This is a genomic window from Fibrobacter sp. (genome assembly GCA_024399065.1).
Lineage (GTDB): Bacteria > Fibrobacterota > Fibrobacteria > Fibrobacterales > Fibrobacteraceae > Fibrobacter.
Genome location: JAKSIB010000005.1, coordinates 115,344 through 164,362 on the forward strand (window position 1 = coordinate 115,344; position 49,019 = coordinate 164,362).

The 49,019-nt window shown below is 42.8% G+C and carries 38 protein-coding genes (1 of these 38 only partly in view); 35 read left to right on the forward strand and 3 right to left on the reverse strand.

Annotation, left to right across the window (positions count from 1 at the left end; genetic code table 11):
- The 9 genes from MJZ25_04000 to MJZ25_04040 all read left to right on the forward strand — a co-directional run.
- Window positions 1-4,106 carry the 3' portion of a hypothetical protein gene (locus tag MJZ25_04000; GenBank protein ID MCQ2123327.1) on the forward strand. The gene continues 946 nt to the left of window position 1, outside the view, so the window shows 4,106 of its 5,052 coding nt (coding positions 947-5,052); its start codon lies off the left edge, out of view; the stop codon is at window positions 4,104-4,106.
- Between the two features lie 137 nt (window positions 4,107-4,243).
- Entirely contained in the window at window positions 4,244-5,767 is a 1,524-nt protein-coding gene (locus MJZ25_04005; protein MCQ2123328.1) for a hypothetical protein, read from the forward strand.
- Between the two features lie 83 nt (window positions 5,768-5,850).
- Complete coding sequence (locus tag MJZ25_04010; protein ID MCQ2123329.1) at window positions 5,851-7,413, forward strand: hypothetical protein; 1,563 nt, start codon at window positions 5,851-5,853, stop codon at window positions 7,411-7,413.
- 119 nt (window positions 7,414-7,532) lie between these two features.
- Window positions 7,533-9,743: a hypothetical protein gene (locus MJZ25_04015; protein ID MCQ2123330.1), complete on the forward strand. Its 2,211-nt coding sequence runs from the start codon at window positions 7,533-7,535 to the stop codon at window positions 9,741-9,743.
- Between the two features lie 7 nt (window positions 9,744-9,750).
- Entirely contained in the window at window positions 9,751-10,485 is a 735-nt protein-coding gene (locus tag MJZ25_04020) for a hypothetical protein (protein ID MCQ2123331.1), read from the forward strand.
- A 198-nt stretch (window positions 10,486-10,683) separates the two neighbouring features.
- Entirely contained in the window at window positions 10,684-12,372 is a 1,689-nt protein-coding gene (locus tag MJZ25_04025; protein ID MCQ2123332.1) for a portal protein, read from the forward strand.
- A 72-nt stretch (window positions 12,373-12,444) separates the two neighbouring features.
- Complete coding sequence (locus MJZ25_04030; GenBank protein ID MCQ2123333.1) at window positions 12,445-13,026, forward strand: hypothetical protein; 582 nt, start codon at window positions 12,445-12,447, stop codon at window positions 13,024-13,026.
- Between the two features lie 129 nt (window positions 13,027-13,155).
- Window positions 13,156-14,649 carry a hypothetical protein gene (locus tag MJZ25_04035; GenBank protein ID MCQ2123334.1) on the forward strand — a complete coding sequence of 498 codons (1,494 nt, stop codon included), beginning with the start codon at window positions 13,156-13,158 and terminating at the stop codon, window positions 14,647-14,649.
- Window positions 14,650-14,757: 108 nt separating this feature from the next.
- Entirely contained in the window at window positions 14,758-15,060 is a 303-nt protein-coding gene (locus tag MJZ25_04040) for a hypothetical protein (GenBank protein ID MCQ2123335.1), read from the forward strand.
- A gap of 21 nt (window positions 15,061-15,081) precedes the next feature.
- Here the strand turns inward: MJZ25_04040 and MJZ25_04045 are convergent, their stop codons facing one another.
- The gene (locus tag MJZ25_04045; GenBank protein MCQ2123336.1) at window positions 15,082-16,653 is read right to left on the reverse strand and encodes a transposase; all 1,572 of its coding nucleotides are present in this window, start codon (window positions 16,651-16,653) and stop codon (window positions 15,082-15,084) included.
- A 466-nt stretch (window positions 16,654-17,119) separates the two neighbouring features.
- Between MJZ25_04045 and MJZ25_04050 the strand changes: the two genes are divergently transcribed.
- From MJZ25_04050 to MJZ25_04095, 10 genes are all read left to right on the forward strand, one after another.
- The gene (locus MJZ25_04050) at window positions 17,120-17,287 is read left to right on the forward strand and encodes a hypothetical protein (GenBank protein MCQ2123337.1); all 168 of its coding nucleotides are present in this window, start codon (window positions 17,120-17,122) and stop codon (window positions 17,285-17,287) included.
- 60 nt (window positions 17,288-17,347) lie between these two features.
- Window positions 17,348-18,094, forward strand: coding sequence for a hypothetical protein (locus MJZ25_04055; GenBank protein ID MCQ2123338.1), 747 nt, complete (start codon window positions 17,348-17,350; stop codon window positions 18,092-18,094).
- A 3-nt stretch (window positions 18,095-18,097) separates the two neighbouring features.
- Window positions 18,098-18,979 (forward strand): hypothetical protein, encoded by an 882-nt coding sequence (locus MJZ25_04060; GenBank protein MCQ2123339.1) that lies wholly within the window; start codon window positions 18,098-18,100, stop codon window positions 18,977-18,979.
- Between the two features lie 109 nt (window positions 18,980-19,088).
- Complete coding sequence (locus tag MJZ25_04065) at window positions 19,089-19,637, forward strand: hypothetical protein (GenBank protein MCQ2123340.1); 549 nt, start codon at window positions 19,089-19,091, stop codon at window positions 19,635-19,637.
- Between the two features lies 1 nt (window position 19,638).
- Entirely contained in the window at window positions 19,639-22,047 is a 2,409-nt protein-coding gene (locus MJZ25_04070) for a hypothetical protein (GenBank protein ID MCQ2123341.1), read from the forward strand.
- Window positions 22,048-22,059: 12 nt separating this feature from the next.
- Window positions 22,060-25,179 carry a hypothetical protein gene (locus tag MJZ25_04075; GenBank protein MCQ2123342.1) on the forward strand — a complete coding sequence of 1,040 codons (3,120 nt, stop codon included), beginning with the start codon at window positions 22,060-22,062 and terminating at the stop codon, window positions 25,177-25,179.
- Window positions 25,180-25,301: 122 nt separating this feature from the next.
- Window positions 25,302-25,934: a hypothetical protein gene (locus MJZ25_04080; GenBank protein ID MCQ2123343.1), complete on the forward strand. Its 633-nt coding sequence runs from the start codon at window positions 25,302-25,304 to the stop codon at window positions 25,932-25,934.
- A gap of 124 nt (window positions 25,935-26,058) precedes the next feature.
- The gene (locus tag MJZ25_04085; protein MCQ2123344.1) at window positions 26,059-26,550 is read left to right on the forward strand and encodes a hypothetical protein; all 492 of its coding nucleotides are present in this window, start codon (window positions 26,059-26,061) and stop codon (window positions 26,548-26,550) included.
- Window positions 26,551-26,660: 110 nt separating this feature from the next.
- Window positions 26,661-27,083, forward strand: a complete 423-nt coding sequence (locus MJZ25_04090; protein ID MCQ2123345.1) for an Hsp20/alpha crystallin family protein — start codon at window positions 26,661-26,663, stop codon at window positions 27,081-27,083.
- Between the two features lie 225 nt (window positions 27,084-27,308).
- Entirely contained in the window at window positions 27,309-28,655 is a 1,347-nt protein-coding gene (locus tag MJZ25_04095; protein ID MCQ2123346.1) for a leucine-rich repeat domain-containing protein, read from the forward strand.
- Window positions 28,656-28,938: 283 nt separating this feature from the next.
- On the opposite strand, the gene MJZ25_04100 is transcribed toward MJZ25_04095, so the two are convergent.
- On the reverse strand, window positions 28,939-29,667 hold the full coding sequence (locus tag MJZ25_04100) for a hypothetical protein (protein MCQ2123347.1): 729 nt from the start codon (window positions 29,665-29,667) through the stop codon (window positions 28,939-28,941).
- Between the two features lie 76 nt (window positions 29,668-29,743).
- Here MJZ25_04100 and MJZ25_04105 point away from each other — a divergent pair, with 76 nt between their 5' ends.
- The 14 genes from MJZ25_04105 (at window position 29,744) to MJZ25_04170 (ending at window position 40,044) form a co-directional block, all read left to right on the forward strand.
- Window positions 29,744-31,348, forward strand: coding sequence for a hypothetical protein (locus tag MJZ25_04105; protein ID MCQ2123348.1), 1,605 nt, complete (start codon window positions 29,744-29,746; stop codon window positions 31,346-31,348).
- Window positions 31,348-31,659, forward strand: a complete 312-nt coding sequence (locus tag MJZ25_04110) for a hypothetical protein (GenBank protein ID MCQ2123349.1) — start codon at window positions 31,348-31,350, stop codon at window positions 31,657-31,659. Before MJZ25_04105 ends, MJZ25_04110 begins: the two co-directional genes overlap by 1 nt.
- Before the next feature lies 1 nt (window position 31,660).
- Window positions 31,661-32,155 carry a hypothetical protein gene (locus tag MJZ25_04115; protein MCQ2123350.1) on the forward strand — a complete coding sequence of 165 codons (495 nt, stop codon included), beginning with the start codon at window positions 31,661-31,663 and terminating at the stop codon, window positions 32,153-32,155.
- A gap of 68 nt (window positions 32,156-32,223) precedes the next feature.
- Window positions 32,224-32,940, forward strand: coding sequence for a hypothetical protein (locus tag MJZ25_04120; GenBank protein MCQ2123351.1), 717 nt, complete (start codon window positions 32,224-32,226; stop codon window positions 32,938-32,940).
- 33 nt (window positions 32,941-32,973) lie between these two features.
- The gene (locus MJZ25_04125; protein ID MCQ2123352.1) at window positions 32,974-33,177 is read left to right on the forward strand and encodes a hypothetical protein; all 204 of its coding nucleotides are present in this window, start codon (window positions 32,974-32,976) and stop codon (window positions 33,175-33,177) included.
- Between the two features lie 11 nt (window positions 33,178-33,188).
- Complete coding sequence (locus MJZ25_04130; protein ID MCQ2123353.1) at window positions 33,189-33,683, forward strand: hypothetical protein; 495 nt, start codon at window positions 33,189-33,191, stop codon at window positions 33,681-33,683.
- Between the two features lies 1 nt (window position 33,684).
- A complete protein-coding gene (locus MJZ25_04135; GenBank protein ID MCQ2123354.1) occupies window positions 33,685-34,272 on the forward strand; it encodes a hypothetical protein in 588 nt (195 codons plus the stop codon).
- An 8-nt stretch (window positions 34,273-34,280) separates the two neighbouring features.
- Window positions 34,281-34,994, forward strand: coding sequence for a hypothetical protein (locus MJZ25_04140; protein MCQ2123355.1), 714 nt, complete (start codon window positions 34,281-34,283; stop codon window positions 34,992-34,994).
- 156 nt (window positions 34,995-35,150) lie between these two features.
- A complete protein-coding gene (locus MJZ25_04145) occupies window positions 35,151-36,431 on the forward strand; it encodes a transposase (GenBank protein ID MCQ2123356.1) in 1,281 nt (426 codons plus the stop codon).
- Between the two features lie 59 nt (window positions 36,432-36,490).
- Window positions 36,491-36,661 carry a hypothetical protein gene (locus tag MJZ25_04150; GenBank protein MCQ2123357.1) on the forward strand — a complete coding sequence of 57 codons (171 nt, stop codon included), beginning with the start codon at window positions 36,491-36,493 and terminating at the stop codon, window positions 36,659-36,661.
- Window positions 36,662-36,686: 25 nt separating this feature from the next.
- A complete protein-coding gene (locus MJZ25_04155; protein MCQ2123358.1) occupies window positions 36,687-37,199 on the forward strand; it encodes a hypothetical protein in 513 nt (170 codons plus the stop codon).
- A 10-nt stretch (window positions 37,200-37,209) separates the two neighbouring features.
- Window positions 37,210-37,959, forward strand: coding sequence for a hypothetical protein (locus tag MJZ25_04160; protein MCQ2123359.1), 750 nt, complete (start codon window positions 37,210-37,212; stop codon window positions 37,957-37,959).
- Between the two features lie 61 nt (window positions 37,960-38,020).
- Window positions 38,021-38,197, forward strand: coding sequence for a hypothetical protein (locus tag MJZ25_04165; protein ID MCQ2123360.1), 177 nt, complete (start codon window positions 38,021-38,023; stop codon window positions 38,195-38,197).
- Between the two features lie 464 nt (window positions 38,198-38,661).
- Window positions 38,662-40,044 (forward strand): ATP-binding protein, encoded by a 1,383-nt coding sequence (locus tag MJZ25_04170; GenBank protein ID MCQ2123361.1) that lies wholly within the window; start codon window positions 38,662-38,664, stop codon window positions 40,042-40,044.
- Window positions 40,045-40,072: 28 nt separating this feature from the next.
- On the opposite strand, the gene MJZ25_04175 is transcribed toward MJZ25_04170, so the two are convergent.
- Window positions 40,073-41,020 (reverse strand): hypothetical protein, encoded by a 948-nt coding sequence (locus MJZ25_04175; GenBank protein MCQ2123362.1) that lies wholly within the window; start codon window positions 41,018-41,020, stop codon window positions 40,073-40,075.
- Window positions 41,021-41,192: 172 nt separating this feature from the next.
- Here MJZ25_04175 and MJZ25_04180 point away from each other — a divergent pair, with 172 nt between their 5' ends.
- Together MJZ25_04180 and MJZ25_04185 are read left to right on the forward strand one after the other, a co-directional pair.
- Window positions 41,193-43,793, forward strand: coding sequence for a hypothetical protein (locus tag MJZ25_04180; protein MCQ2123363.1), 2,601 nt, complete (start codon window positions 41,193-41,195; stop codon window positions 43,791-43,793).
- Between the two features lie 9 nt (window positions 43,794-43,802).
- The gene (locus tag MJZ25_04185) at window positions 43,803-48,860 is read left to right on the forward strand and encodes a hypothetical protein (GenBank protein MCQ2123364.1); all 5,058 of its coding nucleotides are present in this window, start codon (window positions 43,803-43,805) and stop codon (window positions 48,858-48,860) included.
- Window positions 48,861-49,019: the final 159 nt, after the last annotated feature.

Consider the following 49,019-nt stretch of genomic DNA (forward strand, 5'->3'; position numbering starts at 1 on the left):
ATAAAGATGAAAAGCCTGACACTTTAAAGGACGCCACAAAGGCTGAATGGAAACGAAACCCGTTTAGAGCCCAGTCAAAACATTATAAATATTTGATGGCATTGGATAAGCTGGATTGGACAAAGACATATATTCCGACTAATGCTACGTTCTCACAGGTCTATGGAAGCGGTGCCTTGAAAAAATTCTTTGACAAGGCATTAGAGAGAGGCGTTATAGCTGACATGAGTGGAAGTGGTGTGACTGCCGTTGTACCGAATATGGTGGATGTTTTCAAGTCATACTATTATCAGGCGAATGAATTGGCGGATGCTTTCAACAGCAAGTATTTTAGCTTGTATGGAAAGTTAATGGATTTTAAGGGAGTCCAGACATTCATGAGTTCATCGCTAAAGCGGAAGTTACGCAAAGAGCGATTGGCCTATAAGGTTAGTGCTGTTGATGAAGGACTCAGTCCATCTTTTGCTGTTGATTTGACGTCATTCTATAAAATGCTACTGAGTAGTGGAGTTAATGGCAATTATGCTACTGATTGGAAAACTGGTTCGACAACGCTTGATAAATCTAATCAGTCTGGGCACATATTGCCACGAGCGTTATCACAGTGCTATGAGATATCCCGTGTGGTTCATATAGACTTGTCTGATCAGACTAGTCCTAAAATGGTGTTTGAAACGTATCCGGCTGATTTGTTAGTGACATCAAATAAAAAAACATCTGATGTACGTGATTTGCTGTATTCGACTACCGCAGACCGAATTCGTAGCCATACGATGGGCGCCGATTCCGTATATTATGACTGGGTTATTGATACGGAAGAAATGACGTTGGATGAAGTAAAGGAACAACTGGCGGAATATTATACGTCAGTATATAATAAGCTTCGTGACCTTGATGACGATGATGAAGGCTATGCCATATTTTATCCAAACGAAGTTGTTGTAAATATTTATGATCCTGAAGATACATCATCTGATAATGACGATAAGGATATCATTCAAGTTAATATTCCATATTCAGAAACGGCTTCATTGCATGCCGAAGTAATGCCGACGTTTGATGAATTAAAAAGATATGCGGTAGAGGCGTATAATGTTCAGCATAATCAAAAACCGGCCAACGCCAGTGAAACGTATGGGTTAGTTGAATTTAATGGTTCGTGCTTACAGTATATAAAGAAGTGCATCGCATACATGAATGCGTTGACTGATCCAAGTACGGTTGCCGATATGGATGTCAAAACAATTGCGTGTGATCTTACTGAGGATGCTAATCGTACGTATCAGGTCATCAAATGGTCTGAATGTAGTACGCCGGGTAATCCGATTTCATATCTCGATTATGACCCATGCTATAAAATAGAAGAAAACGTAAGTAAACTAACGAATCTAGATATCGACCATTGTGTTAATTTTGCTGAAGATACTATGGCTGAAGTCATTGATGAAATTGAAAGTATTTTGACGCTTCAGTCGTTAGTGTTAGGGGCGGCATATCTTGTGTGGGCTAAGGTTCGTGTCAAACATTTGGAACGTGAATATAACAGACTCATGAATATCATTGATAAGATCAAATGGTATCAGTTATATACAAATGAATCTGTATTCGAAAACAAGACGTTTGTTGGCGATAGGGGTAAGTTTGGCAATAAACTGTATATTCACATGCCGGGCCGACTGTTTGTTCCGGTTGAAATGTACAAGAAAGTGCGTAAGAAGTATAAGGTCCTCGGATTTTTTACCAGACATAGAATGGTTAAGGAATCTATTGGTGTTCGATGGGCGGAAATTAAATTTGTTGATAATAATGTATTCTCCGCATACCCGATTAATAATAATGAAACACGCCAATTCTATCCGATTGGAAAGTATGCTACGATAACTAAGGCTACTTTATCGGAGGATACCAAGTCTGGTATTCTTGCTGGCAGTCATACATTGTTTACATTTGACGTACCGTTAGAAGATGATCCTGATTTGCATTTGACTGGCGGCGATATAACAAAGTTTACTCATGGTGATTTGGTGATGACTGACGCCGACGGTGTCGAATACGGCGTTGTCTATAAAAATAACTCACAGGTGTTTACGAGTTTTGATGTTGACTTGGATGAATTTGTGTCTGGTGAACAGGTATTTGTTCATGGAATTTATGTGCCGTTGGATCCAACTGAATCGAATGATGACCAGTCTTCCATTCGTGTTGAATATAAAATGCCGTACATCCCGACGGATAGTGAAATTAAACGTTGGGCATTTATGAATTATGGACCGTTCGACCAAAGCAAGTATGCTGAACAGAGTCGAGAGGTTCCGGCGGATGGTACCCGTCCTGATGGCTGGCGTATATTTAGACCGAGTTCAAAACGAATTGGCGATCTTCGAGCCAGTATGGGTATTTATGATGCGGTTGCTATTTTAATGGGTATTTTGCGAAACCACTATGGCGCCAATCGTGTCGAACTGATCGAAACTATGCGTTCATTAGATGATCAGGAACGTATTTGCAGCGGTTCGGAGGAAAGTAAGTTCCTATCTTGGCATAATTATGGGTTGGCTGTTAAAATTATGATCAATGACGCCGAAACCGGTATGCCGATTCAGGATAAGACTGAAGATTGGTGGGATTTGATTAACATTGCTGAAGCCTTTACCGAAGCTTGCCGTAATGGAGCATTTGGTAAGCCTTTGAATGTGGTGTGGTGCGGCCGTTTGGTTATGGGTGCAAATAACTTTGTGTGGGAATTTTTACCTATTGGTGTCGGCCATAAGGATGCGCCTAAATTCCGTGAGGCTCTGTTGAATCAGGAAGACCCTGTTGCTTCTTTTGGGTATATAGATGTTGATGCGGCTGGGTTTGTGTATGATCGCAAACCGACTGATAAGGTTCCGTACGTGCTTAGTGGCGGGACTGTGTATAAAAATGCCGAAATAATCAATGGCCATCATTATGTAAGTCCTAAGAATATTCGTAATTATACAACACCGCATAATTTGGTGTTGCTGAATATACTCGAATTTTTGAATTTGGTGGAAACTAAGATGGGGGCAAATGGGTCCAAGCTAGAAAACGGGGCGACAATGTCGAGCTGGATGGCTTTGAATCCTGAATCTTACCGTCAGCTTATCATGTATTTTGGTATGACCGGAAGTATTTCTGCTGCTAAGGCTTTGATTGGTGGCGAATATGTTGAACGATATCAAAATATTGTGGATACTAAGTTCTCTGAAAATTATGTTGTCATGGTAAAGCAGTTCCTCGGTAATTTGTATGATGACGCTAAGGTACTGATCAATGATATCGGTGATGGTGGTGCATGGATTTCGCTGCGTGATGGTAAGATTCATGTTAAGGTTACCGATATGATACCTGACTATAATATGAGTTTTAAACAGCATTTCCATGGAACACAACAGGTAACTCCGTCTAAGCGGCTTCAGGGTATGTGGGTGAAGGGTGTCTTCTATACGACAGAAGAACTTGAAGCGATGAATTATGAAGTCGAGACCGTAAGCGAATATGCCGTTATCAAGGGATATGGTGTCGATGGCGAGGTAGAAGGTGGCGATGCTATGACACTCCATGCTTTGCTCGCTTCTCAGATCAAGAAAGAGTTCGATAAAGTAAGGTCTCAGTTTAATGACTATGGCGGCCAATTGATGTTTGACCATTATGTTGATGGCCCGAATTATAAAATGGCAACCATGCTGGAAAATGAATTTGGTTTGATTGTAGCACAGGATTTGATGTCATTTGATCGTCTGCGTGCTATGATGAATCGAGGCATTATCAATAGCAATGCGCAGATTTCAACTGATGGTACGGTTAACGGAGCCGGCGTCAATGAAGAGGATAGTATCAGCGACATAGATAACTGGGGTACTAAAAATAATGGCGATGATGGCGGATATGGCAATGAACAGATGCCAGAATCTATTTACGAAAAGGTCGTATCTAATGCCATGCTGAGCGGGGCCCGATATGCTAAGCTTACCGGCGAACATGTACAGGTTAATGCTCGTGTATCCAGTATGACTATTGAACAGATGTACAAACGAATCCAGCAGGGTCGTTCGTACGTTGCCAATGATATTTTGAGCCGTTAAAACCTGAGCTGACGTATAAACTGTAATAAAAACGGTATTATATGTCAGCTAGAGTCATTATTAAGAAATATACAGGTAAGGATGGCGATTTTGGCACAGAAGTGTCATCTATCGGCTTAAAGCGTATTGATACATGTGTGCCTTCAGTATATAGTTCTGAAGGATTGGCTCATCCGGGTGAACCGGGGAAGACTATTCCTGCTGATGATGCTAGTGACGCACGTATGTACTGTATCTATCGTCCGGATACTATGGATTGTCATGCATATTCGATGGAAAGTGTATTTAAGATCCATTTAATCGAGGCGCCGGATGTTCAGTTGAGTAATATTCGAATTTACCCGGTAGGTGAAAGACCACGTAATCCGCATCCAGCGATTCTACGAATCGGAAATTCGATTTCATATTCAAGGCCGACAGACAAGAAATCTTCGATTGCGGTTAATGACATCTGGGATTATAGCAAGGAACATCCATTCTACCTGACAGTGAGCGGTGTATATGGACAGTGCCCGGATCCTCAGCTAGGCAAGACCGATTATGTTGTCGAATATAAGGATTTTGGCTATGGAAATGTGATCTGTCTTGATGGTGTTCGACAGCTTCTTGTTCCGGTTGCTACACGAAGCGATAAGGATCAGGATATTGTCGTTACGTTTAGGGATAATACATTCTTACCGGCCGATGCTGGGTTCTCTTGTATTGAATTTAGGGCTGCCGTCGAAGATGTCCATCATCCGGGTCTGCTGATTCCGGGTGATGTAATTCCAGCAAAGTATGTTGAACTTGATCGTGTGACTGAGGCTGATGGTCGTGTTCGCCCGTATATTAAGCTGAAAGTTAAGGTTAAGGACGAAGGCATTGATATGATGTCGACAGAACCCGATAATCCATTCCGTTATGGCTTGTTCTATAAGATTCCGGGTGACGACACCGATCCTCGTTTTAATACAGGTCATCAGATCATGTGGGTATATATGGATGGGGTTACACCGGGTATGGGTAGTCCGTCATTTGTACCTATTGGCTACGATCCGAACAAGAATCCGCATGAGCTGGTGTGGAATAAGTGGTTTACACAGTCTGTAAACGACTCCAATTCGCATGTACTTGATGAAAGTTTGATTGCGCCGCCGGAAAAGCCTGTGGAATATTACGACATTGAAGTATTGCCTGACCCTGATTGCCATGGACACATGAGTTACGTTGTTAATGGGGTATTCAGACCACATTTGCATTTTGAAATTAACAAGATTTACCGCTTCAAGAATCACTCGGGGGCCCAGTTCCCGCTTCGATTCATCGGAAATCCGCATTCACCTGTCGCAAATGCGGTGGATGATGTTATTACCGATGGCGTGATTGTTCTAAACGGATGTACCAATAATGAGGAACTTATTGTGAATCCAGAGGCTATCTTGAAGGCTGGTAAATGCGTTAACGCATATCAGTGTGTTTGTCATCCGGCGTTGGGAAATCATGTGTTCAACCATCAGTTGTTCATGTGCGGGCAGTATAATATGAAGCGTGTGAACGGCGGGATCTATAACCCGCTCCTTGCTGGCGAGACTGATTATGTCTATCTGCAGCTGGATGTTGCTGGTGATACCGATCCGGGTTATTGCGTGCCTGACATCATGATCGAATATGACGAAAATTAGCGTTCCGAGAAAAAAATAAGGGACATATATAAACTTTTAGAAAATTAATAGCCATTGTGGCTGACAGGATAAAGGGAAATACTATGGCAAACCTAGAAAACCGTAATAAAAAGGCCATTCTGGACATCTTCTCTCTTGAAGATGCAAGGGGTGTGTGCGAAGCATTGGGTGGTCAGATGGACATGTCTGCACCAGTAGAAGATGATACTGAATATACGCTCGATGATATGATGACCGTTAATCCGTCCCCGGATCAGACTTTTGGTGAGTCTTTCATGCAGGGTGAAGATGATATGGCATCTCAGGAAACCCAGAAATTTGTTATTGACGAATTTGCTAAGGAAGCTGCTAAGATTCCGGGTAGTACAATCGAAGTAAGCGATATTCCGGCTCTTGCAACTGTTATTCAGGCCCAGAACGGCATTAAGGGTGATGTCGCTGGCTTCCTTGAAAAGACTATGATGGCTGCTGAACAGCGTCTAACCGCACAGAATACATCTGACGCATTGCCGGATGGTGCTAGTGCTGCTGACGAATTTGGTGGCGCCAGTGCTGAACCTGTTGATATGGGCATGGGTATGGGTGAAACCGTTCCTGAAATGGAACCTATTGCTCCTTCTGCAGAACCCACGTTGACTGCTAATGACGATGACGCCCTGAATCTGGATAATTTTGGCTTGGACGAAACTGATCCAGCAGGTGCTCCTGCCGAAGATGCAACTGATGATTTGTTGAGCGGCCTTGATGATGCTGATTTCGCTGATGACCTTGGTGACACTGCTGAACTGACCGAAACACCTGCTGAGGACGAAGCTCCTGCCGAAGAAGAAAAGCCTGCGGCCGAAGAAGACGAAAAGCCTGCTGAAGAAGAAAAGCCAGCTGAAGAATCTGATGAAGATGACGCTTTGTTTAGCGGTCTTGATGGTGATGACGAAGAACCGGGTGATGATGATTTTAAGCTGGAAAGCGTTTATACATCTGACAGCCCTGTATTGGAAACCACAGGCACTGCTCCGGCTGAAGCACCTGCCGCTGAAGTTCCGGCTGAAGAAACCCCGGTTGAAGAAGCTCCTGCTGAAGACGCTCCGGCTGAAGAAGCTCCGGCTGACGGTGCTGAAAGTTTTGACGAATGCTCTGCTAAGGAAATCAGTGAATGTAAAGCAAAGTTGGAATCGATTCGTGCAAATTACATGGCTAAGTATACCGCTGACCGTGTTGCTTCTCTTGTTGAATCGTATCAGCGTGAACATGCACACGCCGAAAAGCTTGCTAAGTTGGAATCGATTGTTTCTAATTTCAAGCATAATGAACAGGTTCGTGCTTCTGTTGACGCCAAGAATGCTAAGCTGGAATCTATCGTAGCTAACTATGCTGCCAAGGCAAATGCAAAGAAGACTGCTGTTGTTGAAGGCATTAGCAAGGCTTCTGCTGCCAAGGCTTCCACTGCTAAGGCATTTGTTGAAAGCGCTACTGCACGACATGAATCGCATCTCGAAGTTCAGCGTAAGCTCAATGCTATTGTAGAAGGCGTGAAGGCTAATAAGAGCGTTCAGAAGAAGCTCGATGCTTTAGTTGAAAGTGTTGCTGCTAAGACTGATCTTCAGAAGAAGCTCGATGCCATTGTTGAAAGCGTTAAGCGTTCTTAATTAACTAAACAGATTTTATCCTGTTAAAATGGCGTCCCGTATCGGGGCGCCATTTGTGTTTGAACTAATTTAAACAACATTGAAAACTTATAAACTGTAGAATAACTAAGGGTTTACACATGCAGGCTAACGGACATTTTAGTGGAAAGATGCGTGGTCTTCTTGATAAGGCTACTGAAAAATCTAAGGGCGTTGACGGTGATAAAGGCCAGTTTTACGCTATTATGAAGTCGCATGGTTTCTATGATGTCGAGGATGAAGAAAATGGCCTGATGGATTGGCAGCGAGCTCAAGTGCCAGACTATAATCAGCATCGAATATCTGATTTGTGCAAGGCAATAGCTGAAATGTTTGCTGATTATCTTGGAAATGAAGAGTATGGTGTGTTGGATCCGGGAGTAGAGGGGGTTGTCAATAAACTCGACCAGAGAGGCGCCCAAACTGCTGCTGAAATGGATGGTATCGGTGGTGCATTAGGTGCATTGACCGGTGGCGCATCTGAAGCTACACGTAAATCATTGTCTCAGATCGTGGCCGCTGTTATGGGTGGGTGCCCATTCGATCCTGAAATATTGCCGCCGTTATGTATCGGATTTGATGGATTGCCGATTAGTATGGCAAATGGTTTTAAGATAGGTACTTTTGTACCTGATTGGACATTTTTGTATGACCATGAGACGTTTAAGTCCAATAAGTTTTATGAAGGATCCGATGGAAAGGTTTGCATTGGTGCTGGCATACGGCTTAATTTAGGTGGTCCGGCCCGCATACTTGTATTAAAAACGATTTTTTCGGTTCCTACGGTTGACGAGAACGGACAAGCTCAAGGTGACAGTATGAATGGTGTCACCGCCGAAGAGTTTAAGGTGTTGTATGATGTATCTGATAAGAATTTTTCTGACTTGACGCCTGAGGAACTTGAGTTTGAATTGCGTGAGGGCCAGTTACAGCTTGCTTATTTTAAGATGGTTAATCTTATTTTATGGGGTGCTATCAAGAATTCAAATAACTGGGCATTTCTGCACTGGGGCTGTATTGCGCATAACTCATGCCCAACTGATGTGAAAACTGCGATTTGTAGTTATACACAGACAAATGGTCTGGCGATTGATGTTGACAACTGTCCTGAGTCTGGCATGATATCGTATCTGGTCAATACAGGTATGGGATATATTATTGGCAAGAGCAAGGCTACTGGATTGATTCTGCTTCCCGGCATGAAATACATGGATGATGCCAAAAAAGTCATTACTGTTGAGGCGGGTGACGCAAAAATAGGTACTTGGTTTGACGATAACAACGGGTTGCCGAAGGATACTAAATTGGCAAAGGCGCATTTTATATTGGCTGCAGACATCTTGTCGCATTTGGTATATGATACTAATCCTAACGCAGAATCGTTGCGTCGCCGCCGTATAGATGAAGCTAATCTGATTTATAAGTGGTGCGGTATGCCTACGATTAAGTTTGGTGAACCGGTTTCCGCTGAGTTCAAGAGTGTTGCCTTGTGTAAACGCTTTATGGATATTTTGGTTGAAAGTAAACCGAAGGTTTATGAAAATAAGAATCCTAAGATCCCGACTGATCCAAATGGAATTGAAGTGGTTAACTGGGCTGAAAAGGGTGCCAATGAATTATCTGCGGTAACTTTGGGTACCATTAGATATTTATGTGCTAAGGCTGGGTTGCCCGGAACTGTCGTAACGTCCGTGTATCGTAGTCCTGAAGCACAGACAAGGGCAATGATTAGCAATTTGCAAAATAATAATGGTAAATGCCCGGTTAATTATGCTCAACGTGGCCGTGCTGTTAATGAAATTTATTACAAGTATAGTAGACAGGTTAATGGCGGCCAAGTGCGAAAAATCAATGATCCTGCCGTTTTGGAAAAGGTTAGGAATGAAATGATTGGCCTGTGCACAAAGTATGCCAATGAAAATACCCCGGTATCTAATCATGGTTACAAGCAGGATGTCGTTCAGGCCGTCGATATGGGCCCGAACAGCATGCGTAAGCATTTTAAGTTTTCAGAACAGCAGTTGCGTAAGTTCGGCGTCGCCTGTTACGATGCGTATAAAGAAAAATACTTGAAGCAGTATCTTGGCCCGGAAGAATATGGCGGTCCTAAGGTAAAAGACCCTGCATTCCATATTGAAGTGTATCAGGATAATGAACATCCGCATCCGGCTGGCTGGGTTTCTGACGCCGGTGATTATTCGGATGTTAAGATTCTGCCATCGGTTGAATTGACTATCGGTGACGAAAATTTACGTAATAAGAATGTGTGGGATTTGATTTTTGTACATGACCAGAACTATAGGCATGGGTAGGTAATATATGTCCAGATGGTATAAGCAGAAGAAAGAAGAATTTGATAACATGGTGTATGGCTATCTGATTAAGCGTCTGAAAGACCCTATCGATCAGAGTGATGCCTTTTTTATGGGTTCAGTTGATGAATTTGGTAATGAACTTAAAAATGAATCGAACTGGGCTTATACAAAGCTGGATAAGTTGTTGATTGCTATTAAACGTTCTCTTGGACAGGATGTAATCAATAAATTGCCAAATGATTATAACGATGTGGATACATACAGTTTGATGAATGGCGCCGTAGATCCAAAGGAATATTCCAGTGCATATAAAGGCGTGATTTCGCTAGTGGAAGAATGCCAGTATCTTCCTCCAGAACAACGTGGCCATGGTGATTATGTGGATGATGACCCTGAGCTGTCGGTCCCGGAGAGAATTCAGCGTGCATTGACTTGCGCCAATTATCTCATGTTTGCGATATTGAATAATGACGCTATCCCGTCTTCTATTGAATTTAATGATACCGTACTGCCATCGGTTGAAGCTACTTTCGGCATTCGGTCGATTGGGTCTGATATTGAAACCGCTGATTATTTGAAGGCGGCCGGATTGATTGATTATAAGAATATTACTAATCAGGGTTTTGTTCTTGCGGTTCGTTTGGCTAAGTGGATCAAGATGCATAAGCTTTGCGACCGTGGATTTGATAATGTTGATAATTTCAGAAAATCATGGGAGAAACTGTCAAATGCAGGCTAATTACAATGGTGTTCCGTTATTTTCTGTTACTGAGTCGGATTTCATGTACATCATGGAATGTTCCGAGGTTGGTGGACGCTTGTTGTCCAAAAATATTCAGGATGAAGCCTTGCGTTCGTACTATATGAATGCTAGAAAGCCCCAATTTGCGGTTTCATTCGACAATGTTGTAATTTATTGGGGTAAATAAGAGGTTTTATGCTAGTAAAGAAAGCGAAAATACCCGACAATTTAGCTACTAAGATTTTGACTCATGTCCGTAGCTATGGCGCCGCTAATGAAAAAGGCGAACTGTTTGACCGAATATTTAATCGTGGCGATACTATTCGTGAAATCACAGCATCCAAGAATGTTGTCGGACAAGGCGTAAGTCAGATGATGTATCCAAACGGAATGGCTCCGGATGGATTTAGCACCTATAGTCCGGGTATCGGCGTATCGACTAAGTCCATGGATGTGGATAAGGTACAGAATGCGATCGCTGAGAACCAGATTTCGCTGTATTGGCGTAAGAATGTTGAACGTGCATTGAAGTATGATACGGTGGCATGCCGTTCTGAAGTGAATGAATCTTTGATTCAACTATGTAATGAAGCTATTTATAAGGATGATATCGACGAAATATGCTCGCTATCTATTGACCATGATGCTGAGATTGGCGACGCAGTTCAGCTGAAGCTTGGACGTATTTTCCGACGTGACGTGCTTAGAAAGATCATGCAGTTCGATAAGAATGGCTGGGATTACATGAAGTATCTGTTGACCCGTGGCCGTATCTTCTTGGAAGTGCTATATGATCAGGGTAGCGGTCGTATTGTCGGTGTCAACATGCTTCCTGAAGAAAATGTGATTATCGTTGTTCAGGATAATTTGATTATTGGATATCGTCAGATGTTGACTGGCGCAATTAGCATGCAGAATGGTGGTAAGAACTACATTGATTTTAGCCCAAACCAGATTCTATATGCTTCATTGGGTATGACTGGTCCGGGTGGCATCAATGATCCCCGTTCTATCCTTGAACCGGCTATGAAGCCGTACAATCAGCTGAATACCATTGAGGATTCAGTTGTAATGTATCGTGTATTGTGGGGTTCGGAAAAACTGGTGATGAAGGTTGATACCTCTGGTATGACCAAGGCGACTGCCGAAAAGTTCATGAAGGATCAGGCCAAGGTGTTTAGCCGTAAGCTTGATTATAATTCTATGACTGGCGAAATCACCAATTTTGGTAAGGTAGTCGGTTTGACTGAACATTATATTATTGGTGTTGGACAGGGACGAACTGGTTCTAGTATCGAACGTATGAATGGCGGCGAACAGTTGGGCAATATCGATGACTTGAAGTTCTTCAAGCGTAACTTGGTTAATGCCTTGATGGTTCCTCCGGGCCGTATAACTGCGTTGGCTGGCGATTCCCAGAATTACTCACAGGGTAAGATTGGTGAAGTAACTCAGGCTGAAGTGTCGTTTGCACGATTGGTTCAGCGTTATCAGACACCGTTCGAAAATATTCTTGTCCGCTTGTTCGTAATGGTGCTGAATACGGATAATTCACTTTCCGAAGATATCAAATTTCAGGACCTGTACCGTGTTCGCTTCCGTAAGTCAAATGGCTTCCAGAATTTTATTGACTCTGAAGTCTGGACTACAAAGCTTCAGGTTTTTGACGCCATGATGAAGCATGTGTCGTCCAAGGAAAATCCGTCGGGCGCATTATCTAAGCAGGCTGCATTACGATGGGGATTGCGATTGGATGATGAACAGTACAACTTGAACAAAAAGTGGTGCAAGGAAGAAGAAAAGGAAGCGTCTGGTGAAGATACCAGTGGTGGCGACGAAGCGCCTGACGCTGGTGGCGCCGGTGGTTCAATCCCGGGAATGTAAACAGTTATATGGAAAGGCTCGGAAAACACCGGGCCTTTCTTATAAACTTTGGTAAAAATCCGGAGAAATCTGATGAATGAATTTACTCAATATGTCCGTGAAGTATGTGCAAATAACCCAGCATTGTGTGAAGCTATCTTGACTGGCTATAATTCCATTATTAATGAAAGTATTGGATCGAAGATTGTGGCGCCTGTCGCTATGGCAATTGCTTCACTGCTTGGGGCCGCAAATGCTGATACTTTGACTGCTAAGGATTGCTCAGGAAATGCATGCCGTATTTATGATGGCGCAACTGAAATTGGATTTACTAATCGTCATGGTGACCTGTTTGATGCACAAAGTGGTGACTTGATTGCTAATGGCGTTGTTCAAAATGGCCAGATTACCGATGTCGAAGATGGCATCGGTATGGAAGCTCGTGACTGTAACGGCAACGCTTGCGACATTTATGATGGTGGCGAAAAGGTTGGTCATACTAACCGCCATGGCGATTTCTTTGATAATAATGGAACCTTGGTGGCAAATGAATTTGTTGATGGTGGCAAGATTTCGTATGCCAATGGCGACGATGACAAGGTTATTGATATCACTGATCCTGATGTTGGATATGATCCCAGATATTATTCTTTGACCGAAGAATTGGGCGACTAAGTACAAAAAATCATTTCAATGTAGAAAATGCACCGTTTTTTAGCGGTGCTTTTTTGATGCTATAAACAAATATACAGAAAGTCTTCCTCAGGGGAGACAAAGTAAAACATCCTTTAAAGGAATAGAATTATGCAGACTCTACAGAAGAAATCTACAACTCGCAAGTGGCAGTCCGTGTTGGAATCCAACCTCGGCCGTCCCATTCGCTCTCGTGCAGAAGCATCCGTGATCGCTACCCTGCTCGAAAACCAGAACAAGCTTAACCGTGGCGCCCTCATCGAAGCTGCCAACGTCTCCGCTGACGTTGCTCAGTATCAGCAGTACGCTCTCCCCCTGATCCGTCGTCAGTTCCCGGAACTCTTGGCAATGAATACCGTTGCTGTGATCCCGACCACTACTCCGAACGGTATCTATTTTGCACTCCGTTACCTCTATGATAACGAACCGGTGAAGACCACTGCTTTCCGTAAGGGTCAGAAGCAGGAAATCGGTTACGATCTCGTTGCTGATCATACCGGTTTTGTTGGCACCTTCAATCCTTGGTCCACTGGTGCTGGCGAAATGCTTTCCAACTACATGGAAGGTACTGAAGAACGTACCGGCGCTTCTGCTAACGGTGCTTCCTTCGACATGCAGACTCCGGGTCTGATCTACAACAACTTTGGTGGTTCTTATGTTGCTGGCTCCGACGAATACGGTGCTTACAGCTTCAACATCAAGAAGGCTTCTGTCAAGGTTATCAGCGGTGCAATCCGTGTTGGTACCCGTGCAATCAAGTCTCACTATACTCTCGAACTCCAGCAAGATATGGCTGCTGCCCACGGTCAGGACGTTGAAGCCCTGCTCCTCGAAGGCCTCCAGTTCGAAATTCAGCAGAACATCGACCGTGAAATCCTCATGGCTATGGTGATGGTTGCTCAGACTGCCGCTCTCGGTGGTGAAGACGCTATCCTGATGAACCTTGCTGACGAATCCTCTGTTTCTGCTGGTGCAGGCCGTTGGGCTGCTGAACGCATCGCTGGCGGTATCGTTAACACCATCATCGCAGTGTCTCGTAAGATCGCTCTTACCACTCGTATGGGTTGCGGTAACTTTGCCATCGTTTCCCCGGATATCGCAGCTGCAGTTTCTACACTGAATAACGGTATCTACACTGCTAACTACCTCAACACCGACGCTGCTGTGCAGCCTGCTGGTGGTGTGGCTGACGCTGGCTCTCTCTTGAACGGCAACATCAAGCTGTATCAGGATATCTATGCCAACGCTTCTTATGCCCTCGTTGGCTATAAGGGTGGACGTCAGGGTGAATCCGGCATCATCTTCATGCCTTACATCCCGTACATCTTCACCAAGACTGCTGGTCAGGAAGACGGTTCTCCTCGCTTGATCGTCAAGTCCCGTTATGCTATCGTTGCTAACTTGCTCGGTGCTGGTCAGTTCTATCGTATCATCCGCTTCACTAACGTAAGTTCTGTGATCCGTGGTATCGATCTGGACAACATGCCGTGGCAGTCCAATGGTGGCGTCTCTATGGACGAAACCATGCAGTACGAAACCACTCCGGATAAGGATGGCCTCATCAACGTTCCGGCTGGTCTCTCCTACGAAAACAACAACTGGTAATCAGTTTAGTTTTCTGGAAAACGGAAATGAAGAGGACAGGCTCAGGCCTGTCCTTTTCTTGTATAAACTTTTTTGGTTAAGTAATTCACCTCTGAATGGAAGTACGATATGGATACTAGTGCATTTGCGTTATGGAAATTTAAGACGATTGAGGGTGTAATTGTTGGCGCTAAAAGTGGGGATGTTTGTACGACCCATTTTGATAATGGCCTTGTCCGTGGCGATATTACGTATAACCCTACTACTGAAAAAATGATGATGATGGTCAACGGTGAAACGACTCCGCTGTTTGTCTGCACGTTTAGTGATGCGGTCCAGACGATGACCAAGCATAAGTTATATACTGAACGTCCTGAGCTGGAACGGCATAGTAGTTCATACATTAAATATGGACATGTTCCTGATGTGTGACATGACACCGTTACCAAAAATCTACGCAAATTTACCAATAGGTGAAACTGGGTGATTTTCTATGGATTGTTTAAACAAACCATCGTAACGGCATTTTTCCAGAAACTTCTTGACCTTCCACCTAGGAAGGATTCCTTTAGGGACGAAGTTCCTGTATCCGCTATCCCCTGCCTGAAGCAGGTACCCTCTTAACACGGTCGAGGTAAGGCGGAATTTAATGTTCTTTGCACTATGAATATCGGCATTCTCAGAATGACCACATTCAATGCAGCAAAATTCTTCTTGGGTCTGTCTATTTCTATCATCGATACAACCACAATGACCACACATCTTGGATGTGTATTCTGATTGAACCAATGATACCGACAGACCATATCTAGGAGCGATATGTATAAAGTCATCTTTTAATGATGACAGTCCAGTTCTAAGATGGAGCCTTCCTAGATTGACTCCGTTTGAATCCTTTGCATACAGCTTACTGCCTTGGAAACCATCAAGGTTCTCCATTGCTATGTGCTTGATTCCACTTGATGCAAATCGCTTGCATAGTCTTGCAATAGTCCGCTTGTTGGAATCGTTTAATTTGTTTGAAATTGCAGTAAGTCTTCTAGCATCCTTCTTCGCAATGTGGAATGCTTCTTGATGCTTATTGCCAAACTTGGCATTGTAGTTCTTCTGCTTGGTATCGACCTTTAGCAGTTCCTGTTCTAGGTCTGCAATCAAAGCATTATCGTTAGGAATGAACTCACCAGTAGATAATGCAAACATATTGTGCTTGGAATTGACATCAATACCGATGGTATTTTCCTCGGAAATATCTTCATCACTTGTATATCTTTTTCCCTTTCTAGCCAGCACCAGATGGATGTCATTGCCACGGATTACCATATTGTACGATGTATCTGATCCATTGCAATATCTGGCAAGGTTACGATGATATTTCTTGTTGTACTTGACTGGAATGCACATCGTATTTGAACTGGAGCCACGGTATCCGTCATCTGTCCAGTCCCAAGAAATCTCTGCATAGTAGTCAAATTTACCTTTCTTGGTAGCCTTGGCTATGATAGGACGCTTGATACGGCTACGACCACTGAAGGACAATGAATTGAACTGAATAGCCCCACGGGTCATATACTCGGTATATACACTTTCCCTGCGGGATAAAGCCAATCGCATTAACCGTTCAAATCCGTACTTGTGTATACGGCATAGAATACCTTGATAAAACTTTTTCTTTGTATCTGGAATATCGGTCAGAATAATGGATTCCAACCAGTATTCGGTATCGCTGTTACCATATCTAGCCAACCAAGTCAACGTCTTGGTAAGTTCAGTCTTTGTAGTATGCCGTTCGATTGACTTGAGGTCACCTACATTATGTTTCTTTGTTCGACGCTTGTAGAAGGTAGGAACAAGTTCAGTAACCTGTTCGAATTCTATGTGTTTCCTGATTGCATCAAAGCGAAGCTGGTATGCTCGCCATACATCCTCGATTGCCTTCTTCAAGTAATGGCTGGATAGACGATTCGTAAACATTGGATTGAATAGGTTGAATGCATCAAACTTGCTCATATCCTGATAGCGGAGCATATCACCGTGGAATATATCGGATATCTCGTTCCTCACGTCACGGATTTCCTTCCCACGATTAATTAGTTCATTACGCTTGGTATCAGACAGCAGAAGCGGATAGAACGACACCGAATATGTCGATTCCTCACTATGCTTCAATGTCCTACACCACTTGCTCATACAATACAAAAATGGCTCGTTAGGAACTTATTGTGAGATTCAATTCCAAACGAGCCATCATAAATGGTTTCCTATTCAGATCAATGAAGAATCTCACTAATCCATTGAACTGCTCATACTATAAGTTTATATAATGTCCTTGCAAATTATAAGCAGTTTTAACCATAAAATACTATAAGTAAATTATTGGAAAGTTTGGGTAGATTTATAACATACTGTAGACAACCCGTAAGGGTGTTTTTTATGGCGAAAAAAGATTTTTACATCATATAAACTGTATTGTAAAATACTTAGTTGGTTTACGATGAACGAACGTGATGGCAAAATTTTGATGACTGCGATACTGAATAACGATGATTCGACAGTTAAGCGAATCATCAGTACGTATTTTGAAGCCGCATACAAGCGTGCGATTACGTCAGAAACGAAAGCTATGATGGAATCGATTAGTAACCCAGCTAAAACGAAGTAATTTAAATGGTGTAACGCATTCTGGGTTATAAACTTAGGTTATATGCGTAGCGAGGTCGATATGGCTAAAGTACAGAGACAAATTTGCGGCGACGCTATTATGGAAGGGTCCAACGCACGAGAAGAAGAACGTGTCGGTCTTGATGGCCGAAAGACCCGTCGTTTGATTATTGAAGGTGTCGCAATTGAATGCGATATTCCGGGAATTAATGGTCGTTCTTATCCTAAGCGTATTATTGAACGTGAAGTTAAGCGTCTTGTTGCTGAAGCTGTACCGTATGGCCGTTTGGCGGCTGAATTGAACCATCCTCGCTTAGACGATGAAGGATCCGCCAAGGATTACCCGATTTTTGAAATGAATTTGGCCAAGACTTGCGCTGTCGTTGAAGATTTGCATATGGAAGGTAACAAACTTATGTGCCGCATGGTTGTTGCGGAAGGAACCCCGGCAGGTGATACTTTGGCCGGATTGATCCGTTCTGGATACCGTCCCGGTTATTCTTTACGTGGCGCCGGTAACACGATTCCGGCAGGCGACCATGAAGAGATTGATGATGATTACACGATGATCACCATTGATGTTGTTGGAAACCCAAGTTTTGGTAAAACCGCTATTTTCAATAGTCGTCTTGAATCTGTGAATGGCGGTAAGCGTGCATTGACTGAAAGTGTGTCCTATAATCCGTCTGCGATTATGGAATCATTGAATTCTTATCGTCGTGAAGTTGCCGCTGCGACTCCGTTTAAAATTGGTTATGAAAAGTATAACAAGGCTGCAATGCTTGCTGAAATGGTACGAGGTGTGTAATCTATGGAATTGAAACGTATTCTGACAGAAAGCGAGCTGACTGCGATACCTGATTCGGTCATTACTAAGATTGAATCGGCGTATCGTGCTGAATTGGCTAAGGCTGTCGAGACAGAATCAGCAAAGACTACAAAGCGATTCCAAAAAGTTTTGGAAAGCGTTACTGCAAAGGCGGATGAACGTATCAATAGCGCTATTACTGAATGCGTACAGCAGGCCAAGGATACCGCTATCAATGATAAAATGTTTCAAGTGCTGAAGGATGTTGCTGCAGTTCTTGAGGCAGCTGGAATTCCGACCAGTGAAGCTACCAAGAAGCTGAAGGAAGAACTTGCTCAATGTAACGTAAACTTGAAGAAGGCTTATGCTGAACGTGAACATGTCAAGGAACAGCTTAATGAACAGCAGAAAAAGAATTACATATACAGTGAAGTGCAGGGTATGCGTCCCGAAGTGGTCGATGCCGTCATGAAGCACTTTATGCATTATGACATTCGTGAAATTGACCGTGAAGCTATTTCGAAGTTCCTCGATGGTACAAGCAATGACGCTTACATGATGGATGTCGATCCTGATAGTGAAGGTGAATTGAACATGGACCGTGTTGCTGCCGCTCTGAGTGAAATTGACCACGAGCTTGAATTGGATGTTCCGACATTCCCAAGCCGTAAGGGTGGCGACACTAAGAAGAAGGGCCGTTTCGAAAGCTTGAGCCGTGGATTAACCCCTGATCGAGTCGCTCTCGGTACACCGAATGTCACATTTGAATCATTGGCTAATATGAATACCGCCAGTTCCCAGACCCCTGAGGATGACGATGTTGCCGATGCATTGGCTCAGTTCAGTGCATTTGAGCAAATGGGAAAAATGGGCGGCTTCATTTAAATCTGTGGGTTCGTCTCCTTGCCACAGGTTTGCAGGATGCCACTTACGGCATCCTGTTTTTTGATATAGTTTGTAATAGGTGAATTATAAACTATAGACACGAGGAATTATGAAACAGACAGATTATAACGAACAGTCAAGTTTTGCCGCACGTCGACCGGCGCACAGGAATACATATCAACCAAATTTTGTTGATCTGCCTAAGCCGACTATGCAGGGTGGTAATTTTGCGCCACGTCCATTGCCGGTAAACCAACCGAGTCAGATGTTTGGTACCAAGGGTGGATATGTAGCATCGCAGACTGGTGTACCGGGATATGATTTCGTGTCTGAATACAACCGAAATCTCCAGATGTACAACGATATGAACGAAAAGATCAAGCAGGGTGTGTCTGAAGCAGACGCTGACATGAATCTGGAAAAGATGAATGACTTGATCAACCACATTAACGGTGAAGCAACTGAAGTTGATGTCGGCGCTGGCAATATTAACCAGCTGGTTACTGAAATCACCCATGTATGCAAGTGCTTGGAGGAGCCTGAAGGATGGCTTCCGCCTGCCCGTGCAAATTATGCAGATAAGCTTCGTGAACACGGAAAGAAGCTCGCTAATGCACTTGATAAATTCCGTGAAACTATCATCAAACTAAAGGTTTAAAATGGCAATATTCAATCTGCTTGTTAAGACATTTGATCTAAAGACGCTAAGGGAAGAATACGAAGAGCAACCGGAAACCAAATGGTTTTACGTGACTAGTATATCTTTTGACAAGCAGGTTGTCGCTAATATTAAATCACTGTATTACAATCGTAAAGATGGCCGTTTTTTGGTCAGTTACGATATGTATGAAGACGTGTACAAGTTGGAAGTTAGCCCAATTGTTCTTGATGATGATATTAGTGAATACAGTGTGCCTATTTTTTATGAATACGAAGATGTTGATGGCGGTTTACACAATGTAATTGAAGAAAATACGGTTAGGTCGTTTGTAAATACTGATGACCAACCGATGATCAAGTACATCGAAAATATTGCATCGAAGATCGGGGAAAGTGTTGTTGTTACGATCCATGGTGAAAACTTTACTGAAGGATTGCATATTTTCCTACGGTCTGACTCGGCGTGCTATCAGATTGACCCTGATGAAGTGTTGTGGGATTTTGAACAGAATACGGCTACATTTGTCGTAGCGCCGGGTATGCTGGATGTAGATGATGCTGGGAACGAATCATGCGGCCTATACTCGATTACGCTTGGGTATGGCGACTGTGATGTCCCGGGTGATTTTAAAAATGATCCGAGTACAAATAACCTGAGTATTATCCGTTACAAGTTTGACGACAGTAACGACGCCGCCGGGCAGAATTCTACCCTAGTATTGAGCGTTGAAAATCGATGCTATACTAAGAGTGATATGTCGCTGATTTATGATAACACTGACTTATCGGGTAATCCTGTCGCTAATGCCGCATCAGGGGCATTTGGTGATACGATATACGTTAGAATTCAGCCGGGACAGGATTGCCGTAAGATTAAGTATTATCGTGTAAAGGTCAAGTATAATAAGAACCTGAAAAGCAAGTATGGCGAAATCACTTTGAACGGGATTAGTCTACAGCAGGGCGATATTGTCTGGTTGGCAAACCAATTTAACACCGAAGAAAATGGCCTGTGGGTTGTTACCAAATCGGCGTGGGTCGGCCTGAATACTGAGTCTGATGATCCGGAGGAAGTATGTACGTTTGCGCAGGAACCGTTACCGGTTGATTGGACGACGTTTATCGATCTGGGAGCCCGTGTAAAATATAAGGTAGATTACAGCTGCAGTGATGATGTTCCGGTAAAATATGGGCCACAGACAGCATGTTCTTATAATTTGGTACCGGGCGATGTGGTTGCATTGTCTAACCAGATATCTAGTCCGAATGGTGTATGGCTCGTGCAGTGTGCTGAGTGGGCTTATTTGGGTCCATATGATGCGATAAATGGCACGGTGATCGATGTAAGTAATTCTATCGTTATCCAGAATGACATTGATTTTTGCAAGTGCGGCGGCATATTCCACATTGACTATTACTATCTGAATCCAAGTTGTTATTTGACACATCTGCGTCGTACGGTGAAGGTAATGTGTGCGGGCGCTTCGATCGCACCTAACACTGATAATCAGTTCATCATCACTGAATATGTTATACGAACAGGTGAGGAAGACTCGCTCGTTGGCGATAATGGCCGTACGCCGGGTGATCCAGTCAAGGAAGATTGTATTAAGCGTACAGAGGACTTTGATTCCGATAATGCGTTAGCGGTTATCGAGACCCGTCCAGACGATTATGATTTCCAGATCATACGTGCGCCGGATTGTTCTAAGTGGTGCGATATGCCGAGATATTACAATCTCAGAATGCCGAATGATTATAGGACTAGTTCTGATACAAATGGTTTCACTATCCTGTTCTGGCAATTTGGTCTTGGCGGGTGGCATTTATATGCTTATGTTGGCGCCGGAAATCAGTTGTCAGGTATGAAGTATTATGTGTATCATCTTCATACGCAGGGCCATGCAGTAGAACATATGATTGATGTGAATGATGGGTATTGGTTTACTGAGACGGAAACCGGTGTAATTGCCGATGGGTTTGGTCTAGTTGATGATACTTGGGAATTCCCGATTGTTGATGATGCTGGGAATATAGTTGATACTACCCACATTTTGTCGGATAACTATTTGTATATGTCTTGGTCGATTAAGTGTACGACTACGCTGTTGGCTCATCGTACGTACGAAGAGGAAATGGACCCTATTCCTATGCGCAAGACTTGTGCTGATATGGAAGATGCCGGAAAGTTTGAATTGGCTAAGGAATATATGATTGGCATGGAACATGTATATGGATTCAGCTATTATAAGAGTGTGATGTCTAAATCGCAGTTCTGTGATATTTACAATAGTTATGCACCGGGCTGTATCTATGCCAATGTCGTTGAGGTTCTTGGAACTGATGATGACGAACCATTCTATGAGAGTATTGATGACGAAGGTAATGAAAGTTACATTCGTAAATAATTGGAGGATTTAATGGCCGACTTGAAAATTACACAGATTTATTCGCTGAAGTCAGGCGCAGCAGATCAGGAATTGGGCCCGGAATTGGATTGGATGCCGGTGACCCGACAGAATAGCGAACAGTCCGATGCACGCACGACACTGCGTATGCCATATCCTCGTGGTGATGGCGATGCTGAAATAGAATGCAGTGTATGCCATGGTACCGGTGTTGTGTCTAAGCTTGTTGAAGTCGATGACCATATGGAACGCACCGATGTCGAGTGTGACGCTTGCGCCGGGACAGGAATTGAACCGTCTGGGGCTGTTCATGTGGATGGCAATGGTGTGGTTACCGTTCATACTGACGGCCGAAGTATCACTGTTGATTCCGGTAAGCTCACTGCACATGGAACATATGAAGCTGGCGATGGAATTGATATCGACGGCGAAGTTATTTCTGCCAAGATTGATAATGCTACTATTAAGCTTGATGAAAACGGAAATATGGCCGTTGGTATTTCAGCTGGCGATGGTATTTCCATTGATGATGGCGAAATATCAGTTGTTGCTGGTGGTGGCTTGAAGGTTGATAACAAGAATCGCCTTGTTCTTGACGCCGATGGTAAAACGCTTGTTGTTGGGCCGGATGGGTCTGTATCCGCCAAGATTGATCTTGTTGGTGGGGATGGAATCCGTGTCATAGACAACCAAATCAGTTTACGAACTGATAGTGCCGGCGGCCTGAGTGTAAATGATGACGGTACCTTGAAAGTAAGCGTTGATGACGCTACTGTCAAGATTAATTCCAATAATGAACTGTATGTAAATTCGACAGTGAATGCTGGTGACGGTCTTGAAGCTGAAGGACAAGTTGTCAAGGCGAAAGCTGGCGCTGGTGTTACTGTTGATTCTGATGGAATCAATGTCAACGTCGATGGGGAAACCATTGAATTGGACCAGACTGGCAATCTTCATGTAACAAAGGAACCAGTTGCAGGCGACGCCATTGACGTAAAGTCGAATGTAGTCTCGGTTAAGCCGGGCGCCGGATTGAAGATCGATGGTAAAACTGATACGGATACTGGTACGGTTGCCGTGGACGTTGATGATGTGACGTTGAGCGTCAGTGGTACTGGAAAGCTACGCTCGAATGTTAAGGGTGGTGATGGCCTCTCTGTAAAGATGGATGATAATACCGTGTCAGTGAAATTGGCTGAAAACGGTGGTATTGGTCTAGATGAATCAAAATCGCTTGAAGTGAAAGTAGATGATTCTACGATTAAGATTGATCCTGATACGGGAGCGCTCTATGCAAATGCGCCTAGTGGTAGTGCGGGCGACGGATTGGCTGTCGAAGATGGCAAATATCATGTTGTTGCTGGACAGGCTATTTCCGTTGATGCTGATGGTGTCCATGTTGCTGTTGACGATGACACTGTTAAGATTGTTGATGGTAAGCTGCATGCAAGCCCCAGTTCTAGGTTGACTGCAGGGGACGGTATTAGTATTGAAGATGACACGGTTAGCGTCAAGGCTGGATTTGGTCTTGATATCGGACTGAGCGGGGTTATTGCTAAAACTGATAATACTACTGTTGGCGTTATTGATGACAAGATCACTGGTTTGTATACAGGCGGTGACGGTATTTCAGTAGAAGGTGCTAATATTTCAATCGACACCGGTGATGGACTGGCCATTTCTGACTCTGGGTCGGTGATGGCTAATGTCGATAATAAAACAATCGCTATCAAAAATGGTAAGCTAAGCGCAAAGCGTCAGGTTGAAGCTGGAACTGGGTTAACGCTCGGTAATGATAACATTGTCAAGTTTAACGTCGGCAACGGATTGCATGTTGATCAACAGAATAACGTCAATGTTGGTGCCGATGGTGTCACTATTGTGGCGAATGGCGGCGTGCTTAGAGGCAATTACGAAGGTGAAAACGGTATTACCGTTGATGAAAATAAGATCGGCATTGACGTTGGCACGGCATTGGGTGTATCCGATGGTAAGCTGAATGTATCGATCGATGATGTCACACTTAAAGTGGTTGATGGAAAGTTGACTGCATTCATTGCTGTTGAATCTGGTGACGGTATATTAGTTGATGGTAATGTGTTGTCTATTAATACTGGTTCTGGCTTGCGAATTAATGGTACCAGTGGTGCAGTTGAATTGGCCATTGATCCGAACACCATGAAGCTGGAAGGTGGTGTACTTACCTGTACAGTCACATATTGCAATGGCGCCGGATTGAGTTTGAATGACAACGAATTTTCTATTAATGTTGGCGATGGCCTTATTGTCAATAACGACAATGCCGTTGTAGCTAATGTTGACTCGACTACTATTGTTGTGAAGAATGGCAAGCTAGTTGCTGTTCAGCAGTTGAAACAGGGTGATGGTATTGAGATTAATCCGAATACGAACGTCATTTCAATTCATCTTGCCCCGAATTCGGCGTTGCGCAGCACCAAGGATGGATTGTCCGTTAGTGTTGATAATGTCACCGTTGGTGTATCTGGCAATACGCTTACTGGAAAGTACACCGGCGGCGACGGTATTGGTATTAATGGCGCCGAAATTTCTTTCAAGAATGGATCCGGATTAACGGTAAGTGAGTATGGGGTTGTATCTGTAAAAACTGATGCTCCTGATGTCACGTCTATTGATGGGTTCTGGCCATCTAAGACCGTCATGGACAAGATTAACAATACGATGAGCAAGGCTCATTATACTGCTGCAAGTCTGCTGGCTGAAATGCCCCGTACCCAGATCACTGGAACGGGTGAACGTTTCCGCTGGAATCTGATTGCAGCTGACAATGTTACTCTTGAACCGGATGCGTCTTTCAAGGTTGGATCTGACGATGTCGTGATCACTAAGTTTAAGGCTGATGTGACCTTTACTATTGAATGCCCTGAATATTTGACCAATGCCAGCGAATATGCTATCCGTGTGAACGAAAGTACCTACATGTTAGATACTACAAAGTTATACAACACGTTCACATATTCTGCGTTGGTTACTAAGGACAGAACATATCCGCCATATTTCAACGTATTCTTGTATGAAATTGAACGTAGTGAAGAGGAAACTACGCTTCCAGTTATGTACTTGAGTGCAAAAATTGAAGGTATTGGCGTCTAGGTTCGCCATGATGCTGTAAAAATGGACGCCGGGATGGTAGTGATAATAATACTGCCGCCGGCGTTTGTTGTTTGCATAAAGTATGAACTAATTTAACATGTAAATTCAACGTGGATGTTTTTATGACAGTTAACGTAAATGGCAACAAGCAAAAACAGGCGGGTCCCGCTGTATTTGATTCGAACGGTCATCAGACCGTCGCATCGATGAAGTATGACCGAATTGATCCTGAGTATCTGACGTCATTGATTATGGAACATAAGGATAACGTGGCTAAGCACGGTAAGGGATATCCTGTTAGTAATGAACTTGCTACTGCGATCCAGATTGTTATCAAGAAGACCGCCGGCATGCCTTCATGGCGTAAATACACCGATGACTGGAAAGAGGAAATGTATGCCCGTGCACAGTACCTGACTCTGAAGTATGTGCATAATTTTGACCCGGTTAAGCTTGCAAAGATTTCAAAGAATAATGACCCGTATTATTATTTGGGTATGATTGTGACTAGAGCATTTACTCAGGAGTTGAATACACTGAAAAAGCGAAGCCAGTATATTCAGTTCACGTCGCTCAATGAAAATATCCTGCATACTTGTCTAAGTATTGACGAATATGCCGGCGTTGTGTGTCGTGAAAACGAACGTAAGAAGGCGGAGACTAGTGCTGATGTTGCATTGGAACACAATACCATTGATTCGGCTATTGAAACGCTTGATGCAATTGATGCCGCCGATACAGAAAATTTGAAGTAATTTACGAACTGACCTCCATAGCGGACTCCCGGTTGCTTTATGCAACTGGGGGTTTTCATTTTTGAATGCATTAATGTTTAAAAAAGATATAAACTTACATTAAAAGATTTTATAGGATGTTATCATGGCTGATACAACACTCGGATATGGAACCACTGGTATGTGCGCTATGAATGGCGGCGGTAATTTTGACACCCATCCTGACTGGAAGCATGACATATTCCTTCAGGTTCAGAGTCTGGTCCCGGGCGTCGGTGATATTAAGAGCGGTAAGGCCGATTCCTTCGTGAAGCGTGCGTATACCCAGAATTGGTGGCATACGGAGGATCGTCTTGCTGAAGAACAGGACAAATTTAGGGAAAATGACCCGTTCAACAACACTCCGGGCCGAGGATATCGCAATTATCGCCGTATGGAATATGATATCGTGACTAATCCAAATGGTAAGGGTGCTGAAAATGACCGTAACGAAGCAAATGAACGTAAGGTTCTTAATAAGGACGAAGTGATTTCGATGATGAAGAATCATATGTATGCACTATGCACAACGGCATCGGCAACTAGCAATACTCCGATTACTCAGAATGATTACAAGGATCAGATTAAATTGCGATAATTTGAATTTTGCTTCGAAAATAAAAAGTGCCGATTTGTCGGCACTTTTTTAACATTGGCACGTAATTTGCTATATTTTTGTGTACGTAATTAAACAATGGAGAAATATATATGTACAATAATGTTATTTTTGGTAAGGATTTCGCAAAGCTGGGTTTGGAATCGTTTGATAACGCACTTGATTCTATTTGTGACGCTTTGGGTGTCAAGACAGGATCGGTGGCCGAAAAGCCTGTGTATACTGCGCAGTATGATTCATGGACTGATGCTTCCGGTAATATAGTCTATCAGCTGTGTATGCCGGGCTGCCCAAAGGATATGGTTGATGTGACTGTTGATGAAAAGTCGAACGTTATCAATGTTTCTGGTAAGCGTATGGTTAATGGCAAGGAACATCCTTATCAGTATACCCTTGCGACGATTTACCCGGTTGCCGGTGCATTCTGCGAATCGTATCTGGATGGTGTGCTTACTCTTGTGGTTAAGAAGCCGGAAGAACAGCAGCCTAAGATTATCAAGCTCACTGTAAAGTAGTCTGCAATGAATACAAAAATGCCCGGGTGATCCCGGGCTTTTTTTTATAATAAGTGTGGCAAGAAAACTCACGGGTCTTTTGACCGTGATATGAGTTGCTGGTGGCAAACAATATAATTTAATTGTATATTTAGTGGCGTATATCGTATGGGTAGATAATTTGGCATGGATAATGTCATTGAAGAAATGGTTCACAAGAATTGAATGACTGGGTATGAGGCTGCTATGATGCGAAAAACTAAGATGGGTGAATGTCAGTTGATGCGTATGAGTTGTATAATGTGGTTGGAACAACAGCTGGCAAAGGGTAATATCCCTTCTTGTCCTACTCCAACACCTACACCAATTTCATCGCCTGATCCTGAACCCGAGCCAATCGGTCTTCCACCAAAGACTTGGCGGGCAAGATATGAATTGACGCCCGAATTACTTGAAGGTTTGATGATGACCTATGACGATGTTGTTGCAATCCTGTTGCACATGCCTGAAATATATGCCGAGGAAGGTGGAGATATAAATCTTGAAAACTCATCGGTTGCCGTTGTAAAGCAGGACGGTGAAACCTTGATAATGGATGTCACACTTGACTGTGAAGATTGGTATCGGGTACATACGAATATAGAAGTTGAATTTATCGCTTTCAGTGACCTGAGTGATGTCACTGATATGAGCCATATGTTCGAAAGGCATTACATGCTGGAAAAGATTCCTGTATTAAATGCGCCGAATGTAACCAATGCCGATGCTATGTTCGAAGGCTGTACAGGCTTGACGAGCATTCAGGGGAATGCGTTTCCGAACCTGGCCGGTTGTAGCCATATGTTCGAAGGCTGTACAGGCCTGACGAGCATTCCGGATAATGCGTTCCCGAAGCTGACCGATGGTTACTCTATGTTCTATGGCTGCACGGGACTGACAAGTATCCCAGAGAATGCGTTCCCGAACCTGACCGATGGTTTTTATATGTTCGCTGACTGCAGTGGATTGACAAGTATTCCTGTGAATGCATTCCCGAAGCTGACCAATGGTCGCTGTATGTTCGACGGCTGTTCTAGCCTGATTAGAATCCCGGAAAATGCGTTCCCGAACCTGACCGGCGGTGAAGCTATGTTCCGTGATTGTACAGGATTGACAAGCATACCTGAGAAGGCATTCCCGAACCTGACCGACGGTTTTTATATGTTCGCTGGCTGCAGTGGATTGACAAGTATTCCTGTGAATGCATTCCCGAAGCTGACCGATGGTCACACTATGTTTTATGGCTGCACTGCATTAACAAACATAGCCGAAAATGCATTTCCGGAATTGAGAAATGGCTCTGCTATGTTCTCTGTCTGCGTCGCTCTGGCAAGCATAGCGACGAATTCTTTCCCGAAACTGACTACGGGTGATTATATGTTCCAAGGTTGTACCAGCTTGGTAAGTATTCCTGAGAACGCATTCCCTAACTTGAGATATGGTGACTATATGTTCATTGAATGTACAGGACTGACAAGCATCGATGATAATGCTTTCCCGAAACTGACAAATGGTAATGGTATGTTCAATGGCTGTACAAATGTTACAGACTGAGCGTTAGGATTGTATAGAAACCTGAGTCAAATAGGCAAGGTAACTACTCACTACAACATGTTTAAAGATTGCGGTAAAGAACAAGACACTGGCCTAGAAGAACTCCAACAGATTCCACAGTCTTGGGGTGGCTTGGCAGAAGGCTAGGCAACGATACGAAGCTGGATAGCGGATCTCTGGTAGTAAGTCCACTAGACCGCTTCTACACTATGCTTGCACTAAATGGATTCCTTGAAATACTTATAACCCTCCGCATAATTGCGGAGGGGCATTTCATACTAGGTCATTGATTTGTACTTTGGTTTATTTTTTGCAACAACAAGTCATGGTATTTTTCTGGGATATCATCTATGGTTATTTCCGACTTGTTAAGTGATTTTAGGTGATCGATTAGGTTTTGCTCATCAGTTGTTGTATCCGACTGTTCATTTGTCCCTTCGAATGTTGGTTGGGATTTTCCATAGTATTCTGTAGCGGTTGCTTTGAGGTGGTCTAAGCTCTGCTTGATATTCTGGATATGCAGCGTGACGTCAGATATGTTTTTATCGGTTGCGATCAAGTCAAGTACCGCATTGATGTCATCACGAACACCGGCTACACTTTGCTGTAAATCGATTACGGGTGTATCGGAATTATTTGGCGTAAGGTCTGGTTTTCCGAGACGTTCGTACGCATCGAACAGCGTATCTGATTCAATAAGCGCATTGTTTGGATTACTGGAAAGCCAGTTCTTATATTCGTTCAGACCATGGCGTACGTCAGATATATTTTCTGTACTAGCGTTTTGCAATGCAGTCATAGAGATTGATTCAAAGAACGCCTTGGGATTCTGGTCACCACGGGCGGCTTCTAGTGTTTCGATAGATTCACACATGATCTTCTGCGATTCCGTTAGTTCTGTGTCAATGCCGTTGATCATGCCGAATGCTTTGATGATTCCTTCTACGATCGGCGCATTTTCTTCTGTTTTCAACTTATTGACTTTGTAAATAAAAAGCTGCTCGTTAGTCATGATTACCTCACTGTTATCAATAGTTTATATGATCGATAAAACATGAAATGTATAAACTGTAGTGTACGAGGTAACAATGACTCCAGTATATTACGTTCGTGAAATCGAGAAGATTATGATAGCCTTATTGGATGTGTTCAACAATTTGCGTGTGAACAAGTATTCCGATTTGGCTAGAACAGTAAAGACCAAAACCGTTGCTGTGCCGATCGTTACCCATCAGAGTGACGACTTTGCGAACTGGATATCCAGTACGTCTACTAAGCAGCAGTTGATGTCGGTTCCTATTGCTGGGTTGCGCTTTGTGTCTAATCAGCGTGACGAGGCGAATATGGTACAACCTACATATGCCCGTGAGTTGTTGTCTACATCGCTGGAGCGTTTTATTCGTGATATTCAACCTACGCCGATGGTGTTTAACTTTGAACTTGAAGTGCTGAGCGATAATCTTGCCGATTATTTTTTCCTGAAGGAACAGATCGAGCCATATTTTAATTCATACCGTACGCTGCGTATCAAGGAATTTGATTTCGCACCTGAATTTGAACGCCCGATACCATTCAAGATTACTTGGTCGGAACAGATCGATGATGAAAAGTCCGATACGTCGAATGAATATCAGTATTATCACACGAAGTATACGATTGAGGCGCATGGTGTTATGCATCGACCGTACGAGATTCCGGCAATTATCAAATACGCACAGATGAACTTTAACGTGGATAATCTGACGCAGGACTCGCTGCAGGTGTTCGTGTACCCGGATGAAATTGCTCGCCAGAAAAAACATTTATGGGAAACTATTGAACCGTCGATACGAGAAGGCTATTCGCTACTAAAAAGTTTGACACGTACACTTATCAGACGTGGGGATGATTCTGGTAGTGAGTATTGGGAAGACAATACTATGCAGACCGTTTTCTTGACAAATCCTACTGTGTTGTCGACTACGAAGACCGGTAATCCGCTTGCTGGCGATAACCCTGTGTTGAAGGGGTACAAGGTGGATTCTGCCGGTAATTATGTGTTGGATGAAGATGGCGACCGCATCCCAATTTATGATTGGGAGGAGCTGGTTGTTGCCGATGTGGCCAGACCAACGGAAGTTCCGTCTTTTGACCTGATCCATTTGAACTTTGATGAAGATTCGTCGTTCGAGACTGATTATAGCGGTCTTGGACGTGATTTTGTCGCAGTGAATGATGCTGCCCGAGAATTCAAACCGGATATTGCCCCGGGAAATGGAAATCTTGCGCCGGGCGGATATGCAGTGGATGATTCGCAGACTGATTGGTCGCATATATTGAATTGGTTTGGCGACAATAAAGATGGGAAAATTGAATCATCTTATACGTTCAAGGCGACACTGCAGTTCACTCAGCAGGGGGATACTGTATTTCAGTATCTTTACAACCCGAATGATGTCAAGCTAAGCGATGGTACGGTAATTCCTGCTGGCGAAGTTTGGTTTGATTGGGGTATAATGGATAACTGTCTGTACTTTACATATCATACGTCATCCACATTCAAGACGTTTAAGACTGTTGAATGCAAGTTTGACAATGAAACGATTTATTCATTCTATTTTGTGCTGTATAATGAAGGTGCCAGTGGCGCATTTGGAATTAAAACTAATTTCTCAGATACGATGATAGCCGTTGAAACATATGAGGCTAAATAATGAAATTGATTGACCGTGTAAAGGCTATATCCAGACAGAATGCTAAACGACCTAAGGTGACGCTGCCTCCGTTGCCAAAGAAGCCGTTGCGTATTCCTGAGATTAACAAGCATCCGATGTCGATGTTTATCGAAGATCGTGAATATGATGGTAAGACGCCGCCTGATGTCAATAACATACGGCGTATTCTGGAACGTGAACAGCCTAATGAATATGTGGCGCCGGTTGATTTGTCTGGTACGTTCTATCATTCTAACAAAGATTTAAACATTAACAATCCCTACGGGGAATATTTCAATAGGAGAAAGTAGCATGAATCTAATTGATCGTGTAAAAAAGATGTCTAAGACTAGTGTCAAGACAACAGTAAAGCCTACGGCAACGAAATCGTCTGCCTCCGGAAACGACTTGCTGGAACGTGCCAAGAATATTGGTAACGCACAGGTTGGAAAATCTAGTGGTGGTTCGTCAAGCAATGCTGCGCTTATTGCGAAGTTCCGTGCTGAATATCAGGAATTCTTGGGTAATCTGAAGAAGATTGCCGCTGAAGAAGAAGCCAAGTTCAAGGCGGAACAGGAAGCCGCTGAAGCTAAGCAGGAACTTGTTGAAGCCGAAGCCGAAGCAGTGGCTGCCGCTGCTGTGGAAGATACTATTGCCGCAGACGCTGCAATGGTAAGTGCCGTTGTTGTCTCGAATGATTCGGATGAGGCGAAGATTGCCAATGGCATTTGCGTAGATGAAAAGGAACAGATTCTGGTGAAGCCGGCTACTAAGAGGTCACGAAAAGCAAAGCCGGTTCTAGAATAATAGATGCACAAACGTACAGAGGTCAGCGTCTGCTGACCTCTTTTGTATTTTGAACTAATTTTTAATACGTGAAACTTGATGTGTCAAATAATAAAGTGAAGAGCGATATTGTCGTTTGTATGACGTCGTGGGCGAATCGGATTGAAAATGTCGCTCAGGTTGCTGCTGATATATGGAATGGTTTTGCCGAACCATCGAAGATTGTGCTAACATTATGCAAAGGTGAATTTCCGTATAAGAATTTGCCTAATGAATTGGCGCACATGGTTAATGATGGGTATGTCGAATTAAACTGGGTGAACGACAACATCAAGTCGTTTAAACGATTTATTCCATATATGGCTACGCATCCAGATGAAAAAATGACTATTGTTACCGTGGATGACGATCGGCGGTATTCCAGCATGTTTCTATATAAAATGATCACGGCCGCAATGACACACCAGAATTATGTGGTGTCCGCCGATATTTATCCAGTTGGCTGGGCTTCTTTGTATAAACCTGAATTTTTCAGGGATCGGTACCTGTGGTGTGGCCTGTCGAAGCCTATGTGCGACTATATCGTAAATAGTGACATGTGGGTATGGGCAAATTTACAGGCTAATCGGGTTCCTATATACACCGATCGGTCTTTAAATCAGGAAACCCGAGTGTTTGATGACCGCTGGGCGTTATCATGTGATTGCCATGGTGAATATCTTTTGAACGTCAGGAAGTATATTGCCGATGTATTTCGATCTCGTGGGGTTATGGTAGATTTGCGAACGGCTGACGAGCGATTATAAACTATCTGATGATCCCATAACAGGTAATTAGATATGGCTGGACTGCTGGTTCACATGCGTTATATTAACCGTATAGAAGCTAATTCGCACAAGCCGGTGCGAGGTGACCTTGTTTTGGGTGAAGATGGTGGGTTATCGGTGAAAACCATGATGTTAACCCTATCTAGTAGTGGTGGTCTTTGTAAAAAGACCGCTGATTGTGTCATTCCGTTGAAATATGGCACTGATATAGACTAAGTGAGGTTTACATGACGGCAGTTGTACATTTTTTTGAAACAGATCGTGGCCCGGCTAAATATGACTATAATTCGTTAGCCAATATTCCACCGAAAAGCGAACTTATCGGACCAAAAGGTGATGACGGTAAAGACGGCGTAGATGGTAAAGATGGCGCCGATGGCAAAGATGGGATTGATGGTAAAGACGGAAAAGATGGGACACCGGTCACATTTAAGATGTCGCCTGCGTCAAAAACTGATGAACACCCAAATGGCGGAATCGAATTAACCGTTTCGGATGCGGATCATACCGCAGTTACGAATATATGGAATGGTAATGACGGTGAATCTTATCCTAAGTTCGATGATGATGATATTTATAAATATATTGATGATATGTTTGTTGAAACGATGTCCGTAGCTGCACCGGGGGCACAGACGTTGCCATATTTTGAAATATCAGACGAAGAACAGGAACGATTGAATAAGTTATCCGACGCCGAAGAATATGGAGTGGAGGTCTAATATGGATGCCAATGAAGTAGATATTACAGAAGCTGGTGTGCAGTTGAAGCATTTGTCTGAATATCATCGGACATTGACTGGCTTTTTGAATGTGATGTTTGAGCAGAATAAAACCGATATTGATGAAATCGTTCATGACGCCAACGATATAATTTTTGAACCGGGACAGGATGTTAGCCAAGTAATTGTTGATTATTTTGCAAAGCATAATCCACCATATTCAATGAAGTTCATGAGTAAGGTTGGTACTGTTACAAACACATTGAAAAATGTTCCGGCGGATTGTACAAATGGATTTATCATAAACGCCATTTGCCTTTGGGATATTGATCAGGTTGCGACTGAGCAGAAGCCAAATTATCATCGTGCCATTATTCTTGAATTAACTGATATTTCTAGTAGTAAAAAGGTTAATCCGAAGTATAAATATGTCGCTCGTGTTGGTATCAGTGAAGGGTCTAAGCCGTCCACATATCCTACTATTGAGTGGCAGGCGTTGGCAACATTTACGTATGTATATACCAAGGCAGAAGTTGACGCTAAGATAAAGGATTTGTCTGATCGTATTGCTGCATTGGAGAGTAAGTAGGGGGAATTATGGGCGTACTTATGCATTGCGGGTTCGTAAAATTGATTGAGCGTCATTTGAATAGACTTACTGGAACCGATTGTTCGAAATCTGACCCTGTTGTTGAAAATGAACCTTTCGAGAGTGGACCGTTAACTATTTCGCTTGAGAATGGAAAATGGGTGGCAAAACTGGATGACACCATCCGAGAAGGCTTTGACCTTACCCGAACGTATATTGTCGATTCAATTGAATATAATAGGACCCCGCCCGCCGGTAAGGTTGGGACAATGTGCGTTCCGTTTGCGTACAATGTGAGTAAGGTAAGTGGTGCGAAGATATACCAAATTACCGCATTGCAGCGCAATGACGATACCCACCTGCCTACAAAGATTTTGTATGCAGAATATCCAGAAAATACTATTGTACCGGCAAACATGCCTGTCGTTATTATTGGGGATGGAACCGGTAATTTGCAGTTCGGCGATGAGTCGTTTGAAATTACTCAAAAGATTGTTGGTATGCCCATCGACAACTATGGTGTGGCCTACGGTTCTTATTCGGTGTATAAGGTTACTGAAGATGATCCGAATCTGCATAAAATTTATGGATTTGCTGCCAGAGATAGTGTGAATCAAGCTGGCACCGAATTTTTTACTGGTGATCCGGTTAGAGCCGGTGTAGGCGCTTCGATTCCGCCATTTAAATGTTATGTCATAGATGTATATCCATATGATACTTGACATAGAATAACCGACCGCAAGATGCCATCCCTTTAGGGTGGCATATAGGTCGGCAATGTATGTAAAGAAAATATTACAATCTGTATGATGTAGAAATAATTATATTTTTGAGTAGAAAACATATAAACAATAGTTGAAGTCAAGAAATTAAGTCTTATGGAACCGATAAGAAGTGAAGATACAAAGGCCAAGATACGGGCAAGTATGTCCGCAACGAAGGCAAAACGGAAGACACAGGTCTGCCGTGTATTTGAACTCAAGGTATCCGTAAGGCACAATCCAAAGGAAGTGTTCCAGAAACTATCCAACTGCTTTAAGGAAGCAAAGTGGGTAATCAACGATATGCTGTCCAAGTCACAGGACAGTAGTATGTTTGATTATAAGTATACCGAGCATAAGGAAGTGAGCCACTTTGATAAGGGCAGGAATGAGGTTGTATCAACCATTACCTTGCCATCCGTGTTTCATAGAGCAACTGTTGCCCAGAAACTTACGGATATTTACAATCTTGCCAAGGCAAGGCAGGCTGGTAGAAAGATAGGTGCATTGAAGTATAAGAGACAAGTTAATTGTATTCCTATCATAACTGGCTTCACGAAGATTATAGATGGATGCAGGATAACCATCCCCGGATTTCGTAAGTTGCGAGTTCATGGGATTAACCAACTGCATCAATTTGAAGAGTTTGAGATAGCGGATGCCAAGCTAATCCGTAAGGCATCTGGCTACTATGTTAAGATTAGCGTAATGCTGCCGAAGTCATCAAGGAACCCTACCAACCGAGAGGTCGGTCTTGATTTCGGTATAAAGGATTCCATAACGACATCGTTCGGTGACAAGTACAACTGCAATGTGCAAGAATCGGAGTACCTGAAGTTCCTGAGCAAAAAGCTGAATAGGAACAAGAAGCAGAAGGACTCCAAGCGTAGGTGGAGGTGTAGGTGTCAACTGGCTAGGGAATATGAACACTTGGCTAATGTCCGTAAGGATATCGCCAACAAGATATACCATAGGCTAGTAACCGATTATGATGTTATCTACTTTCAAGACGAGCAGATTAATAACTGGCAGAAGGGATGGTTTGGCAAACAAGTCCAGTCCTCTTGCCTTGGATCACTGAAACAACGACTTGTTGCTCTGGAAGCAAGCGGTCGCAGTTTCAAGATATCAAAGTGGGAACCAACTACCAAGCTGTGCCCTAACTGTGGGTGTATCAATCCTATTGGTCTGGGCACACGAACCTACAAGTGTGATTGTGGGTATATACTTGATAGGGATACACACTCTGCCCGTGTAGTCTTGATGATTGGCTCATCTAAAAGAGCCGAGTGCTTGGAACAAGCCTCCGCTGAGGTAGCCACCTCTATGCCTATTAGCACTGCTAATATAGCACAAGTGGCTCCGTTGAAGCGAAAACTAGAAGCTCACACCCTTTAGGGTGTGAGTAGTTCACCGATTCCATAAACTATGGATGGGGGACGGCTTCATATGGAGTTATGAATATGACGCAAGAAGAATTCATGAAGGCTCAGGTTCATCAGATAGAAGTCGATAAGTGGTTGCAGGGTGAACGTCAGGGGTCTGATCCCGGTGACGCATTCGTAAAACAGTGGATTAAGGATAATGCAGCCCAATTTAGGAAAGATCATCCTGTAGACAACGTATAAACTGTTATAAAACTACAGGTGAACTATGAAAACCGGATACGAGATTTTTGCCGAAGGTGTTAAGGCTGTTTGCGATAGTGACGAGAAGGCGATGAAAGTGCTTTCGGTTTATGCTCCACGATTTGAGGCAGCTGATGGTAAGGGCCGTAATTATGAAACGTTGAAGACCCTGTCGGTATGGTTACTCACTGAAGCAAATATCCTTAATATTTATCATTGGAATGTGGGTATTAGCAATAAGCATGAATTGCTGAATGATGCGTATGAATTGTGCCGTGATACTGGCGATGCTATGGCTGAGGCTTATATTGCATTGACCGGTAATGATTGTACTCCGTCAGCTATTGAATTGCCGCAGGCATCTTCGTGGGCCCCGTCTGATGATGAAATTCTCGAAGTGCTGAAGAGTATTAACAAGCACATGAACTCTGCAGTCGAAAAGAACCCTAATTTCAGTGAGGGTGTGAAGAACATGTTTGCTGATTTTGATGAGGCTATGACATCGATTATCTATAAGTATAGTCGATTTGGCTCGTAAGAGGTAACCGATGAAGATAATTACAACTGATGACATGGTTGAATACTGTAAGTCCAGATTAGGATATCCTTGCACTGAAATCGAAATGGTGTGCGAGGAACGAAATGGTCTCGGGCATATTCACATGGCTATTAACGATACGCTTGACTGGTTTTATCGAATCAATCAGGACGAGGCATCGTATATGGACGCCATGGTTATTAGGTTGCGTGCAGGTATAATTCAATATCGTGTACCTGATGAGATTATGGAAGTTGTGGATATTTCGCCATCTTACGGTAATACGTTTTCACCGATGATGGCTTGGGATGTTGGCCCGGGTGAGTCTTTGATGGGTGTTGGCGGAGCCGGCTTAGGCGGGTTGGGACAGTTTGATCTGATTACCTATTCTGGCGCAATGCGATATCTTCAGGATGTTAAAAAACTGGTCGGGACCCAGTATAACATCAAGTTGCATCCTGTTGAACATACTTTGCGTGTTTATCCAACCCCGAAGTCGGATAGAGTCGCTATCGCTACCGTTTACGTGAAGTCGAAAAAGTATGAAGTATTTGCAAATCCATTGTTCCGAGATATGGTTGTTGCACGTACTAAGATGCAGCTCGGCGAAATTTTGTCCAAGGACGATATTACCCTTCCGGGTGGATCAAAGGTTAATGGTCAGGGTATCTATGATCGTGGCGCTAAGGACTGGGAAACTCTGTTCAAGTTGCTGCAGGACCAGTCTGCCCAACCGTTCATGATGACCGATTTGTCGTAAATTTGACATCGAAATATTTATTTTATATAATTACCCTGTACATTGCTACAGGGTTTTTGATATGAGTAATAAAAGTAAAAAGAATGCTAAAACGTTCAATTTAGGGTTGATTGAATATGGTGTGTACGGCATTATTGCTATTTGTATGCTTATTAAATGTATGCGCCGTGTTCGCAAAAAGTTTGCTATTCTGGAAGATGGCATAGGTTTAGATAAAGAAGTCAATAGTAAGGTGTAATTGGTGTCTGTATGAGTAAGAAAAAAGAAAAAAAGGTCTCTGTTATCGGATCGATATTGACTGGACTAGGAAGACTTGGCGATTCTGACTCCAATGACGGCAGCACATTTGCTGATATGATAAAGCAGATTGATCGTCTGATCGATATGATGCCAAGTATCTTGCTTTCATCATCCATGATTGGTAAGGGTCGCCGTTTGGCAATGATTAAACATATTATTGCTAATTTTGGGGATGGTGTTGATATTGGACGAACTGGGATGCTTACGTGTTCAATCTTGAATTTATTTGCTCAGCATAGTAATAACAAAGTGCTGTCTCGTATTAGTGGGTTTGTTCAGAACTGCTTGGCTGTATATTCGATAGGCGACTCGTTTGATAAGCATATTAGTTTGCGTTGGAATCAGACCGATTCTATCTATGTACATGCTGTACAGACAATTCCTAGCAGTCGCCTATTCTCTATGGATTACGTTCGAGGAATCGATTCTTTTTCGGATGGTGACTGCAGTCGTCGAAATACATCTATTCCTATTTCGAGTATTTTTGCCTTGATTCGCTTCATGCACGATGAAAAACCCATTGAATGGTTCTCTACCGTCGACCAAAAAACTCATATTATAACTCCGGTTGTAACTAATATTGAACGTATTGAGCGTTTTGTGAACCCACGCATTGATAATGATGATGATTCGTCTAGTAGCAGGATGATTACATTGCGTGCATATGTCAAGGAATCGTTCATGAAGACAATCGATAATGACGATGCATATGCTGTAGTCGTATTCAAGGTCGATGCTGATGTTGTGTATGTGACCATTGAAATGAATTCTATGGGTAAGCGAGAGAAGGATGCTGATGCAAATGCATTTATGATTTCATCGAATAATGTTGACTACCTTTGGGTTGCCAAGAAAAAGAACGATGAAACTGAACATTTGTATGAAAATATGTCAGAGGTGTGGCATTCACTGAGTAACATGCTTTTTGCGAAGTATTTAGATACACAGCGTTGCATGTTTACATTTGATTCGGATGAATATGACTTGGTGGAGCTTGAACGTCCACGAGCTGTTCCGGTTGAATATGTATCGGATCGAATCCCGCATATTATTGGTGCCATTGATGTGATGTTCAAGAAATCATTGTCCCGTGGGTTTGCCCTCGTTGGCCATCCGGGTACTGGCAAGACCATTGGTGCACAGCAGATATCGAATCATTTCAATGATGTGTGCACATTCAAGGTTGATTTTAACGTAATCGATGACCCTGATTGTGTTGATATATTCATGACGTATGTGAAAGCCGTTAAGCGTTGCGTTATAATCATCGATGATATGGATAATGCCAATTTGACTGATAAGAATTCGAATGTTGTCAAGTATCTGAGCTTCTTTGATAAGTTGAACATGGCTGCCAAGAATGATCATGTATCGTATGTGTTCATTGCAACGATTAATGATCCATCAAAGGTTAATTCGACAATTATGCGTCGTAGTGGCCGAATCGATGAAATGATTGAAGTTGGCTATCCCAACAAGGATGTCATCAAATATTTGTTTGAATACAATGATCAGATTGTGAATCCTGATAATCGTACTGATTTTAAGTCGGATGAATTTGATGCTGTAATGACCGAAGCGGCTGACGCAAACGTAACCGCAGCTGATATTACAAATATCTTCTCTGATATTGTGATTTATAACGGGCATGCGGAACGTTATACACCCGAAATGGTTCATGATGCGATTACTCGTGTGAAGACACGCAACCGAATGTCTACAAATAACTATTTGACCATCCAGCGTAATGACATGATGGAAGTTAGTGAACATTTTGACAGATAAACGAAAGCCCCCTTAACGGGGGCTTTTTTTACCATTGTCCGAGTAGGTCACCGCATGCGTAGTATGATGGATCGTTAGTAATATCCTGTACGCATTTGTCGACCTCAGGCGGCCTGTATAGTACATCCTTTTTAAGTTCATCAATTGTCTTAGAGACATCAAATATATAGCCGGAATCCAGCGGATTTGACGACGCATTCGGATCGGTTGGTGTATCGGAGTTGCCCAGCGAATTTCTACCAAGAAGATTGTTGATAAAGTTTTCTTGGTCGGCGTCGTTGAGGACGTCATCGCTGACTTGGGTTCCGTTGTCCAGAGCTGTGTCAAGATACAGCTTCCACCAATACTTGCGCCATTTGTACTCGAATTCGGGCAATTCGTCGACAACGGAATCCACGTTGTACAGAACGTTATTGAATTCAAGTTTCATCTTATCGCCGGCCTTCGGGAAAATTTGGGACGCAGTATAACCGTAGTAACGGAATTCTTCATATCCACGCTGGTACCAGATAGGGTTATGTTCTTTAGGGTCGCATAAAGGTTTGATACCTGCTCTGCGGAGGCTTGCATAATTTGACTCTAGGAACAGTCCCATGTGTACGTAGATTTCTTGCTTTGTCGTGAACTGTATACCGAAACGGGAATAAAGTTCATTTTGCGGGTTGAAACCCATGTGTACGGGCAGATCAAAAACTCTATCTACAATTCGATTTGAGTCTTCCTTGAATAAAGGATTATTGGAAACATCGAATGTTGTCGTGTAATATTTATAGTAGGTGCCTTGTCTTAGGACGTTGGCTCTGGCCATGATATCGTACCTATTTTGGTCTTTGAATGCGTTATGGCGCCTGTAGTCAAAAACATGACCCATTGATGTGGTATGCTGGAATTCGGGGTGGTTAATCTGCATCTTTTCAGATCGTTCAACATATCCACCCAAGCGATCGGTCCATAAAGCAGGGGATACATGTGCCAAAATGCTGAAATTTGGTACAACCACCGATGTGGCTCTGCAGTTTCCCGATAAGTGCAAAATGAATGATGGCATATATTATCCTGCTTGTGTTAATGATAGTTTATAATGTTTATGACGGCGTTCTTGGGTTAAGATATTATAAACTACCGAATGACTAATAGAGGAATGTCTGATGGCTATAAATACGGTTTCAAGAAAGTATACCAACATATCGTTTGACAGTATCCGTGAACATCTTATTTCGATTTTGAAGGCTAAGGGCGGTAGCCTAGCTGATTACTCGGATAGTTCGTATGGACGCATAATGCTTGAATTGTTTGCAGGTAATGCAGACCTTATGGCGTATTATGCGGAATCCGGGTTCGAGAATGCCTTTATGGAATCGGCTACTACGCTTTCGTCGGTATATGCCAATGCCCGTATGCTTGGCTATAGTGTTCGCCGACCGGTACCAGCAAAGGCTGGCATCGGCGTACAGACGACGAGGACAGGCGCATATAATACCATTCGAGTATGTATCCCTAAGGGAACCGAATTTACTATGTCTGGCACCGTCCTTACTGCAATGGATGACATGGAATTTTTCTATGATCGAGATCTTGATGTTGATAAGACGGGTTTGATGACCCATGTTGGCGGTAATGCGGTTATTGCCGAGGGTAAGTTCAAGACGGTTTCTGTTGTATCCAACGGAAATCAGAACCAGACATTCATTATCCCGGATCTGGCATTTAGTGATTATTTTGGTGAAAATGACCCGAACTATGCTGACGATGGAAATGTTGCCCACCGTTCGGCTGCATTTACTACGGTTTCGTCTGATGCTACTTTGATGGATAACATTGATCCTGACGTGGTAATTGATGATAAGTTGTATTGGCGTATTTCTCGCCGTGGGTTGATAGATCCTGCTAAGGAAAATATCATCAACGATATTGATAATTTTATCCAAGGTCAGGACAACTATACTGTTAACTACACTGTTGAACTAAGCACTGCTAATGATGGCAATGTTCAGCTGAAGTTTGGTGACGGACTCAAATCTGCAATCCCGTATGGCGTGATCAATGTCAAGTATTTTGCGACTACTGGCGAAGGGGGTAATTTGCTCAATGTGGCAGGTAATACCCTTGAGACAACAAGTAGCCGTGTGACGATTACTCAGGGTGATGGTACAGAAAGCGATATTACTCTGGATGACTTGAACATTGCGTTGACTACTGATATTCGCAGTGGGTTGGATATTGAATCCAGAGACTCGATCAAGGCCAATGCGCCTGCATTGTTTAATAGCTTGGATCGATTGGTTAACCGTATGAGTTACAAGATTTTCCTTCGCCGTTATGCTGATGTGAAATATGCAACGGCATTTGGCGAGGATATTTTGAACACAAAGTTGTTGAATGGTGGAATTGACGTTAAGTATATGAATCAGGTGCGTTTCAGCGCCTTGAAGAGCCTTTACCGAGAAAAGGACAATACCTATTATCCTACTACGGCTGACGAATATTTCTTGAGTGGGTTTAAGGTTAATGGGTTGATGTATACGTGGGAGTATGACTATCAGGATGTCGAAGATTACAATGTTAATACGTCGACTGAAAACATGCTGGCTCGTATTGTTAAAAATTTGAATGACACACTGCCATCTGGCCGTGCCCCGAGCCCGACAAATCCGTTCAAAACGTCAGAGGAAATCACCGAATTTGTGAAGAATTACCTGAAGGCGTTTATTCCAACATACCCATTCAATTACAAGGTATTCTCTGCTAATTTGTCGCCAATGGATTTTGTGGTTGAGGGCTCTGAACTATATTCTATTATGGCTGCATTGAATCAGCGAGGAATGCTGACTGTTGGTGGTGGGTTCCATAGTTATGTGTATCCGTCGGTTCACAATATGGAAACTCACATGGACGTAACCCTTTATAAGGGTAATAACTTTACTGATATTAAGGAACGTATCAAGAATGCCGTCTATAAGTATTTGAGTGACAACACAGAATTCTCGACTGCTATCTATCGTTCTAAAATCGAATCTATCATTCATAAATTCACTGAGGTCGCTGGTGTTGACGTGACATTTAGTCCAATGGACGATGGCTATACAAAGCTAGATATGTCTACGCTTGATTGGCTCGGGGATACTACGTATGAATATATTGTCCCGGGTGCAATTTCGAGTGATGGATTCGCATATACATTGCAGTATACCGTTGATGATTCATTGAAGCAGTATACCCTCAAGACGCAATTTATGGTTGCCGAACAGTCCCCTATGCGTACTAGACTCGCTGAATATTTTAAATTCAAGATTGAGCCGAATATGGATAAAATTACCGATAGGGATATTGATAGGTATGTTGCTTATATTTGGGAACAGGTTATGCAGCAGGTGTACACGCCGATATATGACGCTGTCCAGTCTGCTCGTGATTCAGGCGATAGTGAAAGCGCAAAATATCTTTATCGTTTGATGGAAAATATGAAGTGCTGGGATATGGGATCAACTGCATTGACGTTCAAGGATTCGGCTGTGATCAAATCTATGTCTGAAATCAATGGCACTGCCTTGTATGATTATTTGAAGTATGGCATGGAATATATTAAACTGGTGCGTAATGTACTAAGCTATTATGTGACGCTTCATTTGATAGATGAAAATGGCAATATTACACAGTATTCGAATGATAACGAAATCGTTCAGATTACAATCCCGACCGATAAGATTGATTTGACCGTTTCTCTTGAATCTTCACTGCTTACGGAGTAATTTAGAACTATGAATCCGATAGTATACAATGACAAAGGACAGTTCCGATTCAATGATTTTGTCGGTTACCTTCCTGAATTTCTGAAGACCGAACCTGATGTCGTAACCCTGATGCAGGTTATGTCAGATTACATTAACAATGCGTACCGAAATATCGAGACGACTGAAGAATTCGAATTCATGCGAGTGTGCTCGGCGACGAATGTTAATGCGGTTACCCGTGCAATGGAAAAACTGCAGGAAATGTTCGAATTGGCCGAGGACCGAAATGAAAGCGTGATATTGATGTCGGCCCCTCGTAATAATATAAAAAGCAATGCTGTGTTGGGTAACAAGGGTGCTGAATATGCCGTCCGTATCGAAGTTGACGATGTTGATAAGATCAAGGACAGTATACCGAATGCTATATCTCGTGGAGTTGATCCTAATTGTATTGATGGGTCAGTTGTGTATGTCGTATATCGAGCAATGACTCCGGTAAAGACTGCTGCATACTATTATGATGGCAGTACGGATTCTTTGATATTAGATCCCATGAATACATCGCAGGACCCGTTTACAGGAACCCGTAATACTCCTAATCGCATGATCCAATTTGATGTATCCGATGTAAGTAAAGTTAGTAAACGTTTCGGCAAAGTTGTTGATAATATGACTTATTATGAAATCTTCTTTACTATGCATGTTTTGAATGTCAAGGACGTAAATGCACTCGCCACTGTTGCTTATGACGTAGACAGTTCTGGAAATGCCCCGGATGATATTTTGGTTGACTATTACAATACGTCAAGTGCAGGCGCCAGTACTTATCATACGTATGTGAAATTCTTTGGAACAGATGAATTTAACTGGAAAGGTGGATACCCTACGGGAATATTCTATTTCCGTGACAGTAGTACGGCAAATTTATATTCATTGACCAGTGATGGATCTAGGGTGTTGTCCGCAGACATAACTCAGAGTCATGAAGTTGAACGTTACCGCATTTCGAAGATTGAACTTGGTGGCGCTGGTATGCTAAATGTGTACACAGAAGGATATCCGGGCATGTACAATGATTCGACATACTACATATCTAATGTTGAGACATCAGAAATTCTGGGTGTGTTTAAAATGTATGGTGCGTCGGAAGTGAATTCTCGATTGGATAGGGGTAAGCGCTATATATCGTTGGTTGCAATTGACGGAACGGACGTTGACACACTATCCGCAGCCGGCGGGGCTGGACTTGTATTGTCTACGATCCCATTGTTTTATAATAAGGGTGTCCTAGACTATGCGCATAAAAAGAAGATGATTCGATGGGATAAACAGTATCTCATGCCGTCTGGTACTCAGATAGAAAATGACCTTAAAGTGTCTTTGTATGGCGCTAGTGTCGAAGAGAACGAGTTGCTTTATGCTAATTATGTTCCGGCTCGCACAAGTTTGATGTCTTTTAAGATTGATGCTGACATTGGTAACCAAACATTATATTGTAAAAATACGTTATGGGATGGATGCGCAAAATCTAAATCAAATCCGTTGTCATCGACGTTGTACAAGATCACTTTGGACAAAGATACACAGGGCTGGAGTGATCCGATCAACATATACAAGGTTACCGCCGGATTTATTCGCATTGATGAGTCGGATAAACTGGTTGGGAATGGCGATTGGTCGGTTGAATACCAGTCAGGTGATTATGTTTTAGCAACTCGGGTGAATGATGATACCGAGGAACCTAGATTGTTGCAAATTGATTCTGTCGATAATGTAAATAAACAGATTGTCTTTGTTTCGAGCGATTTATCGGCAGGCGCTGACTATGCTCTCGGCAAGGTTACTGTTGATAATTCGGTTAAGGCCAAAGAATTTTATTACATAAATCATGCTGAATCAGTAACTAGCGCCGCTGTTAAATTTGCTATTGGTGACGTATTCGTCCAGAAGTACATGATGCATTTTATACAGAATGCACCACCGGTTCTTCTACACATGGTATGTGATGTCAATCCCGTGGAGTATCGTACGTATTCAAAGGGCGAATATGTATCTGACGGTAAGAATATCTATGTTGCGACAAAGCAGGTGACTCTTTCGAATGGGGATAATCCGGCTAACATGTATGGGTTTACGCTGGATAACTATGCTCATTACTCGGTTGGCTACAAGACTGTCGAAAATGCATTTATGCCGTTCTACGGTCAATATACTACGCTTGACTATGGCGGCCGCCCTAATTATAATGGCGACATGGCATTAACTATATTGCCGCTATACATTGGAAAGCAAAACGATACAAGACTTAGATATGGATGGGAACAACGCCAGTATGTAAATTATGGCGAGAATATCGGTACAGTAAATCGTTCACGTTCTGGGTTTGCAGAATTCTATAGTGACATGTCTGACCGAAATATTGTTGAACATGATTTGCTCACTTATTGCGATGCCTTGCTTGATTATGTCATTATGCCTAGTGGTACGGAAAGCCGGTATGTTATTGATATCGACAATAATTTAAGCGCAACGAATAATTATGATGGTACTTGGACGGTTAATATTAGTTCTAGTGCGCATGGATTGCCTGCTGGCGCAAGGATTTCTGTCGATGGAGTCAGGGCAGGTAATGATGATTTGATGGCTATATTCAATCAGCATGATGTTGTGATCGATGTACCAACACCAGATAGTATTTCTTATACTGTTGTATCGGATTATAATGACATTGGGTTCAGCTATGGTGATAAGAGTGAAGCCAGTGCGTATTATATTCGTGATTATCAATATCGTGTTAGGGGCATCAAATTGTCAATCGGTGATGATGTTATGCACATACGTCTGACCATTGAAAACGGCGATAAGAAAGTTATGCCCGGCGATGAAATCGAACTATTGGATATACCTTTGATTGACGGCGATAGTGAAATCGATATCAATGGTGTATACACCGTACTTGAGGACACTGAAACCGGCGTTGATGATGATAGATATATTTTGATTGAAGGACCTATTCAGGGAATTCCGACTTATGATGAATACATCGTTGATGACCGGAAGGCTAGAATCGCTAAACGTATCCATGAAGGCGATATTGTTGCTAATGTTGTGCGTGACGATTACCTGTTTTATAAGGTTTGTTCTGGTCAGTGGGAACCGTTGGATCGGCACCAGATTGTGACGCCGGTAACGATTTTTGCCCGTCAAAATTTAATTGACATCGATAATACTAATGGGTCTATTGCGTCTAGTGCCGAATATATTGTTCGCAGCATTAAGTATATAGGCGATGATCGTGCTCTAGTTACTGTTGCGAAGGCTATACCATATTTTAGTAAGAGTAACGCAAAGTATATTGAAGGTAAGAGCCGAGTGTGTATAACCAATGTATATCCTAGCGTGTATTCAGGATGGCATACGGTAATGGAAGTGCTTGGTCCTAGTTCATTTGTTATCAAAATTCAAAACCCGATGCCAGACAATACGTCATGGCCGGATGCGGTACCTGTTGTAAATCGTAGAATCAATCTAGTTATTGGCGAATGGTATAAGTATACGATTAGCGCTTATGATTGGGATAAGATTAGTAATTGTGCAACGTATGTTACCAGCAATAAAATCATGGCTGTGGACGGCAATACGGTCAAGACTAAATATGACCATAAATTCGCCGTTGGTGATTATGTAATACTTGATAAGACTGGGATGGCCGCATATCAGGTGTCCGCAGCAAATTCAAGTATGACAAATTTGACACAGACGATGGTCTCTGAAGTTATAGATAATACTACCTTTATGGTGACGTCAATGGATCCGGGGGTTGTTCCTACTATATCGACCGTATATCGTGGTATCATAATGGGTGTTGATTCTGATGGCGAGAGCAATACAAATGACAATTTGTCTAGTCTGAGAGGTGAGTATAAGGTTCATGTCAATAGCTTGAACGATGATTATTCATTCAAGCATGGCGATGTTGTTATCACTTTAGGACAGGTCTGCGTAGATGAAATTGCCGCATGGCGTGTTGTGCTTGATAAGGCGTGGGTCCCGCTTCGTAAGAAACGTGTGATTAAGATTGATGAACTATCTGTTGAACAATATCATAATCCGGCATTTAACGAATATGATGCGGCTGGTACTGAAAGTGAATATAAGTATCGTTTGTTTAACGATGTCGAAGTCTTTGGGAATAAGGCCAATGAACGGATATATTTCTATTCTGATGCCGGATTGACCCGAAATTTCCATTTCGAACGTCTGCACGTAGACAATATTGATACTACACAGGATATTGACCTCCAGTATTCATCGAAGTATGACTATGGTACTGTTGCACCACGTAATGATATGGATGAAGATTTTAAGGGGGTACCTGACATGGATTATCCTCTGATCGAAAAGATTGAACGTTTAGCGTATTTGAAGGATGCCAGTGTCATTGATTTCAAACTGATCGAATATTTGGCACGATATATGGGGTATGACATCACTGCGGTTGCTGACGATATCAATGAAAGTAATGTATATCGTACAACCGCTGAACGTGAAGCCGCTTTGCGTGAGACTATTGCCCATTTACCTCAGTACTACGCACTAGGCGGTACCATGCCGGGTGTGAATATGCTGATGGCAACATTCGGCATTGTTGGTGACCTCGTTACCATGTGGACTAATACGGCGGCACCATACAAGGAATTACTGAGTAAAGATGAGGTCGACGAGCGTGTCAAGGCGGATATCGAGGCCGGCACATCTACTGGAACGTGGGTTCCGACGCCTCATGTTTCACTTGATATCATACTGAACAGCAATTTCAACAATATTTTAATGGGTGAGAACGACATTAATGCGTTGAAGGAACAAATTCGCCGTTTTAAGCCGATTAACGTCGTTTTTGATGATGTTCGGTTGACTGTCGAGGCCAATATGGATTCGAAGGTATATACGAACGTTGCACCGGGAATTGCCGTGTCGGCGTATGTGCCTGTCGTGTCGGCGAACATGAGCGCCGATGATGCGGTTGCTGATGAAATTGCTGGTATCGATTATGATATGTGCGATGCGTCCAACTGCGTATTTTAGGACATAAATCAGGGGTAATCAGCAGTAAACAATATTTTATACAATAATGTACCATTTTAATGTATTTTGATGATAAAAACCCGAGAGATAGTATATAAACTATGTGTATAATTAGAATACTGGTACTATTCTGATGATTGAGTTTTGATGGTCTTATGA

Bases quoted from the DNA above. Each gene is read 5' to 3' on its own strand.
- MJZ25_04035 (MCQ2123334.1), top strand. From the start codon at position 13,156: ATGCAGACTCTACAGAAGAAATCTACAACTCGCAAGTGGCAGTCCGTG.
- MJZ25_04095 (MCQ2123346.1), top strand. From the start codon at position 27,309: ATGATGCGAAAAACTAAGATGGGTGAATGTCAGTTGATGCGTATGAGT.
- MJZ25_04025 (MCQ2123332.1), top strand. From the start codon at position 10,684: ATGCTAGTAAAGAAAGCGAAAATACCCGACAATTTAGCTACTAAGATT.
- MJZ25_04055 (MCQ2123338.1), top strand. From the start codon at position 17,348: ATGGCTAAAGTACAGAGACAAATTTGCGGCGACGCTATTATGGAAGGG.
- MJZ25_04115 (MCQ2123350.1), top strand. From the start codon at position 31,661: ATGAATCTAATTGATCGTGTAAAAAAGATGTCTAAGACTAGTGTCAAG.
- MJZ25_04030 (MCQ2123333.1), top strand. From the start codon at position 12,445: ATGAATGAATTTACTCAATATGTCCGTGAAGTATGTGCAAATAACCCA.
- MJZ25_04090 (MCQ2123345.1), top strand. From the start codon at position 26,661: ATGTACAATAATGTTATTTTTGGTAAGGATTTCGCAAAGCTGGGTTTG.
- MJZ25_04100 (MCQ2123347.1), bottom strand. From the start codon at position 29,667: ATGACTAACGAGCAGCTTTTTATTTACAAAGTCAATAAGTTGAAAACA.
- MJZ25_04070 (MCQ2123341.1), top strand. From the start codon at position 19,639: ATGGCAATATTCAATCTGCTTGTTAAGACATTTGATCTAAAGACGCTA.
- MJZ25_04130 (MCQ2123353.1), top strand. From the start codon at position 33,189: ATGACGGCAGTTGTACATTTTTTTGAAACAGATCGTGGCCCGGCTAAA.
- MJZ25_04145 (MCQ2123356.1), top strand. From the start codon at position 35,151: ATGGAACCGATAAGAAGTGAAGATACAAAGGCCAAGATACGGGCAAGT.
- MJZ25_04160 (MCQ2123359.1), top strand. From the start codon at position 37,210: ATGAAGATAATTACAACTGATGACATGGTTGAATACTGTAAGTCCAGA.
- MJZ25_04185 (MCQ2123364.1), top strand. From the start codon at position 43,803: ATGAATCCGATAGTATACAATGACAAAGGACAGTTCCGATTCAATGAT.
- MJZ25_04040 (MCQ2123335.1), top strand. From the start codon at position 14,758: ATGGATACTAGTGCATTTGCGTTATGGAAATTTAAGACGATTGAGGGT.
- MJZ25_04060 (MCQ2123339.1), top strand. From the start codon at position 18,098: ATGGAATTGAAACGTATTCTGACAGAAAGCGAGCTGACTGCGATACCT.
- MJZ25_04075 (MCQ2123342.1), top strand. From the start codon at position 22,060: ATGGCCGACTTGAAAATTACACAGATTTATTCGCTGAAGTCAGGCGCA.
- MJZ25_04165 (MCQ2123360.1), top strand. From the start codon at position 38,021: ATGAGTAATAAAAGTAAAAAGAATGCTAAAACGTTCAATTTAGGGTTG.
- MJZ25_04065 (MCQ2123340.1), top strand. From the start codon at position 19,089: ATGAAACAGACAGATTATAACGAACAGTCAAGTTTTGCCGCACGTCGA.
- MJZ25_04180 (MCQ2123363.1), top strand. From the start codon at position 41,193: ATGGCTATAAATACGGTTTCAAGAAAGTATACCAACATATCGTTTGAC.
- MJZ25_04170 (MCQ2123361.1), top strand. From the start codon at position 38,662: ATGGATTACGTTCGAGGAATCGATTCTTTTTCGGATGGTGACTGCAGT.
- MJZ25_04015 (MCQ2123330.1), top strand. From the start codon at position 7,533: ATGCAGGCTAACGGACATTTTAGTGGAAAGATGCGTGGTCTTCTTGAT.
- MJZ25_04150 (MCQ2123357.1), top strand. From the start codon at position 36,491: ATGAATATGACGCAAGAAGAATTCATGAAGGCTCAGGTTCATCAGATA.
- MJZ25_04020 (MCQ2123331.1), top strand. From the start codon at position 9,751: ATGTCCAGATGGTATAAGCAGAAGAAAGAAGAATTTGATAACATGGTG.
- MJZ25_04085 (MCQ2123344.1), top strand. From the start codon at position 26,059: ATGGCTGATACAACACTCGGATATGGAACCACTGGTATGTGCGCTATG.
- MJZ25_04105 (MCQ2123348.1), top strand. From the start codon at position 29,744: ATGACTCCAGTATATTACGTTCGTGAAATCGAGAAGATTATGATAGCC.
- MJZ25_04110 (MCQ2123349.1), top strand. From the start codon at position 31,348: ATGAAATTGATTGACCGTGTAAAGGCTATATCCAGACAGAATGCTAAA.
- MJZ25_04080 (MCQ2123343.1), top strand. From the start codon at position 25,302: ATGACAGTTAACGTAAATGGCAACAAGCAAAAACAGGCGGGTCCCGCT.
- MJZ25_04045 (MCQ2123336.1), bottom strand. From the start codon at position 16,653: ATGCTCCGCTATCAGGATATGAGCAAGTTTGATGCATTCAACCTATTC.
- MJZ25_04125 (MCQ2123352.1), top strand. From the start codon at position 32,974: ATGGCTGGACTGCTGGTTCACATGCGTTATATTAACCGTATAGAAGCT.
- MJZ25_04050 (MCQ2123337.1), top strand. From the start codon at position 17,120: ATGAACGAACGTGATGGCAAAATTTTGATGACTGCGATACTGAATAAC.
- MJZ25_04135 (MCQ2123354.1), top strand. From the start codon at position 33,685: ATGGATGCCAATGAAGTAGATATTACAGAAGCTGGTGTGCAGTTGAAG.
- MJZ25_04155 (MCQ2123358.1), top strand. From the start codon at position 36,687: ATGAAAACCGGATACGAGATTTTTGCCGAAGGTGTTAAGGCTGTTTGC.
- MJZ25_04140 (MCQ2123355.1), top strand. From the start codon at position 34,281: ATGGGCGTACTTATGCATTGCGGGTTCGTAAAATTGATTGAGCGTCAT.
- MJZ25_04010 (MCQ2123329.1), top strand. From the start codon at position 5,851: ATGGCAAACCTAGAAAACCGTAATAAAAAGGCCATTCTGGACATCTTC.